The organism is Litoreibacter albidus (assembly GCF_900107015.1).
Lineage (GTDB): Bacteria > Pseudomonadota > Alphaproteobacteria > Rhodobacterales > Rhodobacteraceae > Litoreibacter > Litoreibacter albidus.
In genome coordinates, this window is record NZ_FNOI01000003.1 from 1 (window position 1) to 55,559 (window position 55,559).

57 protein-coding genes and 4 tRNA genes (1 of these 61 running past the window's edge) are annotated in these 55,559 nt (G+C 59.9%); 29 read left to right on the forward strand and 32 right to left on the reverse strand.

Annotation, left to right across the window (positions count from 1 at the left end; translation table 11 throughout):
- From BLW66_RS18195 to ypfJ, 6 genes are all read right to left on the reverse strand, one after another.
- On the reverse strand, positions 1 to 2,392 hold a 2,392-nt coding region (locus BLW66_RS18195), incomplete at its 3' end, for a cadherin-like domain-containing protein (protein WP_139254550.1).
- Positions 2,392 to 2,550 carry a hypothetical protein gene (locus BLW66_RS17905; RefSeq protein WP_170833437.1) on the reverse strand — a complete coding sequence of 53 codons (159 nt, stop codon included), beginning with the start codon at positions 2,548 to 2,550 and terminating at the stop codon, positions 2,392 to 2,394. The genes BLW66_RS17905 and BLW66_RS18195, both read right to left, overlap by 1 nt.
- Before the next feature lie 876 nt (positions 2,551 to 3,426).
- Positions 3,427 to 3,510: transfer RNA gene (locus BLW66_RS08480), tRNA-Leu, on the reverse strand.
- A gap of 136 nt (positions 3,511 to 3,646) precedes the next feature.
- Positions 3,647 to 4,999, reverse strand: a complete 1,353-nt coding sequence (locus BLW66_RS08485) for a TRAP transporter large permease (RefSeq protein WP_089946723.1) — start codon at positions 4,997 to 4,999, stop codon at positions 3,647 to 3,649.
- Entirely contained in the window at positions 4,996 to 5,580 is a 585-nt protein-coding gene (locus BLW66_RS08490; protein ID WP_089946724.1) for a TRAP transporter small permease, read from the reverse strand. Before BLW66_RS08490 ends, BLW66_RS08485 begins: the two co-directional genes overlap by 4 nt.
- 63 nt (positions 5,581 to 5,643) lie before the next feature.
- The gene (gene ypfJ / locus BLW66_RS08495) at positions 5,644 to 6,510 is read right to left on the reverse strand and encodes a KPN_02809 family neutral zinc metallopeptidase (RefSeq protein WP_089946725.1); all 867 of its coding nucleotides are present in this window, start codon (positions 6,508 to 6,510) and stop codon (positions 5,644 to 5,646) included.
- 117 nt (positions 6,511 to 6,627) lie between these two features.
- Between ypfJ and BLW66_RS08500 the strand changes: the two genes are divergently transcribed.
- The 5 genes from BLW66_RS08500 to gluQRS all read left to right on the forward strand — a co-directional run bounded on the left by BLW66_RS08500 (position 6,628) and on the right by gluQRS (position 12,923).
- Positions 6,628 to 7,203, forward strand: coding sequence for a YqaA family protein (locus BLW66_RS08500; protein WP_089946726.1), 576 nt, complete (start codon positions 6,628 to 6,630; stop codon positions 7,201 to 7,203).
- A 2-nt stretch (positions 7,204 to 7,205) separates the two neighbouring features.
- Positions 7,206 to 7,664 carry a disulfide bond formation protein B gene (locus tag BLW66_RS08505; RefSeq protein ID WP_089946727.1) on the forward strand — a complete coding sequence of 153 codons (459 nt, stop codon included), beginning with the start codon at positions 7,206 to 7,208 and terminating at the stop codon, positions 7,662 to 7,664.
- Positions 7,665 to 7,796: 132 nt separating this feature from the next.
- Positions 7,797 to 10,553 (forward strand): DNA gyrase subunit A, encoded by a 2,757-nt coding sequence (gene gyrA / locus BLW66_RS08510; protein ID WP_170833438.1) that lies wholly within the window; start codon positions 7,797 to 7,799, stop codon positions 10,551 to 10,553.
- An 87-nt stretch (positions 10,554 to 10,640) separates the two neighbouring features.
- A complete protein-coding gene (gene trmFO / locus BLW66_RS08515; protein WP_089947073.1) occupies positions 10,641 to 11,999 on the forward strand; it encodes a methylenetetrahydrofolate--tRNA-(uracil(54)-C(5))-methyltransferase (FADH(2)-oxidizing) TrmFO in 1,359 nt (452 codons plus the stop codon).
- Between the two features lie 45 nt (positions 12,000 to 12,044).
- Positions 12,045 to 12,923, forward strand: coding sequence for a tRNA glutamyl-Q(34) synthetase GluQRS (gene gluQRS, locus BLW66_RS08520; RefSeq protein WP_089946728.1), 879 nt, complete (start codon positions 12,045 to 12,047; stop codon positions 12,921 to 12,923).
- On the opposite strand, the gene hisI is transcribed toward gluQRS, so the two are convergent.
- Positions 12,920 to 13,282, reverse strand: coding sequence for a phosphoribosyl-AMP cyclohydrolase (hisI, locus tag BLW66_RS08525; protein WP_170833439.1), 363 nt, complete (start codon positions 13,280 to 13,282; stop codon positions 12,920 to 12,922). The genes gluQRS and hisI overlap by 4 nt on opposite strands.
- 81 nt (positions 13,283 to 13,363) lie before the next feature.
- Between hisI and BLW66_RS08530 the strand changes: the two genes are divergently transcribed.
- A complete protein-coding gene (locus BLW66_RS08530; protein ID WP_089946730.1) occupies positions 13,364 to 13,816 on the forward strand; it encodes an iron-sulfur cluster assembly scaffold protein in 453 nt (150 codons plus the stop codon).
- Between the two features lie 166 nt (positions 13,817 to 13,982).
- On the opposite strand, the gene BLW66_RS18200 is transcribed toward BLW66_RS08530, so the two are convergent.
- From BLW66_RS18200 to sciP, 5 genes are all read right to left on the reverse strand, one after another.
- Positions 13,983 to 14,105 carry a hypothetical protein gene (locus BLW66_RS18200; RefSeq protein ID WP_280140674.1) on the reverse strand — a complete coding sequence of 41 codons (123 nt, stop codon included), beginning with the start codon at positions 14,103 to 14,105 and terminating at the stop codon, positions 13,983 to 13,985.
- Between the two features lie 121 nt (positions 14,106 to 14,226).
- On the reverse strand, positions 14,227 to 16,317 hold the full coding sequence (recG, locus tag BLW66_RS08535) for an ATP-dependent DNA helicase RecG (RefSeq protein WP_089946731.1): 2,091 nt from the start codon (positions 16,315 to 16,317) through the stop codon (positions 14,227 to 14,229).
- A 6-nt stretch (positions 16,318 to 16,323) separates the two neighbouring features.
- The gene (gene ligA, locus BLW66_RS08540; RefSeq protein ID WP_244508600.1) at positions 16,324 to 18,465 is read right to left on the reverse strand and encodes an NAD-dependent DNA ligase LigA; all 2,142 of its coding nucleotides are present in this window, start codon (positions 18,463 to 18,465) and stop codon (positions 16,324 to 16,326) included.
- Between the two features lie 172 nt (positions 18,466 to 18,637).
- Positions 18,638 to 19,360 carry a response regulator transcription factor CtrA gene (gene ctrA / locus BLW66_RS08545; protein WP_089946732.1) on the reverse strand — a complete coding sequence of 241 codons (723 nt, stop codon included), beginning with the start codon at positions 19,358 to 19,360 and terminating at the stop codon, positions 18,638 to 18,640.
- A gap of 72 nt (positions 19,361 to 19,432) precedes the next feature.
- Complete coding sequence (sciP, locus tag BLW66_RS08550) at positions 19,433 to 19,735, reverse strand: CtrA inhibitor SciP (protein WP_089946733.1); 303 nt, start codon at positions 19,733 to 19,735, stop codon at positions 19,433 to 19,435.
- 129 nt (positions 19,736 to 19,864) lie between these two features.
- Here sciP and mnmA point away from each other — a divergent pair, with 129 nt between their 5' ends.
- On the forward strand, positions 19,865 to 21,013 hold the full coding sequence (mnmA, locus tag BLW66_RS08555) for a tRNA 2-thiouridine(34) synthase MnmA (RefSeq protein WP_089946734.1): 1,149 nt from the start codon (positions 19,865 to 19,867) through the stop codon (positions 21,011 to 21,013).
- Here mnmA and BLW66_RS08560 read toward each other — a convergent pair.
- On the reverse strand, positions 21,010 to 21,849 hold the full coding sequence (locus BLW66_RS08560) for a glycosyltransferase (RefSeq protein ID WP_089946735.1): 840 nt from the start codon (positions 21,847 to 21,849) through the stop codon (positions 21,010 to 21,012). The genes mnmA and BLW66_RS08560 overlap by 4 nt on opposite strands.
- Before the next feature lie 114 nt (positions 21,850 to 21,963).
- On the reverse strand, positions 21,964 to 22,419 hold the full coding sequence (locus BLW66_RS08565) for a type II toxin-antitoxin system RatA family toxin (protein WP_089946736.1): 456 nt from the start codon (positions 22,417 to 22,419) through the stop codon (positions 21,964 to 21,966).
- A gap of 77 nt (positions 22,420 to 22,496) precedes the next feature.
- On the opposite strand from BLW66_RS08565, the gene hpt reads away from it, so the two are divergent.
- The 4 genes from hpt to BLW66_RS08580 all read left to right on the forward strand — a co-directional run bounded on the left by hpt (position 22,497) and on the right by BLW66_RS08580 (position 24,693).
- Positions 22,497 to 23,033 carry a hypoxanthine phosphoribosyltransferase gene (gene hpt, locus BLW66_RS08570; protein ID WP_089946737.1) on the forward strand — a complete coding sequence of 179 codons (537 nt, stop codon included), beginning with the start codon at positions 22,497 to 22,499 and terminating at the stop codon, positions 23,031 to 23,033.
- On the forward strand, positions 23,030 to 23,209 hold the full coding sequence (locus tag BLW66_RS17755; protein WP_139254551.1) for a hypothetical protein: 180 nt from the start codon (positions 23,030 to 23,032) through the stop codon (positions 23,207 to 23,209). Before hpt ends, BLW66_RS17755 begins: the two co-directional genes overlap by 4 nt.
- A 107-nt stretch (positions 23,210 to 23,316) precedes the next feature.
- Positions 23,317 to 23,781 (forward strand): cytochrome c, encoded by a 465-nt coding sequence (locus BLW66_RS08575; RefSeq protein WP_089946738.1) that lies wholly within the window; start codon positions 23,317 to 23,319, stop codon positions 23,779 to 23,781.
- Between the two features lie 3 nt (positions 23,782 to 23,784).
- Positions 23,785 to 24,693, forward strand: coding sequence for a cytochrome c (locus BLW66_RS08580; RefSeq protein WP_089946739.1), 909 nt, complete (start codon positions 23,785 to 23,787; stop codon positions 24,691 to 24,693).
- On the opposite strand, the gene lipA is transcribed toward BLW66_RS08580, so the two are convergent.
- Complete coding sequence (lipA, locus tag BLW66_RS08585; protein WP_089946740.1) at positions 24,690 to 25,649, reverse strand: lipoyl synthase; 960 nt, start codon at positions 25,647 to 25,649, stop codon at positions 24,690 to 24,692. The two genes, BLW66_RS08580 and lipA, sit on opposite strands and share 4 nt — an antisense overlap.
- Positions 25,650 to 25,750: 101 nt before the next feature.
- Positions 25,751 to 26,650, reverse strand: a complete 900-nt coding sequence (locus tag BLW66_RS08590) for a DUF6456 domain-containing protein (protein ID WP_342027820.1) — start codon at positions 26,648 to 26,650, stop codon at positions 25,751 to 25,753.
- Positions 26,651 to 27,144: 494 nt separating this feature from the next.
- Here BLW66_RS08590 and BLW66_RS08595 point away from each other — a divergent pair, with 494 nt between their 5' ends.
- Positions 27,145 to 27,477, forward strand: coding sequence for a DUF6477 family protein (locus BLW66_RS08595; protein WP_089946742.1), 333 nt, complete (start codon positions 27,145 to 27,147; stop codon positions 27,475 to 27,477).
- On the opposite strand, the gene BLW66_RS08600 is transcribed toward BLW66_RS08595, so the two are convergent.
- On the reverse strand, positions 27,474 to 29,015 hold the full coding sequence (locus BLW66_RS08600) for a trimethylamine methyltransferase family protein (protein WP_089946743.1): 1,542 nt from the start codon (positions 29,013 to 29,015) through the stop codon (positions 27,474 to 27,476). The two genes, BLW66_RS08595 and BLW66_RS08600, sit on opposite strands and share 4 nt — an antisense overlap.
- Before the next feature lie 175 nt (positions 29,016 to 29,190).
- Here BLW66_RS08600 and guaA point away from each other — a divergent pair, with 175 nt between their 5' ends.
- The 10 genes from guaA (at position 29,191) to BLW66_RS08650 (ending at position 39,130) form a co-directional block, all read left to right on the forward strand.
- Positions 29,191 to 30,768, forward strand: a complete 1,578-nt coding sequence (gene guaA, locus BLW66_RS08605; protein WP_089946744.1) for a glutamine-hydrolyzing GMP synthase — start codon at positions 29,191 to 29,193, stop codon at positions 30,766 to 30,768.
- A 130-nt stretch (positions 30,769 to 30,898) separates the two neighbouring features.
- Complete coding sequence (locus tag BLW66_RS08610; protein ID WP_170833440.1) at positions 30,899 to 31,789, forward strand: DMT family transporter; 891 nt, start codon at positions 30,899 to 30,901, stop codon at positions 31,787 to 31,789.
- Between the two features lie 148 nt (positions 31,790 to 31,937).
- Entirely contained in the window at positions 31,938 to 33,035 is a 1,098-nt protein-coding gene (locus BLW66_RS08615) for an OmpP1/FadL family transporter (protein ID WP_089946745.1), read from the forward strand.
- A gap of 113 nt (positions 33,036 to 33,148) precedes the next feature.
- On the forward strand, positions 33,149 to 34,060 hold the full coding sequence (locus BLW66_RS08620) for a DMT family transporter (protein WP_089946746.1): 912 nt from the start codon (positions 33,149 to 33,151) through the stop codon (positions 34,058 to 34,060).
- A 53-nt stretch (positions 34,061 to 34,113) separates the two neighbouring features.
- Entirely contained in the window at positions 34,114 to 34,977 is an 864-nt protein-coding gene (locus BLW66_RS08625; RefSeq protein WP_089946747.1) for an ATPase, read from the forward strand.
- Between the two features lie 41 nt (positions 34,978 to 35,018).
- Positions 35,019 to 35,939, forward strand: coding sequence for a homoserine O-acetyltransferase MetA (gene metA / locus BLW66_RS08630; protein WP_089946748.1), 921 nt, complete (start codon positions 35,019 to 35,021; stop codon positions 35,937 to 35,939).
- Positions 35,932 to 36,894: an alpha/beta fold hydrolase gene (locus tag BLW66_RS08635; protein ID WP_089946749.1), complete on the forward strand. Its 963-nt coding sequence runs from the start codon at positions 35,932 to 35,934 to the stop codon at positions 36,892 to 36,894. The genes metA and BLW66_RS08635 overlap by 8 nt, the downstream gene beginning before the upstream one ends.
- Positions 36,895 to 36,943: 49 nt before the next feature.
- Positions 36,944 to 37,819, forward strand: a complete 876-nt coding sequence (gene ppk2 / locus BLW66_RS08640; RefSeq protein WP_089946750.1) for a polyphosphate kinase 2 — start codon at positions 36,944 to 36,946, stop codon at positions 37,817 to 37,819.
- Positions 37,812 to 38,429, forward strand: coding sequence for a TetR/AcrR family transcriptional regulator (locus BLW66_RS08645; RefSeq protein ID WP_089946751.1), 618 nt, complete (start codon positions 37,812 to 37,814; stop codon positions 38,427 to 38,429). The genes ppk2 and BLW66_RS08645 overlap by 8 nt, the downstream gene beginning before the upstream one ends.
- A 101-nt stretch (positions 38,430 to 38,530) precedes the next feature.
- Entirely contained in the window at positions 38,531 to 39,130 is a 600-nt protein-coding gene (locus tag BLW66_RS08650) for a hypothetical protein (protein ID WP_089946752.1), read from the forward strand.
- Positions 39,131 to 39,242: 112 nt separating this feature from the next.
- Here BLW66_RS08650 and rpsI read toward each other — a convergent pair whose 3' ends face one another.
- The 3 genes from rpsI to BLW66_RS08665 form a co-directional block, all read right to left on the reverse strand.
- Complete coding sequence (gene rpsI, locus BLW66_RS08655) at positions 39,243 to 39,737, reverse strand: 30S ribosomal protein S9 (protein WP_089946753.1); 495 nt, start codon at positions 39,735 to 39,737, stop codon at positions 39,243 to 39,245.
- 2 nt (positions 39,738 to 39,739) lie between these two features.
- A complete protein-coding gene (gene rplM / locus BLW66_RS08660; protein WP_089946754.1) occupies positions 39,740 to 40,201 on the reverse strand; it encodes a 50S ribosomal protein L13 in 462 nt (153 codons plus the stop codon).
- A gap of 151 nt (positions 40,202 to 40,352) precedes the next feature.
- Complete coding sequence (locus BLW66_RS08665; protein ID WP_089946755.1) at positions 40,353 to 41,792, reverse strand: aminotransferase-like domain-containing protein; 1,440 nt, start codon at positions 41,790 to 41,792, stop codon at positions 40,353 to 40,355.
- 97 nt (positions 41,793 to 41,889) lie between these two features.
- Between BLW66_RS08665 and BLW66_RS17760 the strand changes: the two genes are divergently transcribed.
- Positions 41,890 to 42,123: a DUF1127 domain-containing protein gene (locus BLW66_RS17760; RefSeq protein ID WP_139254552.1), complete on the forward strand. Its 234-nt coding sequence runs from the start codon at positions 41,890 to 41,892 to the stop codon at positions 42,121 to 42,123.
- 99 nt (positions 42,124 to 42,222) lie between these two features.
- Here BLW66_RS17760 and BLW66_RS08675 read toward each other — a convergent pair whose 3' ends face one another.
- A complete protein-coding gene (locus BLW66_RS08675; RefSeq protein ID WP_089946756.1) occupies positions 42,223 to 42,645 on the reverse strand; it encodes a PaaI family thioesterase in 423 nt (140 codons plus the stop codon).
- Positions 42,646 to 42,714: 69 nt separating this feature from the next.
- On the opposite strand from BLW66_RS08675, the gene BLW66_RS08680 reads away from it, so the two are divergent.
- Positions 42,715 to 43,506, forward strand: a complete 792-nt coding sequence (locus BLW66_RS08680) for an enoyl-CoA hydratase (RefSeq protein WP_089946757.1) — start codon at positions 42,715 to 42,717, stop codon at positions 43,504 to 43,506.
- Positions 43,507 to 43,613: 107 nt separating this feature from the next.
- On the opposite strand, the gene BLW66_RS08685 is transcribed toward BLW66_RS08680, so the two are convergent.
- The 5 genes from BLW66_RS08685 to BLW66_RS08705 form a co-directional block, all read right to left on the reverse strand.
- Positions 43,614 to 44,189, reverse strand: coding sequence for a peptidylprolyl isomerase (locus BLW66_RS08685; RefSeq protein ID WP_425283330.1), 576 nt, complete (start codon positions 44,187 to 44,189; stop codon positions 43,614 to 43,616).
- Entirely contained in the window at positions 44,155 to 44,715 is a 561-nt protein-coding gene (locus tag BLW66_RS08690; RefSeq protein ID WP_089946758.1) for a peptidylprolyl isomerase, read from the reverse strand. The genes BLW66_RS08685 and BLW66_RS08690 overlap by 35 nt, the downstream gene beginning before the upstream one ends.
- 97 nt (positions 44,716 to 44,812) lie before the next feature.
- On the reverse strand, positions 44,813 to 45,304 hold the full coding sequence (coaD, locus tag BLW66_RS08695) for a pantetheine-phosphate adenylyltransferase (RefSeq protein WP_089946759.1): 492 nt from the start codon (positions 45,302 to 45,304) through the stop codon (positions 44,813 to 44,815).
- Positions 45,305 to 45,521: 217 nt separating this feature from the next.
- Positions 45,522 to 45,956, reverse strand: coding sequence for a CBS domain-containing protein (locus BLW66_RS08700; protein WP_089946760.1), 435 nt, complete (start codon positions 45,954 to 45,956; stop codon positions 45,522 to 45,524).
- 71 nt (positions 45,957 to 46,027) lie between these two features.
- Complete coding sequence (locus BLW66_RS08705; protein WP_089946761.1) at positions 46,028 to 46,927, reverse strand: LysR family transcriptional regulator; 900 nt, start codon at positions 46,925 to 46,927, stop codon at positions 46,028 to 46,030.
- 98 nt (positions 46,928 to 47,025) lie between these two features.
- Here BLW66_RS08705 and BLW66_RS08710 point away from each other — a divergent pair, with 98 nt between their 5' ends.
- From BLW66_RS08710 to mmsB, 4 genes are all read left to right on the forward strand, one after another.
- Positions 47,026 to 48,525, forward strand: coding sequence for a CoA-acylating methylmalonate-semialdehyde dehydrogenase (locus BLW66_RS08710; protein WP_089946762.1), 1,500 nt, complete (start codon positions 47,026 to 47,028; stop codon positions 48,523 to 48,525).
- A gap of 78 nt (positions 48,526 to 48,603) precedes the next feature.
- Complete coding sequence (locus tag BLW66_RS08715) at positions 48,604 to 49,743, forward strand: acyl-CoA dehydrogenase family protein (protein ID WP_089946763.1); 1,140 nt, start codon at positions 48,604 to 48,606, stop codon at positions 49,741 to 49,743.
- On the forward strand, positions 49,740 to 50,771 hold the full coding sequence (locus BLW66_RS08720) for an enoyl-CoA hydratase/isomerase family protein (RefSeq protein WP_089946764.1): 1,032 nt from the start codon (positions 49,740 to 49,742) through the stop codon (positions 50,769 to 50,771). Before BLW66_RS08715 ends, BLW66_RS08720 begins: the two co-directional genes overlap by 4 nt.
- Positions 50,768 to 51,640 carry a 3-hydroxyisobutyrate dehydrogenase gene (gene mmsB, locus BLW66_RS08725; RefSeq protein ID WP_089946765.1) on the forward strand — a complete coding sequence of 291 codons (873 nt, stop codon included), beginning with the start codon at positions 50,768 to 50,770 and terminating at the stop codon, positions 51,638 to 51,640. The genes BLW66_RS08720 and mmsB overlap by 4 nt, the downstream gene beginning before the upstream one ends.
- Positions 51,641 to 51,788: 148 nt before the next feature.
- Here mmsB and BLW66_RS08730 read toward each other — a convergent pair.
- From BLW66_RS08730 to BLW66_RS08760, 6 genes are all read right to left on the reverse strand, one after another.
- Positions 51,789 to 51,865, reverse strand: a tRNA-Asp gene (locus BLW66_RS08730).
- 330 nt (positions 51,866 to 52,195) lie between these two features.
- Positions 52,196 to 52,271 (reverse strand) — tRNA-Val (locus BLW66_RS08740).
- 76 nt (positions 52,272 to 52,347) lie between these two features.
- On the reverse strand, positions 52,348 to 52,929 hold the full coding sequence (locus BLW66_RS08745) for a histidine phosphatase family protein (protein ID WP_089946767.1): 582 nt from the start codon (positions 52,927 to 52,929) through the stop codon (positions 52,348 to 52,350).
- 60 nt (positions 52,930 to 52,989) lie between these two features.
- A tRNA-Val gene (locus tag BLW66_RS08750) sits at positions 52,990 to 53,064 on the reverse strand.
- Between the two features lie 19 nt (positions 53,065 to 53,083).
- Complete coding sequence (locus tag BLW66_RS08755; protein WP_089946768.1) at positions 53,084 to 53,545, reverse strand: HU family DNA-binding protein; 462 nt, start codon at positions 53,543 to 53,545, stop codon at positions 53,084 to 53,086.
- 97 nt (positions 53,546 to 53,642) lie between these two features.
- Positions 53,643 to 54,833 carry a class I SAM-dependent methyltransferase gene (locus BLW66_RS08760; protein WP_089946769.1) on the reverse strand — a complete coding sequence of 397 codons (1,191 nt, stop codon included), beginning with the start codon at positions 54,831 to 54,833 and terminating at the stop codon, positions 53,643 to 53,645.
- Between the two features lie 296 nt (positions 54,834 to 55,129).
- On the opposite strand from BLW66_RS08760, the gene BLW66_RS08765 reads away from it, so the two are divergent.
- On the forward strand, positions 55,130 to 55,559 hold the 5' portion of the coding sequence (locus tag BLW66_RS08765) for a bifunctional alpha/beta hydrolase/OsmC family protein (protein WP_089946770.1). The gene runs 779 nt beyond the window's last position; 430 of the gene's 1,209 nt are visible here — the first part of the coding sequence; its start codon is at positions 55,130 to 55,132; its stop codon lies off the right edge, out of view.

Genomic DNA, 55,559 nt, shown 5'->3' on the forward strand with positions numbered 1-55,559 from the left:
CCGGATCGGTGTCATTGCCCAGCACAGCGATCTCGACGGGGGTGTCCTCGTCGGTGGTGGCCGTGTCATCAATCGCGTCGGGGCCGTCGTTGACCGCGCCAACCGCAACCGTCACGGTCGCCGTGTCGGTGCCGCCGTTGCCGTCGGAGACGGTGTAGGTGATGGTCGCGTCGCCGTTGAAGTCAGGCGCAGGCGTGAAGGTGATCGTGCCGTCGGCGTTGATCACAACATCGCCGTTCGGGCTGGTCGCGTCGGTGACCGTCAGGTCATCGCCGTCCACATCAGTGTCGTTGCCGAGCACGTCGATGGTGACCGCCTCGTCCTCATTCGTGGACGCCGCATCATCGTTCGCCACCGGATCGTCGTTCACAGCCTCAACAGTCACCACAACTGTTGCGGTATCCGTGTTTCCGGCCTCATCTTCGATTGTGTAGGTGATTGTTGTCTCACCGTTGAAATCGGCGTCTGGCGTGAAGGTCACTGTGCCGTCAGCGTTGATCACGACTTCACCGTTTGGCGAAGTTGCGTCAATCACGGTCAGATCATCATTTTCAGGATCGGTATCATTGCCCAAGACATTGATGGTGACGCTGTCGTCCTCATCGACGTTGGCCGTGTCATCATTGGCGTCGGGGCCTTGATTTACGCGGTCGCCCAGAATTTGCTCGATCTCGGTGAACTCTAGCGAGCCGGTGACATTGCCGTCAGTGTCAAGGAATTCGACCGTGCCGGAGGTGCTGTCGCCGTCGGCGTCAAGCGTTTCGTTTACCACGCGGAAGAGGCCTTCGCCCGTCAGGTCCAAGACGTCATAATCGTCGCCTGTGGTGCCGCCGTCGACGGTATCGCCGTCGTTGCCACCGATGATGGTGTCGCGCCCCGCGCCACCAAGAATGGTGTCGATGCCGTCACCGCCCGTGAGGGTATCGTTCCCCGCGCCGCCTTCCAGACGGTCATTGCCGCCCTCGCCGTAGATGGTGTCGTTGCCAGCACCGCCGCGCAGCGTGTCGTTGCCGTCTGGGCCGTTGTCTTCGACAACAGTGTCCACGTCAAAGAACACATCCGTGACATTGATGCCGGAGTTTTCGTTACCGATCTGGTCGTGCAGGATCTCAATCCGGCTCACAGGGCCTGGAATGGTTACCAGAACCGAGTAATGCGGCGAGGTGTCGGAGGAATAGCCCCCGTCGGAGCGCACAGCATCCGCACCTGGAACGCCGTCGGTGTTGTAAAGTGTCAGGCAGCGGCCCGCGTCGAGCTCGATAGTGATAGGGTTGTTGTTCGCGTCGAAGGCCTGCACGCGCACAGCGCCGTCGCCGTCGATGTCATTGATGCGGAACTGAACGTTCTCGACCGGATCGGAGAAGGCCAACTCGTAATTCGCACGACCGCTGTCGCCATTGGTGACGGAGTAAAGCGAGCTGTTGTTCTCGATGGTTTCCGAGCCGCTGTCGATGCCGCTGACCAGCTGGTCGTTTGTTTCAAACTTCGTGTCGGCGTTGCCGTTCTCGTAAAGGATTGAGAAGGTGACATCGACGTTGCCGGTGTCTTGCGTGAAGCCGTTGGTGTTGTGGTGCTGGCCGAAGTTCGGGGCTTCGTCCCAGTTCAAGCTTTCGCGTACTGTTGTGCCGCCGGTTTGGCCACCGTAGTTGCTGTCGCCGTAGATGATGTCATCGCCTGCGCCACCGTCAACGGTGTCATCGCCGGAGCCGGCGTAGACGTCGTCATTGCCTTCGCCCGCAGAAATTGTGTCGTCACCGCCGAAAGCGTCCACGATGTCATCGTTCGGGCCTTCGCCTGCGATGATCTCGTCGTTCGCGTCAATGAAGTCGCCGTCAGGGTCGCCGTCGTAGCCAGCGTCGATGATGTCATTGCCCGCGCTGCCTTCAACGATGCCGTCGCGGTCATCGGCGGCTTCTGGTGTGACATAGCAAATGTTGTCGATCGCGCCGGAGCCACATAGCTCCACTTCCATGCGCGCAACGCCCTCTGCGTTGATGTTGACCGTGGTCTGGCCGTTGTTGCCCGTGTTGGAGATTTGCACGGTTTTGATCAACTGACCGGCTTCGTTGTAAAGACGGACGGTGCCGCCCTCCTCCACGTCAAGCGCACGGAAGTTTACCACTTCGGACGGCTCGTCGAAGGTGAAGATGAGCTTGCCGCCACCTGCGTTATCGTCTGGATCGTTGCTGTCACGGTCTTCCGACAAGATCAGCACGTTGCCGAGGTTACTGGTACCAAGGTCCCAATCGCCGCCAGTCGGATTGTCGGTATCGAATACCATAGGAGGGTTAGACGAGCTGCCGGAGCTGATGGTCACCCCGTCGGATGCATATTGACCGTTAACGATATCACCAGCTTGCAGGTCTTCGAATGTGAGTAAAACGTTAGGCATTACACTTTGTCTCCTACGACGTCGCGGGCATCGGTCGATACACAGCCGACCCCCGCTACAAAATTAAACTCTTTAGCGTACACGCGTGAAACCAACCCAACGGCATAGAGGGCGCTGAACGCCATCATCAAAACCATCAGTAAAATCGCTTCTGCCATGAATAATCCCCAGGCCAATGCAGTTAGTTCCACCAGTGTTGAGTGAAGACGCCAAAAACAGCGGCCACACCAGAACGCGGTGCCAAACAAGGGGATGGTCGGGCTATGCAGCCCGAAAGTCGGTGACGAAATTTACGCACCCAGTCGTCTCAACGGACGATGCACGCAAGCAGTCACACGACGTCCCTCGCATCCGGCAGGAATGCGTTATCGTGTGGCCGCCCCCGTGGCCTATGTCTTCACCCCCCAGATGGGTGTGGTTTTTGATACCGCCTCGCACGGCGACCCAAAAGCTTAATCTGCGTGCGGTGCCCCAAATTCGTCATATTCCGGTCTCGGTACGAAGGGCCTTCGGGATTGTTTCCCAACATGAAAACTGAACGCAAAACCCCACCGATGGCCGCCTTTTTGCGACAAAAAAATTCAACAATTTTATTTATATTCAATTGGTTAAATAAAATTCGAGTTAAGAATTTCTGCCAAGTGTGCACGTCCTCAGCCAGCCCCAACAAGGGTATGGAATCCCTTACCTCCCGTTGCGTAAGGGTGTTTCGCCGCCATTCTTTCCCCGCCCGAAACGACCGAACAATGCGGCTCGTGCCCGAATATTGTCCCGAATTGGTACTCAATAGTCCCGTTTTCGATTCGGGCAGCTGCGACATTCCGTAACGGCACGCGCAGATTAACCGGCGCATTAACCTTAAAAACCGAAACAATAACGCCAACATTGGGAGCATTGTTTCTAAGTGCAAATTTGCGCCAACATTCAGACATAAACGGGTCCATATCCGGCAAACCGAACCCAGCAGACGGCGATCTTCTCGACTAATATTGAAGGTTGATCAGGTCTCTCTGCCGGTAAAGGTCAGAGAGACGTGGTACCCGAGGTCGGACTCGAACCGACACGCCTCGCGGCAACAGATTTTGAATCTGTCGTGTCTACCATTCCACCACTCGGGCCCCTGTCTCGTTCGGTGGCGCGGTAGTCGCCACCAGAGGTGCGTGCGGTGTAGCCAAAGCAATCGGGCGCGTCAATTCGTGGAACGCATTATCGCGCGGTTTTCACCGGGAATTTTTCAAAAGGCGGCAATCGCCCCTAAAACATGACCCCAACTAGCCAGAGCGAGATGCTTGGGAACATCAATAACACCACCACCCGCACCAAATCTGACGCCACAAACGGCAATACACCGCGGTAGGTTTGCGTGATCGGGATGTCGCCGCCGACTTGGTTGATGATGAAGAGGTTCATTCCGACGGGCGGCGTGATCAAGCCGACCTCCACAACGATCAACGCCAATATGCCGAACCAGATCGCCGTTTGCTCTGACGTGAGGCCGAAATCCAGCGTCTCGATGATCGGGAAGAATATCGGGATGGTCAGCAGGATCATCGACAGGCTGTCCATCACGCATCCAAACACCAGATAGCACAGCAACATCGCCAGCAGCACCGTCATGGGGGCGTAGCCCTGCAGCGACACCCAATCGGCAAGTGCCTGCGGAGCTTGGGTGAAGGCCAAGAACGCGTTAAACACCTGTGCGCCAAAGATAATAAAGAAGATCATGGCGGAGGCTTGCGCCGTCTCCAGGATCGACGCCTTGAACGCCCCCCACCCCAAACTGCGTGTGGCCACGCCGTATAGGCCCGTGGCAATCGCCCCCACAGCGGCGCCTTCCGTCGGAGTGAACAAAGCCTGCGCACCGGGTTTGAGCCAGTTCCAATCCGCCGCAATGCCGCCCATAACCAAGGTGAAGATAGCCACAACCGGCCACACCTTCGCTAACGTCTTCATGCGCGCCCTAAGGGGCTTGCGTGCCGCCACCGGTCCAGCGTCAGGGCGGATGCGAACATAGATCGCCACGGTCACCATGTAGCCAAATGCCGCGAGCAATCCCGGGACCAGCGCCGCAATGAACATTTTCACTAGGTTCTGTTCGGTCAGGATCGCGTAAATCACCAAGATAATAGATGGCGGAATCAAAATGCCCAACGTACCCCCCGCCGCCAGCACCCCCGTGCTGAGTGCGTCAGAGTAGCCGCGCTTGCGCATTTCCGGCAGGGCCACCTGTCCCATCGTGCTCGCCGTCGCGAGAGAGGAGCCACAGACCGCCCCGAACCCCGCGCAAGCGCCCACGGCCGCCATCGCCACACCGCCCTTGCGGTGGCCCAACCAGTCCGACGCCGCGTTAAACAACGCCCCGCTCATGCCGGACTTTGTGGCGAACTGCCCCATCAGCAAGAATAGCGGCACAATCGTCAGGGAGTAGCTGGAGAACGTGTCATACGTCAGGGTTTTCATCTGGCTCAGCGTCGCCGTAGGCCGCCCCAGAACGATCCACGTCCCGATAAAGCCCGACGCGAACATCGCGGCCCCGATTGGAATGCGCAGGAATATTCCCAGCAACATCAGCCCGAAGCCGGACAGCGCCAACTCCAGCCCGCTCACAGCTCACCCTCTTCGCCGACAATGACCCAGTTGACCGCCCGCCACACCGTAAAGACGCTCACCACGAAGAAGAGCACCGCCCCCAAGGTGGAGAGGCCGTAGGGTATCCACACGGGCATCTCAAGCTCATAGGTTGTTTCGGGGTAATAGGGCTTTGACCCCATCGCGAAGGCGCTGCGAAAACTGTCAGAGCCGTAGGGGAATTTCTCCGCGAACCCCAGATAGAGCCGCCACAGGATTAATCCAGACACAACGGCAATGGCCAGATCACCCAATGCGCCCAGCACGGCCTGCGCGCGCGGCGGCAATCGGTTGGACAGCACATCAACGGTCACATGGCCGCGATTCAACTGACACCACGGCATGAACGCGAAGATCGCGATGGCGCAGCTCATCTCCACAAGTTCGAAATCCCCGCGCACAGGGCCAAGTCCCGCAAACAAAAACGCGCGCCCAGTCACGGAGGCCACGGTGATTAACGCCGCGCTCACCAGCACCAGCCCCCCCGCATAGGCGCATAGGCGGCACAGAGCATTTAACGTCTGCTCGGTGCGGGCCTCAAAGTGTCTTGCCAGAGCCATCGGCCCTCCTGCGCGCGCCTTTGGTCATGCCGAAGGCGGGAACTGATAAATCGTTAACCGAAACTAAAGACGGTCTGTGGAGAACGTGTCGCAGCTTTGAATGGTCGCGTTCTCATAACCGGTTGCGAACCACCGTTGGCGCTGCGCGGATGTGCCATGGGTGAAGCTGTGCGGATTGGGGCGCTTGCCCGCGTTGCGCTGCAACGTGTCGTCGCCGATCTGCTTGGCCGCGTTGATCGCTTCCTCTAAGTCGCCGCTTTCCAGGGAATTGAACCGCGCCTGCGCGTACCGCGCCCACACGCCGGACAGACAATCGGCTTGCAACTCGGTCCGCACAGAGATGGCGTTGCTTTCCGTTTGGCTTACCTGCTGGCGTATACGGTGGGCCTGCCCCAGAATGCCCAGCTCGTTCTGGACATGGTGCGCGATCTCATGAGCAACGACATAGGCCGCCGCGAAATCACCCGACGCGCCAAGGCGGCGCGACAGCGTTGTGAAAAACTCGGTATCCAGATAGGCCTTGCGGTCCGCGGGGCAGTAAAACGGCCCCGATGCACCGGATGCGCCGCCGCAGGGGCTTTGCGTGGCGCCTTTGAACAACACCAGCGTCGCGGGGGTATACTGCCGCCCGACCTGTTCTTGGAAAATTTCGTCCCAGACTTCTTCTGTGTCGGCCAGCACCACGGAGACGAACGCGCCCGCCTCTTGGTCGGCTTGGGTGATCTGGCCACCTGTGGACACCACCTGCCCTCCGCCGCCGCCCGCAGATTGCAGCAACGGGGTCACGTCGATACCCAAGAAATAGCCAATCACCAAGACCGCGATCAACCCGACGCCGCCAATGCCGCCCGCCTTGCCACCACGGCGTCGGCCGGTCTGCATACGCCTATCTTCTATGTTGCGGCTGCTGCGCCGACCTTTCCAACGCATTTCGCGCTCCTCATACTGGACTTGCAGCGTTAGTAAGGCCATGATGCACCGAAGGCAAACGACCCAATGGCAGCTGGCAGATATAAGCGGGCGCGATACGGGTGAAGCAGGATTAACATGAAGCGGCTATATAACTGGACCCTGTCCCTCGCGGACCATCCCTACGCTATGTGGGCATTGGTCATTGTCGCATTCACCGAAAGCTCCTTTTTTCCGATACCGCCGGACCTGTTGATGATCCCGATGATCATCGCCCGCCCAAGCAAGGCGTTTTTGATTGCTGGCGTGGCTATGGCGGCCTCTGTCATTGGCGGCTTGATGGGCTACGCCATCGGCGCCCTCGCGTTCGAGCAGATCGGACGGCCCATCCTAGAGGCGCTTGGCAAAGGCGACGCCGCACTTGAGTTCAACTCCCGCTTTAACGATATGGGCTTCTGGCCGGTGCTGATCGCGGGTATGACGCCCTTTCCCTACAAGGTTATCACCATCATGTCGGGCTGGACGGGCATGCCGCTTGGCACCTTTATCGTAACGTCCATCATCGCGCGTGGCGCGCGCTTCTTTATCGTTGCAGGCCTTTTGTGGAAATTCGGCGACCCGATCCGCAACTTCATCGAAAAGCGCTTGGGTCTGGTGTTCACCGCATTTATCGTCGTCCTATTGGCAGGTTTCGCCTTGGTGAGGTTCCTATAAGTATGTCACGCACCCAGATCGTCATCACCGCCGCTGGCGGCTCCGCCCTTCTGCTGGCGGGAGCGTTTATCTTTCAACTGCTTGGCTATGCTCCCTGCGAGATGTGCCTTTGGCAGCGCTGGCCCCATGCCGCCGCCTTCTTGATTGGTGCGCTCTTTCTTATGCTTCCCAGTCGTGCACTGGCGCTGCTGGGCGCATTGGCCGCCGCCACGACAGGGCTGATCGGTGTATTTCACGCAGGCGTTGAGCAAAAATGGTGGGAAGGCCCGACAAGCTGCACATCCGGCGACATCAGCAACCTGACGCCGGAACAGCTGCTGGAGCAAATCATGACCGCCCCGATGGTGCGTTGCGACGAAATCCCGTGGGCGCTGGCAGGCATCTCTATGGCGGGTTGGAACGCGATTATCTCGCTGTTTCTTGCAGGGCTGTGGATCGCCGCCGCACGGCGCAGCGCGTAGAATACGCGACCATTGGCGGCTAAATCGGTCAATCTCGCCGCCCCCATTGCACCCTAAACCTAGGTTGGTCTATAGTGCCGCCAACTAGATATAGACGCCCTGAGGCGCACCCAAATCGAGATCGGACCCACCGTGAGCGACACGCCGGAAACCCCTGAAAACGAAGACGAAAACACACCGTTCCGCATGCATCATGACGGGCCGCAGATCAACATTGCCGACGAGATGAAGACCTCCTTCCTCGAATACGCGATGAGTGTGATTATCTCGCGGGCGATTCCCGACCTGCGCGACGGCCTGAAGCCGGTGCACCGCCGCATCCTTTATGCGATGTATGAGACCGGCAACACGCACGACAAGTCGTACAAAAAATCTGCCCGTCCCGTCGGCGACGTCATGGGTAAATACCACCCGCACGGCGACAGCGCGATCTATGACGCGTTGGTGCGTATGGCGCAGGATTTCTCCATGTCGCTGCCTTTGCTTGATGGTCAGGGCAACTTCGGCTCCATGGACGGCGATAACCCCGCCGCGATGCGCTATACAGAAGTGCGCATGGACAAGCCCGCAGGTTCCCTGCTGGCGGATATCGAAAAAGACACAGTCGACTTCCAAGACAACTACGATGGCAAGGACCGTGAACCCTCCGTTCTGCCCGCCCGCTTCCCCAACATGCTGGTCAACGGCGCTGGCGGTATCGCGGTGGGTATGGCCACGAACATCCCGCCCCACAACTTGGGCGAGGTCATCGACGCGACGCTGGCGCTGATCGAAAGCCCAGACCTGGACGAGCACCAGTTGATGGAATACGTCCCCGCCCCCGATTTCCCGACAGGCGGCATCATCCTTGGCCGTTCCGGCGCGATCAAGGCTTATACAGAGGGGCGCGGCTCGGTCATCGTGCGCTCCAAAACCCACGTGGAAGAAATCCGCAAAGACCGCTTTGCCATCATCATCACCGAAATCCCGTATCAGGTGAACAAGGCCACGATGATCGAGCGGATAGCGGAAACCGCACGCGACAAAAAGATCGAAGGCATCAGCCACGTCCAAGACGAATCCGACCGCGTCGGCGTCCGCGTCGTGGTGGAGTTGAAACGCGACGCCACCGCAGAGGTGGTGCTGAACCAATTGTTCCGCTTCACGCCCATGCAAACCAGCTTTGCCTGTAACATGCTGGCGCTGAACGGCGGCAAGCCGGAGCAGCTGACCCTGCGCACGTTCCTGACCAACTTCATCGCCTTCCGCGAAGAAGTGGTGGCCCGCCGCACCGCATTCGAGCTGCGCAAAGCCCGCGAACGCAGCCACATCTTGTGTGGCTTGGCCGTGGCCGTCACCAACATCGACGAAATCGTTGCGACCATCCGATCCTCCACCGACGCTGCCGAAGCGCGCAGCCGCTTGATGACCCGCGCGTGGCCAGCCGCCGACATCGCGCAATATATCAAGCTGATCGACGACCCGACCCACACGGTCAACGACGATGGCACCTACCACCTGTCCGAAACCCAAGCCCGTGCCATTCTGGAACTGCGCCTGCAACGCCTGACACAAATCGGCGTGAAAGAGGTTACGGACGAACTGGAAGAACTTGCCAAGAAGATCACCGAATACCTCGCCATCCTGCGCTCTCGTGAGCGGATTATGGGCATCATCGCGGATGAGCTGACCGAGGTAAAAGAACAGTTTGCCGTCCCACGTCGCACGGAGATCGTCGACTGGTCCGGCGACATGGAAGACGAAGACCTGATCGAGAAAGAGGACATGGTCGTCACGATCACCCAGTCCGGCTGGATCAAACGCACGCCGCTTGCCGAATTCCGCGCGCAACGTCGCGGCGGCAAGGGCCTGTCTGGCATGTCCACCAAGGACGACGATGTCGTCACCCAGCTGTTCGTCGCCAATACGCACACACAGCTGTTGTTCTTCACCACCGACGGCATGGCCTACAAGCTGAAGACATGGCGCCTGCCCCAAGGCGGCCGCACCGCCAAAGGCAAGGCAATCGTCAACATCCTGCCAATCCCGACTGGCGTGTCCATCGCGGCGATCATGCCTGTGGACCGCGACGAGAAGGAATGGGGCGATCTGCAAATCATGTTCGCCACAACCGCTGGCGACGTGCGCCGCAACGCGCTGTCGGACTTCACCAACGTTATGCGCAACGGCAAGATCGCTATGAAACTGCCGGAGGGTGTGGAACTGGTAAATGCCCGCATCTGCGATGAGAACGATGACGTCATGCTCATCACCAACGCAGGTCGCGGCATTCGCTTCCCGACCACCGACGTGCGCGTCTTCTCCTCTCGCAGCTCCACCGGTGTGCGCGGTATCCGTTTGCAGGACAACCAGCGCGTCGTCTCCATGTCGATCATCCGCCACTTCGAGGCTGATCCAGCAGAGCGCGCCGCATATCTTAAAATGCGTCGCGCTGTCATGGGCTTAGCGGACGATGCTGACGCAGAGGATGAAGAGGCTATCGCAGGCGATATCAGCCAGGACCGCTATGACGAGATGTTCGCGTTCGAGGATCTGATCCTCACCATCACCAAAGGCGGCGCAGGCAAGCTCAGCTCCTCGCATGATTATCCGGTGCGCGGGCGCGGCGGCATGGGCGTTACGGCAATGGATAAAACCATGCGCGGCGGCGAAATCATCGCCTCCTTCCCAGTGGAGACCAGTGACCAGATCATGCTGGCCACATCCAAAGGCCAGTCCATCCGCTGCCCTGTCGAAGGCATCTCCTTCCGGTCGCGCTCTGCGGGTGGGGTTAAGGTCTTCAACACCGGCAAGGGTGAAGAGGTCGTATCAGTGGCCTACATCGCCGACCAAGGGGAAGAAGACAGTGACGCGGAGGCGACAACCGACGTCGTTACCGACGAAAGCTAAGCCCCTTCCGATACGTTTAGAATGGCCGTCCCAACAGGGCGGCCATTTTGCTTTGTACTTGCCCCCGCGCTGCGCTACATCCGCCCCATGACAGATAGCATCCTCAATATCATCGGTGGCGGCATGGCAGGCTCTGAAGCCGCTTGGCAGGCCGCAAACATGGGCGTCAAAGTGGTCATCCACGAAATGCGCCCGAAGGTCGAAACCTTCGCCCACCGCACGGGCGATCTGGCGGAAATGGTGTGCTCCAACTCCTTCCGCTCCGACGACAGTGAGCAGAACGCCGTGGGCCTCCTCCATTGGGAGATGCGACAAGCGGGCGGCATCATCATGGAAATGGCCGACAAACACGCCCTGCCCGCAGGCAGCGCCTTGGCCGTGGACCGCGACCCCTTCGCGCAATCCGTCACTGCCAAGATCATGGCTCATCCGAATATCTCGGTGTCTTACGAACCGATCGAGGAGCTGCCCACCAGCGGCAACTGGATCATAGCCACGGGGCCGTTGACCTCGCCCGGCTTGGCAAGCGCTATCGCCGCCGAGACCGGACAGGACGCGCTGGCCTTCTTCGACGCCATCGCGCCGATCATCTATTTCGACACCATCAACATGGACAAAGCGTGGTTCCAATCGCGCTACGACAAGGGCGAGACGGAGGAGGACCGCACTGCCTACCTCAACTGTCCGATGGACAAAGACACCTACGAGGCCTTCATCGACGCGCTTTTGGCAGCCGAGAAGACCGAATTCAAAGAAGGTGAAACCGCAGGCTATTTCGACGGCTGCCTCCCGATTGAGGTGATGGCGGATCGCGGCCGCGAAACCTTGCGCTATGGCCCGATGAAGCCCGTTGGCCTGACCAACCCGCACCAGCCGGACATTAAGGCCCACGCCATCGTGCAACTGCGCCGCGACAACGCCTTGGGCACTTTGTTCAACATCGTCGGCTTCCAGACCAAAATGAAATACGGCGCGCAAAAGGAAGTTTTACGCATGATCCCTGGACTGGAGGAGGCCGAGTTCGCCAGACTTGGTGGCATCCACCGCAACACATTTATCAACTCCCCCACATTGCTGGACGGGCAGATGCGTCTGAAATCGAAGCCACATTTGCGCTTCGCAGGGCAAATCACCGGCGTTGAGGGATACGTGGAATCCGCCGCCATGGGCCTTTTGGCGGGGCGCTACGCGGCGGCCGAAATGCTGGGCCACACGCTGGATGTTCCGTCACCAGATACCGCAATGGGCGCTTTGGTGACGCATATCACCGGCGGCGCGGAGGCAAAAACCTTCCAACCGATGAACATCAACTTCGGGTTATTCCCGCCAGTAGTGGACGCCAAAACGGGCCGCCGCAACCGCGCCACCCGCTACAAGATGTACACCGACCGCGCGAAACAGGCTTGGACCGACTGGCTTGATGATGCACGGCTGCACGACGCCTAGGGAATTTGCCACCGTGGGCGGCATACTCGAACTGGTCGCAAACACATGACGTACCGCACCCGATTTGCTCCGTCCCCGACGGGCCCGCTGCACCTTGGGCACGCCTATTCCGCGCTTCTGGCGCGGGACATGGCCGAGGCACATCGCGGCAAATTCCTGCTGCGGATTGAGGACATCGACCAAAGCCGCGCACGCCCGCACTGGGAGGCACAGATTTACGACGACTTGGCATGGCTTGGCCTCACGTGGCCCCAGCCCGTCATGCGCCAATCGGACCGTTTGCAATTCTACAACGCGGCATTACGCAAACTTTGGGCGCTCGGGCTGCTGTTTCACTGCACCTGCAATCGACGCGATATCCAAGAGGCCGCCTCTGCCCCGCAAGAAGGCGGTGCCCCTATTATGGGGCCGGACGGGATCGTCTATCCCGGCACCTGCCGCCACAGACATTCGCAAGACGGGGCCGTGCCCTTCCCCGGAAACGCCGCGCTTCGGCTAGACATGGCGCGCGCTGCGACCATGCTCAGCCAACCGGAGGCTCTCGCTTTTCTTGAGACTGGGCAAGGCCCCGACGGCCAGACGGGCCATATCCGCTTCACCGAAGAAGATCTGTTAACCACAATAGGCGACGTCGTGCTGTGCAGGCGCGATATGGGCACATCGTATCATCTGTCGGTCGTGCTAGACGACGCAGCGCAGGGCATCACCCATGTGGTGCGCGGCCGCGATTTGTTCGAGGCGAGCAAGATTCACGTGGTTCTACAACGTGTTCTAGGCCTTCCGGTCCCCACCTATCATCATCATGATTTGATCCGCGACGCGGAGGGCAAGCGTCTGGCCAAACGCGACGACGCGCGCGCCATCGCCAAATACCGCGATGACGGCCTGCGCCCTGAAGACATTCGCGCGATGGTCGGGCTTTAGCTTTCGGGCTTCATCAACTCGCGTTCTGTGCCGTCCTCAACGGACGTATAAAGGCAGCTGCGCCGATTGGTGTGACACGCCGGACCGACCTGTTCCACCACCGCCAGCAGGCAGTCGCGGTCACAATCCACGCGCAGATCAATCAACGTCTGCGTGTGGCCGGACGACTCGCCCTTGATCCAAAACGCCTGACGTGACCGCGACCAATAGGTCACTTTCCGCGTCTCAAGCGTTTGTGCTACTGCATCGGCGTTCATCCATGCCAACATCAGCACCTCCCCGCTGGCGTGGTCTTGGGCGATCACTGGCAGCAGCCCTTGGTCGTTATAGGTCAGTGTTTCAGGATCGAAGCGGGTCATGGGATTTACCTTTTGCAAACGTCGCACTAGGGCTTATCTATGGTTCTGACCTTGTTGAAAAGGCCCGATAGGAGCGCGTCAATGTCTGAGAATACCGATCTGATCAAGCTCTACTCGGGGCAGATACTGGCACTGGCAGCGGATATTCCGCTGACCGACCGCCTTGATGCGCCACAAGCTTCGGTCAAACGCCGCTCCCCGTTGTGCGGCTCGACTGTCACCGTGGATCTGGACATGGACGGCGACCGCATCGCGGCCTTCGGGCAAGACGTGAAGGCCTGCGCCTTGGGTCAAGCGGCGGCCTCCGTTGTGGGCGGCGCAATTTTGGGGCGCACGGAAACCGAAGTCCGCGCCGCGCAAAGCCAGCTGAAGGCCATGCTGAAATCCGACGGCCCTGCCCCTGACGCGCCATTCGATGACCTGAAGGTGCTGTTGCCCGCAAAAGAATTCAAGAACCGCCACGCGTCAATCATGCTCGCCCTTGATGCAACCGTCGAGGCGATGGAACAGGCACGCAACGCCAACTGCGCATAAAAAAAGCCGCTACGTCCGGGCGGGACGCAGCGGCCAGTCAGCTAGTCTCATCAGTCGTGATACGCACCGAGGCAGTCGGCATAGTTGGGGACATTGCGTATCCCCCGACGGGTAACGGGACAGAAAACCGGTCGAGGCTGGACGAAAGACAGCAGGCAGTTAACTCCTAGAATAGCGTTGGAAGGTAGAGGGCGACCGTCATCATCACGCCGATGGATGCGATTCCGGCCGCATCGTGCATCAAGGCTTTAGGGGACCGGGTAAGGACCTCGCGAAAATCTTTGATCATGTGAACTCTCCCTGCTCTTAAACGCTTCTGTTGCGCCTTTGTTCTCATTTTAACCATGTTCTGTAAAGAACTTTTTAAGAACATTTGCGAACAAAATGTAAGGGGCCTGCGGGAAAAGCTGCTAACCAATTGATATTAAACGGATCGATTTGTCTTGTTCCATCAACCACAAAAGAACACGCGCCGCCTCTCCACGCGGCGATGTCAGCGACGGATCATCCACCAGAAGTTTGCGGGCGTCGCTTTGGGCGACTTCCATCAGTGCGGTTTGGGTTTCCATATCCGCGATGCGAAAACGCGGCATACCACTTTGCGCGGTGCCAATCAGATCCCCTGCCCCGCGAATGGCCAAGTCTTCCTCCGATATCCGGAACCCGTCCTCCGTCTCGCGCATGATGCGCAGACGACGTTTGGCGGTCTCGGTTAACGGGTCTTGAAACAGCAGCAAGCAGGTGGAGGCCGCGTCCCCGCGCCCGACCCTCCCGCGCAATTGGTGTAACTGTGCAAGGCCAAAGGTTTCCGCCCGCTCGATCACCATCACCGTCGCGTTGGGCACGTTCACCCCCACCTCGATCACCGTGGTGGCGACCAGCACCGAGGTCTCCCCCGCCACGAACTTGGCCATCGCCGCGTCTTTCTCAGCGGGTGGCATTTGCCCGTGGACAAGGCCGACCACATCTTCCCCCAACGCGGCGCGCAACCTTTTGAACCGGTCTTCTGCCGCGGTTTTGTCGCTCAGCTCGCTCTCCTCGACCAACGGGCAAACCCAGTAAGCCTGCCGGCCCTCAGCAATCACGCCGCGCAGCTTGGAGACGACTTCGTCAAGGCGCGCGGTGGACACCGACGCCGTGGTGATCGGTTTGCGCCCTGGTGGTTTTTCGTCCAACACCGACACATCCATGTCGCCATATTGCGCCAACGCCAAGGAGCGCGGGATCGGTGTAGCCGTCATCACCAGCACGTCAACGGCGCGGCCCTTCGCCCCCAACTCGGAGCGTTGGTTCACCCCGAAGCGGTGCTGCTCATCCACCACCGCAAGCCTAAGATCATGGAACTCCACATCTTTTTGGAACACTGCATGCGTGCCCACTAAAACATGGATGCGCCCATCCGCCAGCGCCGCCAGCTTCGCCGCACGCTCCGTCCCTTTATCGCGTCCGGTCAGAAGCTCCAATACGACGCCAGCGTCGGCCGCCAATGGGACCAGACTCTCATGATGCTGACGCGCCAAAATCTCGGTCGGGGCCATCATGACGCCCTGCCCGCCGGCCTCCACCGCCGCGAGCAATGCCATGAAGGCGACCAGCGTTTTGCCCGCCCCCACGTCGCCTTGCAGCAACCGGTTCATCCGGATCGGCGCCGCCATATCCGCCGCGATTTCCGCCACTGCTCGGGTCTGCGCGCCCGTCGGGCTGTAGGGCAAGGCCGCCAAAACCTTCGATTGATACGCCCCAGTGGCCGTGCTGGACACGCCGGGTTTGGCGCGAACGGTTGCGCGCGCCAGCCCAAGTGTCAGTTGATGCGCAAAAAACTCGTCGTAAGCCAAGCGCTGCCGCACGGGATGGGTCGCGGTGATATCGGCCAACGCCGTTGGCCTATGCGCGGCGCGAATGGCGTCCGCCCAATCCGGCCAGCCGGTTTTCGCCTTCTGCCCCGGATCAATCCACTCCGCCAACTCCGGTATGCGCGGCAACGCAGACTGCGCCGCCTTGTGGAAAACCCGCTGCGTGACCCCGTGGGTCAGTGGATAGACAGGTTCAAACGCGGGGATTTCATCTGCGCGGTCCACAGGCAGCATATGATCGGGATGCACCATTTGCGCCACCCCGTCGAACATTTCGACCTTGCCTGACACCAAGCGTCGCTGCCCCGTCGGCAACTGCTTTTGCAGATAATCGCCATGCGCATGAAAGAACACCAAGCGGAATTCCAGCTTCTCGTCGCGCACATGCACATGGTACGGACGCCCCCGCGAGCGCGGCGGAACATGCATGCCAATCTCGACCTCAACCGTCACCACACCGGGCAAAACGGCGTCTTGTACCGATGATTTGACCGCACGGTCCACGCCGGACAATGGCAAGGTGAAGATCAAATCACGCGGTTTCTCAATTGCCAAGTGCTCAAAATTCTTGGCAATCTTCGGGCCGACGCCGTCCAACTCCGTAAGGGCGCTGAACAGCGGAAACAATATTTCAGGACGCCCCGCCACGGCGATCTACGCGTCCCCGATAAGGGCGAGCCAATCGTCCTCATCAATCACTTTGATCCCAAGGGACGCCGCTTTCGTGGCCTTGGACCCCGCCCCCGGCCCCGCGACCAGAAGGTCGGTTTTGGCCGAAACGCTGCCGGACACTTTCGCCCCTAGCCCTTCGGCGCGCGCCTTTGCCTCCGCACGGCTCATCTTCTCCAACGTGCCGGTGAACACGACGGTTTGCCCAGCCACGGGGCTGTCCGCTGTGGCGGGCCGCGCCACCGGTTGCACCTCCAATTCGTCGACCAACCGCTTGATTGAGGCGTATTCTGCCTCTTGTGCAAAGGCCTGCGTCAGCGACGCCGCCATCACCGCGCCAACCCCGTCGATCGACAGCAGATCATCCCACGCGGGGCCGGACTGCGGCGCGGCATCGCGCACGGCTTGCTCGAAGTCGTCCCAATTCGTGAAATGACGGGCAAAAAGGTTCGCCGCACTCTCCCCGACGTGACGGATGCCAAGTGCGAAGATCACCCGGTTGAGCGGTATCTTACGCCGCTCATCAATCGCATCAAACAGGTTCCCGACCGAGGTATCACCCCATCCGTCGCGGTTTTTCAGCTTGGTCATCGCCTTGGCATCGCGTTGGCGCAGCGTGAAAATATCAGCCGGTTCGCGCACGCTCAACTGATCGTCGTGGTAGAATGCCTCCACCTGCTTTGCGCCAAGACCGTCAATATCAAACGCCCCACGGCTGACGAAATGCTTCAATTTCTCAACGGCTTGCGCGGGGCAAATCACCCCGCCCGTGCAGCGCCGCACCGCGTCGCCTTCTTCGCGGATCGCGGCGGATCCACATTCGGGGCACAGATCGGGAAACACATACGGCACCGCGTCCGCTGCCCGTTGCGACAGGTCAACATCCGCCACTTTCGGGATCACATCGCCCGCGCGGTAGACCTGCACCAAATCGCCTTCGCGGATATCTTTGCCGCCGCGAATTTCCCCGCCCTTGCTGTCGATACCCTTGATGTAATCCTCGTTATGCAGCGTCGCGTTGGAGACAACCACGCCCCCAACCGTCACCGGAAGCAGTCGCGCGACGGGCGACAAAGCCCCCGTGCGCCCCACCTGTATCTCAATCGCCTCCAGACGGGTCCACGCCAATTCTGCCGCGAATTTATGGGCGATTGCCCATCTCGGTGTCGTCGACCTGAAGCCAAGACGGCGCTGCAAATCCAGATCGTTTACCTTGTAGACCACCCCGTCGATGTCATAGCCCAAGTCGGGCCGCGCGACTTCAATATCCGCATAATGCGCCACCAATTCAGCGGGGCCTTTGCACAGGCGCGTCAGCGGGTTGGTCTGAAACCCCATCTCCGACAACCGCGTGATGGCCTTCATTTGTGTGTCGGCCAACGGTTCCGACACCGCCCCCCACGCGTAGGCGAAAAAGGCCAAAGGCCGCGCCTTGGTGACGTTTGCATCCAACTGGCGCAGCGATCCGGCGGCCGCGTTTCGCGGGTTGGCGAAGACTTTCGCGCCGGCGGCCTCTTGCGCTTTGTTCAGCGCCGCGAAATCCGCGTGGCTCATGTATACCTCACCGCGCACCTCCAACACGTCGGGCGCGCCGGATATCTGCTGCGGGATGTTGGCGATCATTTTCGCGTTGGCGGTCACATTCTCACCAACTCCGCCGTCGCCACGCGTCGCCGCAGAGACAAGCCGCCCCGCCTCATAACGCAACGATAGCGACAGCCCGTCGATCTTCGGCTCAGCTGTGTAGCTCAGCGCGTCGGTGTCACTAAGGCCGAGGTATTTGCGAATACGCGCGTCAAATTCGGTCACATCGCTGTCGTCGAAGGCATTGCCCAAGGACAGCATCCGCACCTCATGCCGGATCTTCGAGAACCCTTCCGCAAGCGGCCCGCCGATTTGTTCGGTGGGGCTATCGTCGCGTTTTAACGCCGGAAACCTTTGCTCAATCGCGAGGTTGCGCCGCTTGAGCGCGTCATAATCCGCGTCGCTGATCTTGGGCTGGTCCCTGCCGTGGTAATCCGCATTCGCGCGGGCCAATGCGTCCGCCAAACGCGCGAGCTCGCTGCTGGCTTGATCCTCTGTCAGATCGTTCGGCTCTATCTGTTCCACATTGGGTGCTTGTTCCACGGATCGCCCTCACTTCTCGCGCTGTTCTTGATATGGCGAGAAGGCGAAGCCGTCCAGTCGTCCAGCCCCAAGTCGTGGCCTTTCCGGCGTTTTCCTGTGGTGCGGGCCAAATGAAAAGGCGCGCCCGTTTCTCGGGGCACGCCTTTTCCATCGTCACACTTATCGCCGTGCTTTAGCCGCTCACAGCCAGCTGCTTCAGGTCTTCCGTCTGCGTCATCGGTTGTGGATCGCGCAGAACATAGCCCCGCCCCCACACCGTCTCAATGTTGCTTCCGCCGCCAGTGGCAGTCGCCAGTTTCTTGCGCAGCTTGCAGATGAATACGTCGATGATCTTCAATTCCGGCTCGTCCATCCCGCCGTAAAGGTGGTTCAAGAACATCTCTTTCGTCAGGGTCGTGCCTTTACGCAGGCTCAACAGTTCCAGCATCTGGTACTCTTTGCCCGTCAAATGCACGGGGGCGCCGTTCACATCCACGGTTTTCGCGTCAAGGTTCACGGCAATCTGCCCCGTTTGGATAATCGACTGCGAATGCCCTTTGGAGCGGCGGATAATAGCGTGAATACGCGCAACCAATTCTTCGCGGTGGAATGGCTTGGTTAAGTAATCGTCCGCGCCGAACCCGAATCCTTTCAGCTTGCTGTCCGTGTCGTCGGCGCCAGACAGAATCAAAATCGGCGTCTCAATACGGGCTTGCCGCAACTGGCGCAGCACCTCATGGCCCGTCATATCGGGTAAATTTAGGTCTAGCAGGATTAAGTCGTAGTCATACAACTTAGCCAAATCGATGCCTTCCTCCCCCAGATCGGTGGAATAGACATTCAGGTTTGCGTGGGTCAGCATCATAGAGATGGACTTGGCGGTAGTCGGATCGTCTTCGACGAGAAGCACTCGCATTATTTGTTCTCCGGTATACGTCCCCTCAAGTATGTTAACATTAAAATGCAAAAGGTTAATTTGAAGTTACCGTTAACCCTGCGTCTCGTCCAAATCGTTATTATTCCGGTAGCTTTGCAACGATGTCGCCCGTAATGCGGACGCCCCATGATGCGCGAGGGCGGATCGCCATGCGGTCAATTCCTCCTCCGAGAGGCCGTACATCTCGCAAGCCTCCCGCGCGGAAATCAGCCCTGACTCAACGCCGTGCACCACCAAGGCTTTCCGCCTCGCCACCCACCGGCGGGTTGTTTTATCCGGCAGATCAGCGCGACTCATCGTGGTGCCATCCGGCAAAGTGACCGTGCGCGGTCCGGTTTCTCGTTTCAGATACATCACAAATTCGTCCCGTGGCCTAATCTCCCTCCCAAGTTACGCACGCATGCCTTAAGGGGACGTGAAGCATGGTCTTGTGACTGGCTAAGATTTTCCTATATTTCTGCGTATTCCCCGATGGAGGCCGCTATGGCATTGGACTGGACACCTGGACGTCTGAATTCGCTTGGCTTTGCCAAGCCCCCCGCTGAGACTCGCGTCGTTGTCGCGATGTCCGGAGGCGTGGACAGCTCTGTGGTTGCGGCGCAGTTGGCCGAGGAAGGCTACGACGTCGTCGGCGTCACCTTGCAGCTTTATGACCATGGGGCAGCGCTGGCCAAAAAAGGAGCGTGCTGCGCCGGCCGCGACATCCACGACGCGCGGCGTGTGGCCGAAGACATGGGCTTTCCGCATTACGTGCTCGATTATGAAAACGTGTTCAAAGACGCGGTCATTGACGAATTCGCCGACAGCTACCTTGGCGGCGCAACGCCCGTGCCCTGCATCCGTTGCAATGAGCGCGTGAAATTCAAAGACCTGTTGGAAACCGCCAAAGATCTGGACGCGGATTGCATGGCCACGGGGCACTATATCCAGCGCAAAACGGGCGACAATGGCGCGGAGCTGCATTCCGCCGCCGACGCCAACCGTGACCAAAGCTATTTCCTGTTCTCGACCACACCGCAGCAGCTTGAATACCTGCGCTTTCCCTTGGGCCACCTCGCCTCCAAGGCGGAAACCCGTGCGCTGGCGGCGAAATACGGGCTGTCTGTGGCGGACAAGCCCGACAGTCAGGACATCTGTTTCGTCCCCAATGGCGACTACGCCTCAGTCATCGAAAAGCTGCGCCCCGGCGCGGGGGAGCCGGGCGATGTGGTCGATATGGACGGCACCGTGCTGGGACGCCACAATGGCGTGATCCACTACACCATCGGCCAACGCCGCGGCTTGGGCATCGGCGGGCTGGAAACCCCGCTTTATGTCGTCAGTCTCGACGTGGACAAAAAGCACGTCGTCGTCGGCCCGAAAGAGGCGCTGGCCACGCGCAAAATTCCGGTGCGTGAAATTAACTGGCTTGGGGACGCGCCCTTCGACAGTCAGGCCGAATGGCATGTGGGCGTGAAAGTGCGCTCCACCCGTCCACCTGCGTCCGCGATCATCCGGCCGATCTCCGCCACGGAGGCCGAGGTCGAATTGCTCACGCCGGAGGAAGGGGTCTCCCCCGGTCAGGCTTGCGTGTTCTACGACGAAGGCTCCAGCCGCATCTTCGGCGGCGGCTGGATCTGGCGCGGCTACTAGGCGCTGCGACGCAGTCGCCCGACGTGGCTGACATCGACTGGCGCCTTGAGGCGCTGGTCTTCGGTCGTGGGGATGGCGTGCACCGCACGCAGGACGCTGAATTCCTGCTGTGCCTCCGCAAGTATGCGCGCCTCCACGGGCGGCAGGTCTGCCACGTCATCCGCACCCACTGCCCTCATGCAATGCAAGGACCGCGTCCGGATCGACACATGCGGCAGCTTCACGCCCAAGCCGTCCGGATTTATCAACGCGGGATTGTAGCGCCCCGACGGGCGCGCGACCAAGCTCAGCCCGAACGGCGTCACAGGCGCTGTGATCACCTCCAGCCCCACGGGTTTTCTACGCTCCAGCCGCAGGTTCAAGCCGCGCTTGAACGACATGAAGGTGCCGCCGCTCTCTGGCGTCGCGGCCCAGCTTTCAATCGCGTGTTCGCGCAGCTTTTGCACGAAGCGCCGCCCGAAGGCGTCACCCTCCAACACTTGAGTTTGCACCACGGGTGCCTCCCCGTGGCCAATCCCCTGCATATAGCGGCGAAACACGCGGCCCGGGATCATCGGGCGGGCATATTCGACGTGGGAGCGTCCGGGCAGGTAATGGTTTAATAACCACATTAAGTGGTCCTTGCCCGCCTGCGGCATACGCGCGCTGGTCAGCAAAATCAGCCGGAACGACGGATCATCCTGATCGCGCAAGGACGGCAACGTCAAACGCTCCAACACCTCAAATTGTCTTAAAACTTCCGCCTCGGTCAGCCCGCGCGCGGCTGTACCGCGTCGACGCACCAATCCGCCAGGCTTTCCACAATAGGAAAACCGCATCTGGAAAAACACTTCCATTATGTCACCACTCGTTAACTACACGGGGGCTTTTCGCCCCACTTTTAATGAGCGGAAGGATGTCGGGTGCCTGTTTTCAGATCAACAGGTTGACCAAAGGTCAGGCCAGTTGTGTTACCGACTTGCACCATAAAGTGTGTCGGCGCGGCCCTCGAACGCACGCACAATACGCTGCATCGCCTCGTTGAAGAACAGCCCAGCAGCGCCTTGCAAGATACGGTTTTTAAACTCGAAATCGACGAAGAACTCGACCTCGCAGCCACCCTCCTCAACGTCGCGGAAGTCCCATGTGCTTTTGAGGAACTTGAACGGGCCGTCCAGATATTCGGTGTCGATCTTCATATCGTCAGCCCACAACGTCACCTTGCTGCCAAATCGTTCGCGGAACACTTTGAAGCTGATCACCAGATCGGCCAGCACCACCTCTGCCGCGCCCTCTTGGGTGCGCGACCGGATGCGCGCGGCGGAACACCACGGCAAAAACTCTGGGTATTCAGCCACATCCGCGACCAGAGAATACATCTGGTCAGCGCTATAGGGCAGCTTGCGTTTTTCGCGGTGGCTTGGCATAGGCGTCAGGGGCTTTGCTTGCTCGATCAGTTGCTGGGGGGTGTCCCCCAGCCGGACAAAAATTTCAAGGGGATAACATGTCTCATCCGCCCTATGTCATCGACGAGTTGATCTCGGCGAAGTCTATCGCCGCCCGCATTGAAACCCTTGCCCGCGAAATACAGGGCCGCTTCGGCGATACCGACAAGCTGGTCGTCGTGGGTCTGTTGCGCGGCTCCTTCGTGTTCATCGCCGATCTGGTGCGCGAGTTGGACCTGCCTGTAGAGGTCGACTTCCTCGAAGCCTCCAGCTACGGCGACGGCATGGAAAGCTCTCGTGAGGTCCGCATTCTGAAGGATTTGCGCGGCGAAATTGGCGGCCGTGATGTGCTCGTGGTGGAAGACATCGTCGACACGGGCTTCACCCTGTCGCACGTCATGCACCTGCTCAAAAGCCGCTCCCCTGCGCGGATCGAGACGATTGCCCTGCTGGATAAGCCCACCCGCCGCGAGGTCGACATCAAGGCGACTTGGACAGGCTTCGAGATCCCCGACGAATTTGTCGTCGGTTACGGCATCGACTACGCGCAACGCAACCGCAACCTGCCCTATATCGGCAAGGTCCGCTTTACGTGAACTACCGCTGGCTCCTCAGGGCGTCGATGTGGGTGCGCCGCCCCCCGTCGGAGCGCCGCGTGAAGCTGTTTGTCGGGCTCATAGCCCTGTGCATAGCCATCGCCCTTATCGAGCACTATGTGGGCTGGCCGGAATGGGCAAAAATGGAGCGCGCCCCCCGCGTCCCGCGTTTCTAAGCGAGTTTTCGCTACGTTCACAATTTCGGCATTGGACGTGTGGCGTTCTGTACGGCAAGCTGGACTGACGTAAGGTTAAGTCAGCCAACTCGTTTACAGGAGCCATTATGTTAAAACCCGCCATTGCCGCCGCCCTCACCTTTGCCACCGCAGGATTTGCCGTCGCAGACACCGACCACAGCAAGCTGCCGCCAGAAATTCAGGCCCGTCACGGGTTGATGGCAAACTACGCGATCAACTTGGGTGTCCTAGGTGATATGGCGAAAGGCAAAACAGACTACAACGCGGAGCTGGCTGCATTGGCCTCTGCCAACCTCGCCGCCTTTGCCAGCACCGATCAGTCGCTGCTCTGGCCCGAAGGCTCCGACGCGATGACGGCTGATGGCTCCCGCGCCTTGCCGAAAATCTGGGAAGACCGCGCCGATTTCGACGCGAAATCCGATGATCTGGCCACAGCCGCCACGGCACTCGCTGCGGTGGCAGGCACTGACCTCGCCGGATTACAGTCCGCCATGGGCGGTGTCGGCGGCGCTTGCGGTGCCTGCCATAAAGTCTACCGCGAACCCAAATAAGCCATGCTTAAGCGATCCCTCGCCGCCGTCGCCCTTCTGGGCGCCGGTGCCGCGTGGTGGCTAACGGCCCCCACTCCGCTGTCGCACGCAACTGAAACCGCATTGGTGACGGCCCCCGCCGACCACATCCAAGGGGAGCAGGTGTTCTGGGCCGCCGGATGTGCGTCTTGCCATGTGGCCCCCGACGCGGAGGAAGGCGACGCCCCCTTGCTCGCGGGCGGGCAGGCCTTCGCAAGCGACTTTGGTACGTTCTACGCCCCCAATATCAGCCCGTCAGAGCAAGGCATCGGCGGCTGGACGCTGCTGGAGTTCGCGAACGCCGTGCAAGCGGGCGTCAGCCCCGACGGCGCACATTACTACCCCGCCTTCCCCTACACCGCCTACGCAAAAGCAACGCCCGCCGATATCGCAGCGCTCTACGCCTTCATGCAAACTCTGCCCTTGGATGCGACCCCGTCGAAGGCGCACGACGTGGGGTTCCCCTTCAACCTCCGCCGCAGTCTGGGGGGCTGGAAACTGCTCTTCGGCGCGCCTACCGGCCCTGCGGTGACCGCAGATGATCCGGTTCTACAGCGCGGGGCCTATCTGACGGAGGCATTGGCCCATTGCACCGAATGCCACACCGAACGAAACGCTTTGGGCGGCCTGAACAGCGACCGCTGGCTGGCGGGCGCGCCAAACCCGAACGGCAAAGGGCGCATCCCCAACATCACCCCTGCGGGGCTGGACTGGTCCGACATTGATCTGATGGCGTATTTCACCACCGGCCTCACGCCCGACTATGACAGTGCGGGCGGGCATATGGCGTCCGTCGTGCAGAATCTGGCACGCCTCAGCGAGGAAGACCGCATGGCCATCGTAGACTACCTAAAGGCCATCCCCGCCGTGGCGGACCAGCCGTCTGATCCCTAAGCCCGACCGAGCTTCGCCAACCGCGCGTCACGCAGCTTCGCGAAATCGTCGCCCGCATGGTAGCTGGACCGCGTGAGCGGCGTGGAGGAGACCATCAAGAACCCCTTGCCATACGCCGCCTTCTCATAGGCCGCGAATTCTTCCGGCGTCACGAAGCGGTCTACGCGGTGGTGCTTCGGCGTCGGCTGCAAATATTGCCCGATCGTTAAGAAATCGATGTCCGCCGCGCGCATGTCTTCCATCACCTGCATCACGGACTGGCGATCCTCGCCAAGCCCCACCATGATTCCGGATTTGGTGAACATCGTCGGGTCCAACTCTTTCACCCGCTGCAACAAACGCAGCGAATGGAAATACCGCGCACCCGGCCGCACCTCGGGATACAGACCCGGAACAGTTTCCAGATTGTGGTTGAAGACGTCGGGTTTCGCCTTAACAACGACTTCCAACACACTGGGATCGCAGCGAATAAAGTCTGGCGTCAGAATTTCAATCGTGGTCCCTGGTGACTGGCGGCGCACTGCACGGATGGTCTGGGCGAAATGCTCCGCCCCGCCGTCCTCGATGTCGTCGCGGTCGACGGATGTGATCACAACGTGATTCAGCCCCAGTTTCTTGACCGCATCCGCAACACGGCCCGGCTCGAACACGTCCAGAGCCTCTGGCGGCTTGCCGGTGGCGATGTTGCAGAACGTACACGCCCGCGTGCAGACCTCGCCCATGATCATCATCGTGGCGTGGCCTTGGTTCCAACACTCCCCGACGTTGGGGCATCCGGCCTCTTCACAAACCGTCGTAAGCTTATGTTCACGCATGATTTTATGCGTTTCTTTGTAACCTTCCCCAACGGGCGCTTTCACCCTGATCCATGCCGGCTTGCGCGGCTGGGCGTTGTCCGGTCGCTTCGCCTTTTCGGGGTGGCGCTGGCTCGGTATCTTCAGGTCGCGGGTGGCCATGATTTAGGCTCCTGTTGGGATGGCTTAGCGTGTCCGCCAAAACTTGGTTTAACACTAAACGATCCCATGTCGCAGGTGCAACCACGACCACCGCAAACCAGCTACCCGATCATCGCATTCATGTGCCCGTTCTCGTCTACATAGTGACGTTGAAGCCGTTGCAACGCGATACGCAACACCACCTTGCCCGACCGCGCGGACCAGCCCATGCGCTTCTCGGCGGTCTCTAGCCCCTCCAGCAAGCAGCAGCAGCGCATGATGATATCACTCAAACCCGGTCCCAGATCGTCCAGCGCGGCCAATATACGCTCCCGAGCTGCCTTCGACGCTGTCGGCAGGCTGTCATCCCCCGCCATCTCGGAGCGGTCACCAGACGCCATAAAGCGCTCCCAATGCCCGGCAGCACCCTGCCCCATCTGCGCCAGTTCAAAATCCTCGCGCAACCGTTCCCCCGCCTGCACCAGATCCTGCGTCAGAAAGCTGCGCCCGTCTTTGTCACGCCGCCGCGCCAGCATCGCCAACGGGCTTTCCGACGTGGTTGTGCGCGTCATCCCGTTGGCCCAATCCGCCGCGCCGCCGCTGGGGCCGCCAATGAACGGATCGCACCCGTCCTGCGCGCCGCGCACCCGCCGCTTGCGGGCCATGTCCTGCGCCAGATATTGCTTCAACGCGCTCCGCCCGACGGAGGTAATCGTATAGCTGGCCACACGGCCCATGCGCGTGCAGCTAATCCAGTCTTTCAACGCAAACGCCTGCGCCACGTCGCGGGTGACAACGGCGGTGCGCGTCGGCGGGCCGTCCTTGAACGACCGCAGCACCACCGCCTTATCCATGTCTCCCGCCAGCGCCAGAACCGCGCCCGTCTCGCACAAGCGACGCAAAACGCGGCGCGCCTCACGGCCCAGCTTCTCCTCGTCGTCCAAGAGCGACGGGCTGCCCCCCACGGCGGCAGATTTGGCCTTAACATAGGTTTCGGAATGGTTACGGGCATGTGCGGTCATAGTTTGCGATCCTTGCGTGCTATCGGTCATTTTCTGGGTTTTCAGGCGGTTGCTCAGACGTCGAAGCGCCTCGTCCACAAGAGGGTCATCGCGACGGTTCTCGAACCGGCGCACCTGCCGCAGCACTGTCGAGGGATGGCACCCCTCCTGACGCGCTAACCCCCTGAAAGAAAGTCCGTTTTCGGTATGTATAAGATAGCGAACGGCGGCTTTCGGTATCCAACTCGGCAACAAACTGTCTGGTTGTGGCGTGGCAGCAGAAATCATGTTTTATCCCCTAGATCGGTAGGGCAAAGGCGGCACGTTGGCCCCTAAGCAACGCACACAACTAGAAGTTGCATTACTTACGAGATGGTTAACACGCCGCCCAAATCCGCCAATTTGTTTCCAAAGGGTAAACAGTCGTGCGAGCACCGTCCGCACGGCAAAAATCAGCGCAACGGCTGCGCGCGCTAACCTAGATTGGTGGGGAAATTACAACTTCGGAGCCCGCCATGACAGACCTGACCCGCCAACTCACCGACCTGCGCCGCCCCCGCCTTCTGGTCCGCGCCGCGCGGCACGGCCTCAGCAGTTACCGGCGCACCCGCGACTTGCAGCGCATCGCCGGACAGGCGCAATCAGCCACGCCGCAAACGGTTGTGGAATCGCTCATTCACCAAGAGGATCAGATAGAACAGGCCCGCCTAGCGGGCGACGGCACCTATAGCGCCAACAAACACATCGAAGTGCTCATCGCACTGATGGCCGAGAGCCGCACCCTGCCAGCCCCGACACGCCCCGCCGGACGCCCGGGATGGCGCCCAACGGTGGTCAATACGCCCTAAGAGAACGCATCCGGCATGCTGTCTTTCTTCTCCCGCACGTAGGCGCGCAACGCCTCGTCAATGCTCGGATCAAGGTGCGGTTGGCGGTAGTCGCCCAGCATCTTGGTCACCCGCGCGGTGGCAAGGGACACGGTGTCCCGCTCCCCTTCGTCGGCCCATGTCTCGAATGGTTTGTAATCAAACACATCGGAGCGCCAGAACGCCGTTTTGAAGTTGTTCTGCGTGTGCTCGCAGCCCAGATAGTGCCCGCCCGGCCCGACCTCGCGCATCGCCCCCATGGCTTGCGCGTTGTCGTCCATGCTCACCCCTTTTGCAAAGTGGTGCAGCACGCCCAACTGGTCCGCATCCATCACGAATTTCTCGAATGATGATACCAAGCCGCCCTCCAGCCAGCCACAGCTGTGGAGCATGAAGTTCACGCCCGACATTAACCCCATATTCAAACTGTTTGCCGACTCGTAAGCGGCCTGCGCATCGGGCAGTTTGGAGCCGCAGAACGCCCCCGCAGAGCGGTATGGCAGGCCAAGGCGGCGCACCAATTGACCAACGCCATACGTGACATGAGACGCCTCAGGCGTGCCGAATGTCGGTGCGCCGGAGTTCATGTCGATCGAGGTCACAAACGCGCCGCAGATCACCGGTGCGCCTTTGCGCACCAACTGGCTGTAGGCCACGCCCGCCAACACTTCCGCCAGCACCTGCGTCAGCGTACCCGCGATAGACACCGGCGCCATAGCGCCACCAACAATGAACGGGGAAATAATGCACGCCTGATTAGCGCGCGCATAAACCTCCAACGCGCCCATCATCACAGAATCAAATGTCATGGGGGAGTTGATGTTGATCAGCGACGTCATCACCGTGCGCCCGTCCAGACCACCGAACAGGATCTCGCACATATCAACGGAATCCTGCGCCCGCGATGGCTCCGTCACCGACCCCATGAACGGCTTGTCGCTCAGCGACATATGCGCGTAGAGCATGTCCAAATGGCGTTTATTCACGGGGACATCCGTCGGCTCGCACACCGTGCCGCCCGAATGGTGCAGCCACTTCGACATGTAGCCAAGTTTTACGAATTTGTTGAAGTCTTCCATCGTCGCGTAACGCCGCCCGCCCTCTGCGTCGCGCACGAATGGCGGGCCGTAAACGGGGGCCAGCACAAGGTTGTTACCGCCGATTTCTACCGTGCGCTCCGGATTGCGGGCGTGTTGGGTGATCATCGACGGGGCGGTTTTGCACAGCTCACGCGCCAGACCGCGGGGGATGCGCACCCGCTCCCCGTCGATCTCCGCGCCCGCTTCGCGCCACAGGTCCAGCGCATAGGGGTTATCGACAAAGTTGACGCCGATTTCTGCCAGCACGGTCTCCGCATTGGTCTCAATGATTTGCAGCGCCTCTTCGGTCAGCACTTCAAAATTGGGGATGTTGCGCTCGATGAACTTCGCCGTCTCGACCGAGACCGCCGTGCGCTCCGCGCGGCGCGCTGCTCCACCGCCGCCGCGTGTCCGTCTACGTGGTGTGGCTGTGTCGGTCATGGCAAGCTCCCTCAATGTGTTAGGTCAGTGATTAGCGCAAGCCGCGCGACACCAAGGCCAGAAACCGCCCCTTACGGCGAAAAAGCGACATGCGGGTACAATTATGCGCGCCAAGGCCGCATCTAGGGGCGCTGAGCCTCTTGCAACATGGGCCGCAGACTCATAATCAGCGTGCATGACAGATCATCTCATTGACCCCGCCGCATCACACGAAAAACTGCTGATCATCGACTTCGGGTCGCAGGTCACCCAACTCATCGCGCGCCGCCTGCGCGAGTTGAACGTGTACTGCGAAATTCACCCCTACCAAAACGTGGATGACGCGTTTCTGGCAGAGTTCGCCCCGAAGGCCGTGATCTTTTCGGGCGGTCCATGCTCGGTGATCGACGAAGGCTCTCCGCGCCCGCCTGAGGGTGTTTATGATCTCGGCGTTCCAATTCTGGGCATCTGCTACGGCCAGCAGGTTATGATGCAAGGCCTTGGTGGCTTGGTGGAGCGGGGCCACGGCACCGCCGAGTTTGGCCGCGCCTATGTGGTTCCCCACGGGGAACTTGAGCTGTTGCAAGGCTGGTTTGAGGGCGACAAAGAGCAGGTCTGGATGTCGCACGGCGACCACGTGTCGAAAATTGCACCGGGCTTCGAGGTTTACGGCACCTCCCCCAACGCGCCTTACGCGATCACAGCGGACGTCAGCCGTAACTTTTATGCGGTGCAGTTCCACCCCGAAGTGCACCACACGCCGAACGGCGCAAAGCTCTATGAGAACTTCGTGCGCATGGCGGGTTTCAGCGGCGACTGGACCATGGGCGCCTACCGCGAACAAGCCATCGCCGCGATCCGCGAACAGGTGGGCGACGCCCACGTGATCTGCGGCCTGTCCGGCGGCGTCGACAGCTCTGTCGCGGCGGTTTTGCTACATGAAGCCATCGGCGACCAGCTGACGTGCGTGTTCGTGGACCACGGCCTGCTGCGCAAGAACGAGGCGGAAGAAGTCGTGAAGATGTTCCGCGACAACTACCACATGAAGCTGATCCACGCGGACGAGCGGGACTTGTTCTTGGGCGAGTTGGACGGCCAGTCCGACCCAGAAACCAAGCGCAAGATCATCGGCAAGCTGTTCATCGACGTGTTCCAGAAATACGCCAACGAGATCGAGGACGCGAAGTTCTTGGCCCAAGGCACCCTATACCCCGACGTCATTGAAAGCGTCAGCTTTTCCGGCGGGCCTTCGGTGACCATCAAGTCGCACCACAACGTGGGCGGCCTGCCCGAAAAGATGGGCCTGAAGCTGGTGGAGCCGCTGCGCGAGCTGTTTAAGGACGAGGTGCGCGCGCTTGGGGCCGAGCTGGGCCTGCCGCAATCTTTCATCGGTCGCCACCCCTTCCCCGGGCCTGGCCTTGCCATTCGCTGCCCCGGCGAGATCACCCGCGCCAAGCTGGAAATCCTGCGCGAAGCGGACGCGGTGTTCATCGACCAGATCCGCAAGCATGGCTTGTACGATGACATCTGGCAGGCTTTCGTGGCGATCCTTCCGGTCAAGACGGTTGGCGTGATGGGCGACGGGCGCACCTATGACTATGCTTGTGCGCTGCGTGCGGTGACCTCGGTGGATGGCATGACGGCGGACTACTACCCGTTCGAGCATGATTTTCTGGGCGAGACCGCCACGCGGATCATCAACGAGGTTCCGGGCATCAACCGCGTGACCTATGACATCACATCGAAACCTCCGGGCACGATTGAGTGGGAATAACCCCGCGACACAAAAGTTAACAAGATCGGGACCACCGCGCGGGAGCACCGTTCGGTGGTCCTTTACGTTTTGACAAAGCTGCGTGCGCATGACACCCCTTGGCCATTCCCTAAGGTAAAGCATTTCTCCCATGACCACTCTCACCCCCTCGTCAAACATGCCGCTCGCGGCCTTGTGGATGGTTGGCGCCATCTTGTCGTTCTCTGCGATGGCGGTCGCGGGGCGCATGGTGTCGGTGGAGTTGGACACGTTCGAGCTGATGACCTACCGCTCTATCATCTCTATCGCGTTGGTTTTGGTCATCGGCGGGGCGGCTGGCACGTTGGGCCAGATCAGCACGCGCAACTTCGGGCTGCATGTCGTGCGCAACCTGTCGCATTTCACCGGACAAAACCTGTGGTTCGCCGCGATCACCATGATCCCCTTGGCGCAGGTGGTGGCGCTGGAATTCTCCTCTCCGATTTGGGTCGCCTTGCTGGCCCCGTTCTTTTTGTCGGAGCGCCTGACGCCGCTGCGCATCTTTGTGGCAATTGTGGGCTTTGTGGGCATCTTGATCGTGGCCCGCCCCGATTTTGCAAACTTCGAGATCGGATCGGCCTTCGCGGCGGGTTCGGCACTTGGATTCGCGGGGTCCGCCATCGCCACCAAGCGGCTGACGCGACATCATTCCATCACCTGCATCCTGTTCTGGCTGGCCCTTATGCAGGCTGTTTTCGGGATCGTGACGGCGGGTTGGGACGGCGATGTCGCTTGGCCGTCGCTACAGGTGCTGCCGTGGGTTGTGATGGTGTCCATCACCGGCCTTGGCGCGCATTTCTGCCTGACCACCGCGCTGAGCCACGGCCCCGCCGTGATCGTAATGCCTATGGATTTCATGCGCTTGCCGCTGGTGGCGATTCTGGGTGTGGCGATTTTCAGCGAGGCGGTTGACCTGTGGGTCTTCATAGGGGCTGCGGTCATTTTCGGGGCCAACTACCTGAACATCGCCGCCGAATCCCGCCGCAACCGCGCCATGGCCTAGCCCTATGTGCGCTTTTCGCCACGACTTGCGGGCTAAGTCGAAAAATTCAACACCAATTCAGCTGTGACGCTGGGTCACAAATTGACGCAGGCGGAAACTCGCCCCTAGGGTGGGTTAAGCAGCATTCAAGTGTTTCGGGGAGGAAACCATGAACAAACTTCTTAGCGCCACAGCTACACTCGCAGCCAGCACGTCACTTGCCTCCGCAGGCGGGATCGACCGTTCGGGTCAAAGCATCGCGCCAATTTTTGAGACCGGTAACTACGCTGAGTTATCCTTCGGAAGCGTGTCGCCTACCGTTTCTGGGACTGCGACAGTGCCATTCGGCAGCGGCTCGTCCGGCAATATGTCCGGTGACTACAGCTTGGTCGGTTTGGCATATAAATATCAATTCAACGATAAGCTGTCGTTTACACTTATCTATGATGAGCCGTTCGGCGCGGATGTGAACTATCCGGCAGCGACGACATATTTCGCGCGCGGTGCGACAGCCACACTGGAATCGCAGGCGATTACAGGCCTTTTGCGCTACAAGATCGATGAGAACTGGTCTGTTCACGGTGGTCTGCGTTACCAGTCCTTGGAGGCCATCGCGTCCATTCCATTTGCTGCAAACTATACAGCGCAAGCGACTAAAGATTACGGTGTCGGCTATGTTGTAGGTGCGGCGTACGAACGCCCCGATATCGCCTTGCGTGTCGCTCTCACCTACTCGTCCGAAATCGCGCACTCCTTAAGCACCGTTGAAACCGGCCCCGCTGCGGTTACATCCCCCACCAATGTGGAGACACCGCAGTCTGTTAACTTGGACTTCCAGACAGGTATCGCGCCTGACACCCTGCTGTTTGGCTCGGTGCGTTGGGTTGACTGGAGCGATTTTGACATCTCCCCAACCGCTTACGGCTTCTTGCCCGGCAACCCGTCCCTCGTTTCTTACCGTGATGACACGATCACCTATAACATCGGTATCGGTCGTCGCTTTAACGAGAACTGGTCCGGTGCGGTATCCCTCGGGTATGAAAAATCCAATGGTGGCTTCTCCTCCAACCTCGGCCCGACAGATGGCAATATCAGCATTGGCCTAGGCGGCAGCTACACCAACGGCGGCGTGAAGGTCTCCGGCGGCGTGCGTTACATCAAGATTGGCAACGCACAGACGACTCTTGGGACATCCGGCGCAACGGCGTCGAACTTCACCGACAACAAAGCCATCGCTGTCGGCCTGAAAATTGGCTACAGCTACTAAACTCTCGCAATTCTAACGCGAAGGGGCGTCCGGTCAGATTGATCGGGCGCTTTTTTCATGGATAGCGCAGTTTACGGGTCGCCTTGGGGCGGGTAGCTCTGCTTGATGGTGCCATGAACGCTCAGAAAACCATGACCACCCGCGCGTGGGCCGAGATGGCGCTGTTGTCCTTGATCTGGGGCGGCTCTTTCCTGTCGATCCGCCTTGCCTTGGACGAAGTGCCCGTGATCACCGCCGTGGCGCACCGTGTGTTTTGGGCCACCTTGGTGCTGTGGGGCTACATCGCGCTCAGCAGATTGCCCGTGCCGCGCGACCCGAAAATCTGGGGCGCGTTCTTGCTGATGGGGGTGTTGAACAACGTCATCCCCTTCTCGCTGATGGCGTGGGGGCAGCTATATATCGAGACGGGGCTGACCTCCATCTTGAACGCGGCGACGGCGGTGTTTGGCGTGGTGGTGGCGTCCTTGCTGTTCGCGGATGAACGGTTGACGCTGAACCGCGCGGTCGGCGTTTTGCTGGGCTTCTTCGGGGTCGCAACGGCGATCGGGCTGGAAAACCTGCTGCAATTCGACATTCGCTCCACCGCGCAACTGGCTGTTTTGGCGGGAACTTTATCCTATGCCTTCGCCGGTGCGTGGGCGCGAAAACGGCTACACGGGCTGTCGCCGCAAGTGGCGTCAGCGGGGATGTTGACCGCGTCCACGCTGGTCATGGTGCCTATGGCCTTCATGGTGGACGGGGCGCCTGATCTGCACCTCAGTGTGACGGCTTGGGGGGCAATCGGCTATTACGCGGTCATCGCCACGGCGTTCGCTTATCTGCTTTACTACCGCATTCTGGGCATGGCGGGCAGCGGCAATCTGATGCTGTGCACCTTGCTGGTCGCGCCTGTCGCCATCGTGCTGGGCGCCTTGGTTTTGGGGGAGGCACTGGCACCACGGGCCTACCTTGGCTTTGCGCTGTTGGCCGCGGGGTTGCTGGTGTTGGATGGCCGCATCCTTGGTTTTTTGCGCAAACGCCCCTAGCAAGCGCGCCCTTGCCCCGCTACCTATTTGCGCGGGGATAAGGAGCGATTTGGATGATCTATAATTCGGGGCAAGACTGGCTGCAGGCCGAGGGCAAAAAGGTGCTGTTCTTCGGCATGTCCGGCTTGGGAAAAACGCATATTTCCAACATGTTGCGCGCCACTGGTGACTGGTTTCACTACAGCGCCGATTACCGTATCGGCACGCGCTACATGGGCGAATACATCACCGACAACTTCAAGCGCCGCGCCATGCAAGACCCGTTTCTGGCGGAGCTTTTGCGATCCGACAGCATTTATATCGCGTCGAACCTAACGTTCGAGGACCTGTCGCCCCTGTCGACCTATCTGGGCAAACCGGGCGATCCGACGCTGGGCGGCCTTAGCTTTGCCGAATATCAAACGCGCCAAGCCCAGCATCACCGCGCCGAAGTGGCGGCACTTTATGACACGGCGCATTTCATCAAACGCGCCGAGGATTTGTATGGCTATAGCAACTTTGTGTGCGACAGCGGCGGCTCCACCTGTGAGGTTGTGGACCCGTTCAATCCGGACGACCCGCTGCTGAACGAGTTGGCCAAGAACCATTTGATGGTGTGGATCGAGGGTTCCGCCGATCATGAGGCCGAGTTGGTGCGCCGCTTTAAGTCCGCGCCGAAACCGATGTGCTACCGACCGGAGTTTCTAAAGGAGCTGTGGGCGGAGTATCTGGACACCCACAATTGTACCGAGGGCGACGTGGACCCGAACGCCTTCATGACCTTCACCTATGCGCGCGCCATTTCGCAGCGCGAGCCGCGTTACCGTGCGATGGCGGATAACTTCGGCATCAAGGTGTCGCATGTGGACTTGGGCAAGGTGACGACGCCCGAAGGTCTCGACGAGTTGATCGCCGCCACCCTTGGCAACAAGGGGTGAGCGCCCTAGGTATCAAAGCCTCAAGCTAACGGACATTTTCTATGCCTATCAAACTGCCCTCCTCTGCCCTGCCCGCCTACGACGTGCTGTCGCGCGAGGGCGTAAGCGTGATGAGCGAGGATCAGGCGGCGGTTCAGGACATCCGGCCGCTACGCATCGCGTTGCTGAACCTGATGCCAAAGAAAATCCAGACAGAGAACCAGTTTGCCCGTTTGATCGGGGCCACGCCCTTGCAGATCGAACTGTCGCTGATCCGCATGTCGGAGCACCAGACCAAGACCACCGCAGCCGAGCATATGGAAGAGTTCTACCGCCCCTTCCAAGAGGTCAAACACGAGAAGTTTGACGGGCTGATCATCACCGGCGCCCCGATTGAGCATCTGCCGTTTGACGAGGTGACCTATTGGGACGAGCTGCGCGAGGTCATGGACTGGACGCAAACCAATGTGCATTCCACCTTTGGCGTGTGCTGGGGCGGCATGGCGATGATTAACTACTTCCACGGCGTGAAAAAGCACATCCTGGACACCAAACTGTTCGGCTGCTTCAGGCACAGCAATCTGGACGCGGCGTCGCCTTATTTGCGTGGGTTTTCGGACGATTGCGTGATCCCCGTGTCGCGCTGGACCGAGATGCGCCAAGACGAGATTGATGCCGCAGATGGCCTGAAAACCCTTTTGGGCAGCCAAGTTAGCGGGCCGTGCCTTGTGGAAGACCCCGATCACCGCGCGCTCTATATTTTCAACCACTTCGAGTATGACAGTGGCACGTTGAAGGACGAATACGACCGCGACGTCGAGGCCGGCGTGGCGATTGATGTGCCCGCAAATTACTACCCGAACGACGACCCGACCCAAAAGCCGATGAACCGCTGGCGCAGCCACGCACATCTGCTTTACGGCAACTGGATCAACCAAATTTATCAGACGACGCCCTTCGATCTGGACAGAATAGGTGCTTAAGCTCGCGCTCTTTGGGGGGGCCATTCTGGCCTTGGCGGGCTGCGCCGCAGTGCTGGACAAACGCATCCAGTCGCGTACGGAAGCCGCCATCGAAGACTTCCCGCCGGAAGGGCGCATTCTGGACGTCAACGGCACGCCTGTGCACGTTTACGTGGAGGGGCGCGGGCCGGATGTGATCTTGATCCACGGGGCTGGCGCAAACTGGAAAGACTTCACCTTCTCCATGATCCCGCAACTGAAGGGGGAATTTCGCCTCATTGCAATCGACCGCCCCGCCCATGGCTACACAGGCCGGATCAAGACCCGCGCGGGTGACGTGGAGACCGTGGCGGAGCAAGCCGACCTGATCCACGCCGCCGCCAAGATGGTGGGCGCCAAACGCCCGCTGGTCGTGGGGCAAAGCTACGGTGGCGCGGTTGCGCTGTCCTACGGGTTGCGGCACGGGGCGGATACGGCGGGTCTTTTGATCATCTCGGGTGTCTCGAACCCTTGGGACGGCAAGCTTGCGCGGTTCTACCGCGTCATGGGCAGCGCCTTCGGGCGCAATGTGCTGACGCCAATTGCCTCCGCCTATACAGGCGAGCGCCGCGCCAATCAGGCGCTGGACGACATCTTTGCCCCCGACCCTGTTCCCGAGGGCTATCTGGAGCACGTCGGCATCGGGCTGGCTGTGCGCCCGTCGCAGGTCAATGTGAACATCGCGATGGTCAACGCGCTGCTGCCGCAGATCACCGAACAGTCGAAACGCTACGGCGAGTTAAAAATGCCGGTGGAAATCGTCCACGGGACGGCGGATCAGACGGTGGGCTATGAGATCCACGCGGTGCCACTGTCCAAGCAGGTGAAATCCGCGCGGCTGACCACCTTGAACGGTATCGGCCACATGCCGCACCACAGCGCGCAGGCCCGCACGTTTGATGCCCTGCGCCGATTGGCAAAACGCGCTGGCCTGTGAGGGGCTTAGGCCCCATAGTGACCCCATAAAACAGACGAACGAGGCCATCATGACCCTGCCCTTCGACGGTGCTATCTCCAAGTTCTATAAAGAAGAAATTCCTGACAACGTGCGCGATGCCATCCGCAACGCGGGCAAGAACGACATTCTGGCGCAAAGCTATCCCTATGACACGCGCATGGATCGCGACGATTACGAAGACACAATGGAGCGCCTGCAGATCGAGCTGATGAAGCTGCAAGCTTGGGTCAAGAAAGAAGGCAAGCGCGTTGCGATTGTGTTCGAGGGGCGCGATGCCTCCGGCAAGGGTGGCACGATCAAGCGCTTCCGCGAGAACATGAACCCGAGGGTCTGCAAAACGGTGGCGCTGTCCAAACCGACCGAGGAAGAGCGCGGCCAGTGGTATTTCCAGCGCTACATCAAACACCTGCCAACGGCGGGCCAGATCACGCTGTTTGACCGCAGCTGGTACAATCGCGGCGTGGTGGAGGACGTGTTCGGCTTTTGCTCTGTCGGCGAGCGTCAGCACTTTTTCACCCAAGCCCCCGACTTCGAGAAGATGTTGGTGGATGACGGGGTTATCCTGATCAAGCTGTGGCTGAATGTAGGCCGGGCGGAGCAGTTGCGCCGGATGCTGGCGCGTGAAAGCGACAAGCTGAAACAGTGGAAATTGTCCTCCATCGACGTGGAGGGGCTGAGCAAATGGGACGCCTATTCGCGGGCCATCGAAGAGACGTTTGCCGCAACCGACACGCCGCAGGCCCGCTGGACGGTGATCCGCTCCGACGACAAGCGCCGCGCGCGGATTTCTGCGCTGCGCAAGGTGCTGAACAGCATCCATTACGACAACAAGGACGATAGCGTGGCGATCCGGCCCGATGCCAAAATCTGCGGCGGCGTGGATATGTGGTCGCCGAATGCCTAAACGCGGCTACCACCACGGCAACCTCAAGCAGGCGCTGATTGAAGCGACGTTAAAGCTGATTGAGGACAAGGGCCCAACGGGTTTCACCGTGGCGGAGGCTGCGAAACTAGCGGGCGTGACCCCTGCCGCCGTCTACCGGCACTTTGAGGGGCGCGAGGCGCTGATCGCGGAATGCGCCTTGCAGGGACACCGCATCTTTGGCGACCTGATGGAGCATGCCTATGCGGACGGACACCCCACCGCGCTCAAGGCGTTCGAGGCCACGGGCCGCGCCTACCTTGCCTTTGCCCGCAAGTTTCCGGGGCACTATATGGCGATGTTCGAGAGCGGCGTGAACCTGCAGGCGAACCCCGTTCTGGCCACCGCCGCTGACCGCTCCCGCGGGGTGCTGGAGCAAGCGGCGCTAAAGCTGTCGGAGCACATCCCAGAGGACAAGCGCCCCCCCGCCACGATGTTCTCCAGCCACATCTGGGCCATGTCACACGGCGTTGTAGAGCTCTTCGCCCGCGGTACCCCCGGCTCCAAAGCGCCCTACCCGCCGGAGGATTTGCTGGAGGCCGGTATAGGGATTTACCTGCGGGGATTAGGATTGATCGAGCCTGATAGCTAACTCAATTAGCCGAAGCTTGATCCACATGAAGAAAAAGGTCACCATAATTATAGCTGCTTCCTATTTGAGGTGTGCTGACAATAATTTCATGGAGACTTTTGATGAACGAAGAACAATTGATAACCGCGGATTTGACCGAGGAAGAAACCAAACAACTGAATGCTAAGCTTGAAAAGGTCAAAGAGATTTCGAAAGAGATCGGCGCCAAGGTAACCGCCATGTCCTTTAAGGGGAAAATAAAGACTCTTCTTAAGAGCTTAACTGAAGTCTCTGGTATGCGTTATGCCTACGGCATCAACATCGACGCCATTCTCGCTGGAACCGCCGCCATGGAGACGCTTGCAAAAAAAGTTCATAAAATGACCATGAGCCAACTCGCGATGGTTTTCAAAATTGCATCGGATGCAATTGCAGCAGGAACTCAAGCTTTAATTATTCTGGATCGAGCTGAAAAGGAGATCTCGTTAACCGGAAATGACAGGCGCGCTAAGCTCATCCAAATTATGACTGCAAAATTTGCGATCAGAGACTTCATCCAAGCAGCAAGGAAGCTTCAAACTGCCGTGAAGAATGAGCTTTCCGCCAACCGAAACGGCAAAACCATAAAAGACCTCCCCCAGCTTCCAAAGGACTTAGAGGACATCATTTCATCGGGAACTGCGGGTCCAATTCGCGACATTCTTGACGAAAAAGAAATCTAGAATTCACGACGTCGACCTGCATGCGTATTCGTTAATCGCGCGCAAATGAAGTAGCAACAAAAAAGGCCACCCGCGTCGGGTGGCCTTTTCCAATTTCGCAAGGTCTCGAAGCTTAACGCTTGGAGAACTGGAAGCTCTTACGGGCTTTCGCTTTACCGTATTTCTTACGCTCAACAACGCGGCTGTCGCGGGTCAGGAAGCCGGCGGCTTTCAGGGCGCCACGCAGGGACGGATCGTAGAGTTGCAGCGCCTTGGAGATGCCGTGCTTAACCGCACCAGCTTGACCAGACAGACCGCCACCTTTGACAGTTGCGTAGACGTCGAACTGATCTTCGGTGCCGGACACTGTGAAAGGCTGGCGCAGGATCATTTGCAGCACAGGGCGTGCGAAATATGTGTTCTGCTCTTTGCCGTTCACAACAACCTTGCCGGAACCCGGCTTGATCCAAACGCGCGCAATCGCGTCTTTACGTTTACCAGTTGCGTAGGAGCGGCCCAGATCGTCACGAACTGGCTCACGGGAGATAGCTTCTGCCACAGCTTCTGCTGGGGTGACGCCTTCTGCGACGGTGTTCAACTCGTCGAGGGATTTGATTTCGTCAGCCATTCTTATGCGCTCCGCGTGTTTTTCTTGTTCATGGCTTTGACGTCCAGAACTTCAGGGGATTGAGCTTCGTGCGGGTGATCAGCCGATGCGTATACACGCAGGTTGGTCATTTGCTGACGCGACAGTGGACCGCCTGGAAGCATGCGCTTAACAGCTTGGGTCAGAACGCGCTCTGGGTACTTGCCCTCGAGGATCTCAGCGTTCGTACGGGACTTGATGCCGCCCGGGTGGCCAGTGTGCCAGTAGTTTGGCTTCTCACGCTTGTTACCAGTCAACTGGATTTTGTCAGCGTTGATGATGATCACGTTGTCGCCCATGTCCATGTGTGGAGTGAAGGACGGCTTGTGCTTGCCACGCAGGCGCATGGCAACGATGGACGCGAGACGGCCCAGAACAACGCCTTCGGCGTCGATCAGGATCCATTTCTTGTCGATATCGCTAGGGGTAGCGGTAAAGGTTTTCATGGGTTTTCCTCAAGAATTACGGCCATGGGGCAAACGCCCCTTGGGATGGGCTGTTTCTAGTGGAATTGGGGGCACAGTCAACGGCAGTTTTCTCTAATTAAATTAGCAAAAACAGCATCTTATAAATAAGGTATCAGTTTACCCCATTAATTCAGGACATTATCTGCTCCGGCGGGTTGTCCAAAAGAACCTTCAAGCGGCCTATCGCCGCCTCGAAGCTGCTTAGGCTGACGCCCGCGTTGATCGCAATGCGAACCGCATGCAACGTGGGGCCTGTGCGCCCCTGATAATCCTCTGCGGAGCGGATTTGCACCCCTTCCGCCTCCGCCGCCTGACAAAATGCGTTGGCGCGCCAGCCCTCCGGCAGGGTGAGCCACAGAAACAGGACATCCTCGCGCCAGTTCACATCATAAGTCCCTAAGATGTTCACCGCAGCGCGCACATATTTGCCCGTCTCCACCCGAACCGCGTCGATCACCTTGGGGGTGTCAGGGTGGGAGAGTAACTTGCTGCAAAGATCCGCCAACGGCGTGGCCAGACCGAAAAACGAATGCTCCGCCGCGCGGCGCAGCACCGCGCTTTTGTTGGGGGGCGTCACCGCGAAACCGATCCGCAAGGCGGGTGTCAGCGTTTTCGAGAGCGACGCCACGAACCAGCTGCGTTCCGGCGCCAACATCCGGTAGGACGGCGTTTGCGCGACGGACATCTGGTAGCAATCATCCTCCAGAATGTCGAAATTGAAGCGTCTGGCGATCTCCACAATCTCGCGCCGTCGTGCCTCAGGCGTATAGCCGCAGGTGGGATTATGAACCTCCGGAGAGGTGCAGAGGATTTGCGCATCATGGGCACGGGCGGCCTCCTCCAACGCTTCGGGGATGAGGCCGTTTTTATCCGTGGCGACAGACACAACATCGGCGCGAAGCAGCTCCGCCGCGCGGCGGAAACCGGGATAGGCAAGATCCTCCACAAGCACGGTGGGCTTACGCCCGCGCAACAGCGCCTGAAGGATCAGCAGGATGGCGTTCTGCCCGCCATTGGTCAGGATGACCTCCTCCGCGGTCACCGGACCGATGGGGGCGGCCGAAAGCCAGCGGGCGACGGCTTGACGGGCTGGCTTGGACGCGTCGCGGCTGGGATAGTGCATAACGCCTGACGGCGGGTCTTGGGCAATTTCGGCCAACAGCTTCTTGATCAAGGCGGATTGGCCAACGTTGCGCAGATGCGGGGAGATCATATTCACGCGGTAGCTGCTGCCGCCCGAATTATGCGGGGTGGAATCCACCTCGATCGCGTCCTCGAAGATCGGGCTCATGGAGTCGCGCGGGTTGTCTGAATAATCTGGGGCCGTGAGGGTCACGAACGTCCCCCGCCCCACCACGGCCTCCAGACAACCGGCATCCACCAGCCGCGAATAGGCCCGCGCCACGGTGCCCGGTGTGATGCCCAACTGATACGCCACCTCACGCACGGGCGGCAGCTTCTCGCCCCGCGCCAGATCGCCGGACTGGATCGCGTCGCGAAGCGCGTCGGCCAAGGTTAGGTACTTCGGCCCCTGCGCGTTGGAGAGATCGGGAAACCATATTGTATTCATAACAATCTTTCTGTGGACGCATACAATTCTGAATTGTACCTTCATATTGTAGCCACAGCGCTGCATTGTATCAATACAAATATTGGAGGCCATTTCCATGGCAACGTTCACACAACCGCTCTCGCTTGACCTGTCTGCCCTGACTGCCCGCACCACTGTTGCGCCAGCGGCGCGCGCTGCTGTCAAACTGGCGTTTGTGCTGATGTCTTGGGACGAGGCGTCTCGCAGCCGACGTGCGCTGAAGCAGCTGACAGATGAACAGCTGCACGACGTCGGGCTGACCCGCGCAGAAACCGACGCTGAAGCACGGCGCGGATTCTGGCTGTCATAGCAGATTTACCCAGTTCCTGATGCTCGGCACGACTCCCCTGTCCGTGTCGAGATCAAACTTGGCCGGGCGCCTGCGCCCGGTCTTTTTATATGCGCGTGACTAGCGTTGCGGCGGGATTGAGTAGGTCAAAGACGCCCGCGCCACGAGCTTGTCAGGCGCGTTCTCAGAATACAGCCGCCCTTCGGTCACCGCCAGCACGCGCCCCAGCTTGAGCAGTTCCATCCGGCACAAAAGCCGCCCAGGCGCGGGTTTACGCATGAAGTCGATCGAGCAATTGGTGGTCACCGCCAAGGCCACAGGCCCCAGCACCGACAGGATACAAAAGTAGGCGCAGACATCTGCCAGCGCGAACATCGACGGGCCGGAAACCGTCCCCCCCGGTCTGAGGTGCTTATCAGAGGCGGACAGGGCCATCGTGACAAATGGCGGCGCAATTTCCACGAACTCGAAATCATCGGTAACTTGCGGAAAATCACGCTCCAAGAAGGCCTGCAATGCGGCCTTGTCCATTTTCACTTCCATACTTCCCCCCTGCCCTGTGACGTCCTAGGCTTTGGGCGTAGCGGACCAGATCAGGGATGGAATGGCAAGATGAACGACGCGTTAGTTTTGAGAAGCGACGACGGGCCGGTGGCGCGCCTGACACTGAACAATCCGGCCAAGTTGAACGCGCTATCGGACGCGATGCTGGCGGCATTGCATACGGCATTGGACGCTGTGGCGGAGGACGACGCAATCCGCGTGGTGATCCTGAACGGCGCGGGCAAGGTGTTTTGCGCGGGGCATGATCTAAAGGAAATGCAAGCAGCCCGTCAGGCGGACGACGGCGGCAAAAGCGCGTGGGTGGACTTGTTTACCCGCTGCTCCGCCGTGATGGCGCGGATACAGAGCCTGCCGCAGCCGGTTATCGCGCAAGCCCACGGCATCGCCACCGCGGCAGGGTGTCAGTTGGTTGCAACCTGCGATCTGGCGATTGCGGCGGAGGGCACGAAGTTCGGGGTGAACGGGGTCAACATCGGCTTGTTTTGCTCTACCCCGATGGTTGCCGTAAGCCGGAATATTCCACGTAAACAGGCGTTCGAGATGCTAACAACCGGTGAATTCATAGAGGCGCAGCGCGCGCAGGAGTTGGGGCTGATCAACCGCGTGACCTCTGGCGATCTGGATGCCGACGCTATGGCCTTTGCCCAAACCATCGCCGCGAAACTTGGCACGGCGGTGCGCATCGGCAAGCAGGCGTTCTATGAGCAAGCACAGATGGGCGTGGCCGACGCATATGCCTTCACGGCGGAGGTTATGGCGGTGAACATGTCGGACGGGGACACAGACGAGGGCATCACCGCGTTCTTAGAAAAGCGCGCGCCCAGCTGGAGCAATACTTAAGGCATGGAATGAAAAACGGACCATGCTTACTCCTCCCAAAGAAGCATGGTCCGTTCCTCGCAGCCAGAACACCCCCGCACGACAAAGCGCGGAGGGGTATCGGCGCGTTACTCGGTGACGCGAACGGCCTTCATCTGATCAGGCGTGCCCACGACGGCGCCGTTGCCGCCTGTGCCAAGCTTGATCTCATCGACCACGTCCATACCGGACGTCACTTTGCCCACCACGGTGTATTGACCGTTCAGGAAAGAGCCCTCGTCAAACATGATAAAGAACTGACTGTTGGCAGAGTTCGGGCTTTGGCTACGGGCCATGCCGACGATGCCGCGCTCGAAATTCAGCTCCGAGAATTCCGCAGGCAGGTCGGGACGGTCGGAGCCGCCACGGCCAGCGCCAGCCGTGTCCCCACCGGCTTTGCCAAATTCCACGTCGCCGGTTTGCGCCATGAAGCCTTCGATCACGCGGTGAAACACCACGCCGTTATAAGCGCCTTCAGCCGCAAGCGCGGTTATTTGCTCCACGTGCTTCGGGGCGACATCTTCGAACAGGTCGATCACGACCGTGCCGTTTGCCTTGCCAGAGATGTCGATTTCCAAGCCGGTTGCAAGCGCGGGGCTTGCAGCCAAGGCCGCGATGATTGCCAGATACTTACTCACCGTCGCCACCATCTGCATCAGCAGCATCGGCTGGGCCAGCAGCGCCGTCGGCGTCAGCGGCAACCACAACAGAGATCATACGGTCAGGGTTCATTGGTGGCTCGCCGCGCTGGATCGCGTCAACATGCTCCATGCCCTCAATGACGCGACCGTAAACAGTGTATTGGCCGTTCAGGAAGCTGTTGTCAGAGAAGTTGATGAAGAACTGGCTGTTCGCGGAGTTCGGGTTTGCCGAACGCGCCGCGCCGATAGTGCCACGGTCGTGGGGCAGCTTGGAGAACTCAGCAGGCAGGTCAGGCATGTCGGAACCGCCTGTGCCAGCCAAACGGATGTTGAAATCTTTTTCCATGTTGCCGTTCGCAACGTCGCCGGTTTGCGCCATGAAACCGTCAATCACGCGGTGGAAGGCCACGTTGTTATAGGCGCCGGAGCGAACCAGCTCCTTCATACGTGCGGTGTGCAGCGGCGCGACATCGGCCAGCAATTCGATAGTGACGGTGCCACCGGAGAGTTCCATCAGGATGGTGTTTTCGGGATCTTTGATATCGGCCATTGGTAAGGCGCTCCTAAGCGTTTTGATTTGGCGACAAACTAGACCAGTTGCGAGCGGTGTAAACCCCTGCCCGCACGGTCCGGTGTTGGTGGCAAAGCTAGCGCAATCTGTCTTGCAATGCGGCGTTGACCGCGGGGGTTACGAATTTGGACACATCACCGTCCAGACGCGCGATTTCCTTGACCAGCTTGGACGCAATCGCTTGGTGCTGCGCCTCTGCCATCAGGAACACGGTCTCCACGCTGTTATCCATGGCGCGGTTCATGCCGACCATTTGGTACTCGTATTCAAAGTCCGCGACCGCGCGCAGCCCGCGAATAATGACGCTGGCACCCACGTCGCGCGCGCAGTGGATCAACAGGTTCTCGAAAGGGTGAACGACAATCTCGCAGCCGGTTTGCGCCGATATGTCTGCGCACTCTGCCTCTATCATGGCGCTGCGCTCCTCTAGGGAAAACAACGGGCCCTTGTCGCGGTTGATGGCGACGCCAATTACCAGACGGTCCACCAGCGAGCAGGCCCGCCGGATAATGTCGGAATGCCCCAGAGTGATCGGGTCGAATGTTCCGGGGTATAGTCCAATACGCATATGTTGGGCCTTTGCTCGTATTACCGTCGGGCAACGCAACAATATTGCGCGCAGGATTGCAAGTCGATTGCGATATTGCGCCCCAACTCGGCGTCCCCACATGCCAACGCTTCGCTATTAACAACGTATCGTAGTGCTGGAACTACGACGCGTAAATCGTTGCAATTTAAGCGTAATTATCCTTGAAAACACGACCAGAGATTAACGGCATTCGCCGTCAGTGCCCCATGATCATCCCTTCAAGGGCGTCCTTCTCCATCGACAGCTCGCTCAGGCGGGCTTTGACGACGTCGCCCAAGGTAATCAGGCCGATCATTTCACCGCCCTCAACAACAGGCATGTGGCGAAAACGGCCTTCGGTCATCTGGCTTAGGATGCTGTCGGCGCGGTCGCTGGACGTGCAGGTGACCAGCTTCTTGGTCATCATGCTGTCGACTGTCTCGCTAAGGCAGCCTGCCCCGCGCTTGCCGATTTCGCGCACGATGTCGCGCTCTGACAGGATGCCCAGAGCGGTTTTATTGTCGGAGGACACAACCACCGAGCCGATCTTGCGGGTCGATAACATATTGGCCGCATCAGCAACGGAGGCCGCCGGTCCGATCGTCACAACGCCGTCATCCGCCTTCAGCTTCAAAATCTGGCTCACCAACATATGCGCATCTCCTTTTAGGGTATCAACAAAATGATCAATACACCCACTGTCGTCGCAAGGTTGGGTTTGCGTCAAGTCCGGCCTTCCAGCCTCACCACTTCTTGGCGCACGCGCTTGCCCAGCTCTTTGGCGAATAGCCCCAACCGCGAGATGTTCCGGTCATCCGCGTGGCGCACCAGATAGAAACTGCGTTTGAGGGAGAATTGATCGGAGAGCACGCGCGTCAACTCCGGCGCGAAGGGCAGCGCAAAGTCGTGACCGATGACCAGCCCCGACCCGACGCGTGCCCAGTTGAGTTGAACCGAGACGGAGTTCGACGCGAATTTGGTGCGCGGGCCGCCGATCTCAGAAAGGTAATCCAGCTCCGTGTCGAAAATCAGGTCGGAGATATAACCGATAATGGTGTGGTCTTTCAGGTCCTCTAGCTTCGATAAGGCGGGCGCTGCCGCCAGATAGTCTCGGCTGGCCATGAGATGCAGATGGTAATCCGCAAGTTTTTGGCTGGTCAGCCTGCCCGCCGTTGGCGGCGACACGGTGATCGCCATATCCGCCTCCCGCTTGGAGAGGTTGAAGACGCGCGGCAAGGCGACGATCTGCACCTCCAACCCCGGATTATCGGCGCAGATCGACGCGCAGACCTGCGGCAGCAGATAGTTCGCGCAACCGTCAGGCGCGCCAACGCGAATTTGGCCGGTCATTGTTTCCGCCCCGCCCAGTACATCCTCTTGGGCGTTGAACATGGCCGTCTCTATCGCCTCCGCCCGCGCGACAAGGCGTGCACCGGCCTGGGTCAATGCGTAGCCCTGCGGCGACTTCATGAATAGCACGGCCTCTAACGCGGACTCCAACCGCGCCACGCGCCTGCCCACGGTTGCGGGGTCCAAGCGCAGGGTTTTGCCAGCGCGGGACAGGCTTTCGGTGCGGGCCACAGCCAGAAAAACACGCAGATCGTCCCACTTAGGTTCAGCCATTTCAGCCCTTACATTTTTGCAAAATGATTTTGGGAAATTGGCCCTTCTTATTGCATAAATGCAAGCATAAACTGGCGCGGAAACTCAAGGAGGATTCCATGCAAGAGCTTACCCACTACATCAACGGCGCCCACGTCAAAGGCACATCCGGCCGCTTTGCCGATGTGTTCAACCCTGCAACCGGCGAAGTTCAGGCGAAAGTGCCTTTGGCCTCCGCAGATGAGATGGACCAAGCGGTGCAGATCGCTGCCGCCGCACAGCCCGCTTGGGCCGCCGTCAACCCGCAACGCCGTGCGCGCGTGATGATGAAATTCGTGGCCTTGCTGAACCGCGACATGGACAAGCTCGCCGAAGCGCTGTCGCGCGAACACGGCAAAACGCTGCCCGACGCGGCTGGCGACGTGCAACGCGGCCTTGAGGTCGTGGAATACTGCATCGGCGCTCCCGAGCTGTTGAAAGGTGACTACACCGACAGCGCCGGTCCCGGCATCGACATGTATTCGATGAAGCAAGCCTTGGGCGTGACGGCGGGTATCACCCCGTTCAACTTCCCCGCCATGATCCCGATGTGGATGTTTGCCCCTGCGATTGCCTGCGGCAACGCGTTTATCCTGAAACCGTCGGAGCGTGATCCCTCCGTCCCGCTGATGCTGGCCGAGTTGATGGAAGAAGCTGGCCTGCCCAAAGGTATCTTACAGGTTGTAAACGGCGACAAGGAAGCAGTGGACGCGATCCTGCACCATGACGTGATCCAGTCCGTGGGCTTCGTGGGCTCCACCCCGATTGCCGAATATATCTACAGCACCGGCTGCGCGAACGGGAAGCGCGTTCAGTGCTTTGGCGGTGCTAAGAACCACATGATCATCATGCCAGACGCCGACATGAACCAAGCCGCCGACGCGCTTGTGGGTGCGGGATACGGTGCTGCTGGTGAACGCTGCATGGCGATCTCCGTGGCTGTGGCCGTGGGTGACGATACCGCCGACCGCCTGCTGGAGAAGCTGGTCCCGAAAGTGGAGGCCTTGAAAGTCGGGCCATACACCTCTGGCAATGACGTGGATTACGGCCCCGTTGTGACTGCCGCCGCGAAGGCCAACATTGAGCGTCTGGTTCAAACCGGCATCGACCAAGGCGCCAAGCTGGTGGTCGACGGGCGTGATTTCAAACTGCAAGGCTACGAGGACGGATTCTTTGTAGGCCCCCACCTGTTTGACGGCGTGACCACCGACATGGACATCTACAAGCACGAGATTTTCGGGCCGGTTCTGTCCACTGTGCGCGCCGACAGCTACGAAGACGCGCTGAAGATGGCGATGGACCACGAATACGGCAACGGCACCGCGATCTATACGCGCGATGGTGACACCGCCCGTGACTTCGCCAACCGCATCAACATCGGCATGGTTGGTATCAACGTGCCGATCCCTGTGCCGCTGGCCTACCACACCTTTGGTGGCTGGAAGAAATCCATGTTCGGCGATCTGAACCAGCACGGCCCCGACGCGTTCAAGTTCTACACACGCACCAAAACCGTCACCTCCCGCTGGCCATCCGGCATGAAAGAAGGCGGCGAGTTCTCCATCCCCGTCATGGAATAAGCAGACAATTTGCGCCCTTGCTTTTTCAAAGCGGGGGCGCAAAACTAAACACGCGTTCAATTCCAAGGGAGGGAAGACATGGACTTCGCGCTATCCGATGAGCAAACCGCCATTTTTGACATGGCAAAAGCCTTTGGCGACGAGTTCATCGCCCCTAACGCCCTCCAATGGGAAAAAGACGAAAACATCCCCAAAGACCTATGGCCCCGTTTGGCGGAGCTTGGCTTTGGCGGTCTTTATGTCTCAGAGGAAAGCGGCGGCTCCGGCCTGTCGCGCCTAGACGCCACGCTGGTCTTCGAGGCCCTGTCGATGGCCTGCCCGTCCGTCGCGGCCTTTCTGTCCATTCACAACATGTGCGCCGCGATGATCGACAAAAACGGCTCCGACGCGCTCAAGGAAAAATACCTTGAGAAAGCCATGAGCATGGAGACGTTCTTTGCCTACTGCCTGACCGAGCCGGGCTCCGGCTCCGACGCTGCCGCATTGAAAACGCGTGCCGAGCGCACGAACGAAGGATTTGCCCTGACGGGCACCAAGGCGTTCATCTCTGGTGGGGGATACTCCGACGCCTACATCGTCATGTCGCGGACCGGCGACGCGGGCCCCAAGGGCGTGTCCGCGGTGATTGTCGACGACGGCGCAGAGGGGCTTTCCTTTGGCGGGTTAGAGGACAAAATGGGCTGGCGCGCACAACCAACACGCCAAGTGCAATTGGACAATTGCAACGTTCCATCCGAAAACCTGCTAGGCCTTGAGGGCAAAGGTTTCACATATGCGATGCAGGGCCTGAACGGGGGCCGACTAAACATCGCCGCGTGTTCCCTTGGCGCGGCGAAATCCGCGCTGGACAAAACGCTGGCCTATATGGCCGAGCGCAACGCCTTCGGCAAACCCATCAACCAGTTCCAAGCGCTGCAATTCCGCCTCGCGGACATGGAGATTGAGCTGCAAGCCGCCCGCGCTTTCTTGCGCCAAGCCGCATGGAAGCTCGACACCGGCGCGCCCGACGCGGTGCAACATTGCGCGATGGCCAAGAAATTCGTCACCGAGGCCGGATCACGTGTCGTGGACGGCTGCCTGCAACTGCACGGCGGCTACGGCTACCTCGCGGATTACGGCATCGAAAAGCTGGCTCGCGACCTGCGAGTCCACCAGATTCTGGAAGGCACGAACGAGATCATGCGCATGATCGTCTCGCGTGAAATGATCGCCCGATGAGCGACATCTCCACCCGCATTGAGGGCCGCGCAGGCCGCATCACCTTGCAGCGCCCAAAGGCGCTTAACGCCTTGACCTACGACATGGTGCTCGCCATCGAGGCGGCACTCGACAATTGGCGCGACGCCGATATCGACCTGATCCTGCTCGACGCGGAAGGTGACCGCGCGTTCTGCTCCGGCGGTGACATCGCGGATATGTATGCCTCCGGCCAGAAAGGCGACTTTGAGTACGGTCGGCAGTTCTGGCGCGATGAATACCGCTTGAACGCCAAGATTTTCGAGTACCCCAAACCCGTCGTTAGCTTCCTGCAAGGCTTCACCATGGGCGGCGGCGTTGGCGTCGGCTGTCACGGCTCGCTGCGCATCGTCGGTGACAGCAGCCAGATCGCGATGCCCGAATGCGGCATCGGGCTGGTGCCCGACGTGGGCGGCTCTTTGATGCTGGCCTTGGCACCCGGTCGCACAGGCGAATATCTGGGCATGACCGCGACCCGCATGGGCGCGGCGGACGCCATTTTCGCAGGCTTCGCCGACGCCTACGCACCAGAGGACGACTGGCCCGCCCTAAAGGCGCAGATGATCGAGACGGGCATAGTGCCGGTGCTGGACACCCCTGCTCCAAGTGGCACGCTTGAGCCGCTTCTGCCGCAGATCGACCGCCATTTTGCTGGCGAGACCCTTGGCGACATCCTGCGCTCGCTCAGCACCGACGACAGCGAATTTGCACGCGGTGCCCTGCGCGCGCTTAACCGGAATGCGCCGCTGGCAATGGCCTGTGCGATGACCATCACCCGCAGGCTGCGCTCCGCCAACTCTGTGCGCCAAGCCTTGGATCAGGAATTTCGCTACACCTACCGTGCCGTGGCGCAAGGCGACTTTATCGAGGGCATCCGCGCCGCGATCATCGACCGCGACCGCACCCCTAAATGGGCGCACGACACGCCGGACGCCGTCACGGATATGGATGTCGCCCACATGCTCATGCCCCTCGGGGATGCCGCGCTGAACTGGAAGGAAATGCCATGAAAATCGGATTTATCGGACTGGGTAACATGGGGGCACCAATGGCCGCCAATCTGGCCAAGGCGGGCCACGAGGTCACCGGCTTCGACATCGCCAACACCCCGCCTGAGGGCGTTCACGCGGCGGATGCTGTCACTGGCGCGGCCGCAGATATGGACGTGGTGATTACCATGCTGCCAAACGGCGCGATCTTGCAAAGCGTCGCCGCCGACGTCATCCCCGCAATGACGCAGGGGGCGACGTTCCTCGACTGCTCCACAGTCGACGTGGAAAGCGCGCGCACTGTGGCGAACATGGCGGCAGCGGCGGGCCTCATGGCTGTCGATGCACCCGTCTCTGGCGGCATCGGCGGCGCAGCAGCCGGCACGTTGACCTTTATGGCCGGCGGCTCTGACGCGGGCTTCGCGGCCGTCTCGCCGCTGTTTGACATTATGGGCCAGAAGGCCGTGCATTGCGGCCCTTCGGGCAATGGGCAGGCGGCGAAGATTTGTAACAACATGATCCTTGGTGTGACAATGATCGGCACCTGTGAGGCCTTTGCCTTGGCGGATAAGCTCGGCCTTGATCGCCAAAAAATGTTCGACGTGGTTTCGACGTCCTCCGGCTACTCATGGGTGATGAACGCCTATTGCCCCGCCCCCGGCGTGGGTCCGCAAAGTCCAGCCGACAACGATTACACACCTGGCTTCGCGTCAGAGCTGATGCTGAAGGACTTGCGCCTCAGCCAACAGGCGGCGGAGGCATCTGACGCAGACACCCCCATGGGGGCCCGCGCCACGGAGCTATACGCCGACTTCGTAGAGCAGGAAGACGGCCTAGGGCGCGACTTCTCCGCGATGCTGCCCCGCTTTGTCTCGCGGCGTCGGCGCTAGGCCAGTTCCGGCCCAGCCCATCATTGCTTCATAAATACCTCGGGGAGCGCGAGGGGTTGGCCCCTCGCCTGCTTGCCGCACGCGCAACGCCACCCAAAGGCGCGCGCCATCTCCACATAGCCAAACATGTTTAATAAGGGGAGGAGAGTGGCGCGGTTGACGGGACTCGAACCCGCGACCCCCGGCGTGACAGGCCGGTACTCTAACCAACTGAGCTACAACCGCCCGCTGCACGCCTGAACCCTCAGGCGTGGGCTGGTATTATGTCCCCACCTGCCCCCCGTCAAGCGGCGATACGGTCTCTTTTGCGATTTTCGACATTTCTTTTAATTTGGGCGACGATCGGCGGGCCGCGCGCCCTGCCTTCTGCTCTCTGCCACGGGATTGCCCCACATTTGGCCCCCAGAACTCGCCGTTTCCGCGCCACCCCACGACGAGCAACGAATCCCCGAAAAGCGTGTTTTCCGCCAACCACATAGCGGACCGCGCATCGCGAAGACGCCAACCGCCATATCAGGCCTGTCTGCAAATCATCTATCTATGTGAGGGAAGTCGTGGTGGGTCGTGAGAGGCTCGAACTCCCGACATCTTCGGTGTAAACGAAGCGCTCTACCAACTGAGCTAACGACCCGACTGGCGACCGAATACCGGAAAGATGGGGACGACTGCAACCCCAAATCGAAGCCTGTTTTCAAGTTCTTGCAATTTTATTGCAGAAGCTCCTGAACTCCGTCTTTCAAATGGAACACAACGCCCTGCCCACCTGGCAAATCGACCATTGCGTCAATCGGGTGGCCCAACACCAACACGCGCAACATCCGCGAGGTAATCCCGTGCGTAATAAGGACGGCTGGCCCATCCAAGCTATCCAGGAATGTCTGGCAGCGGGTCTGCAGCGCTTTGAACCCTTCCCCGCCCTCGGCCTGTTCATAGAAGGCCAAGGGGCCGTCCACCGTCGCCTTGGGGTCACCCGTGATTTCCAGCTCTGTGCGGATTCGGCCCTGCCATGTTCCGGCGTGGATCTCGCGCAAAAGCGGGTCGGTGCGAATCTCTGCCCGCGACTGCGAAAAGACTTCCACGGCCGTGTGCAACGCGCGGGTCTGCGGGCTGCAAATCACGTCGAAGCCGCTAAGGTCGACCTGCTCCAGAATGCGCCGCTGGGCGTGCGCCTGCGCGATGCCTTTCTGTGTCAGGGGCGAATGCAGCCGGCCTTGCATGCGGCCGGACGCATTCCACTCCGTCTCGCCGTGGCGCAAAATATAAAGCTCGGGGTACTGGGAAGCCGACATGAACAAACCTCATAAACGCAGAACGCGCCCAACGCGAGAATCGCGGGGCGCGCCGAATTCTGGTGGGTGATAAGAGATTTGAACTCCTGACATCTTCGATGTGAACGAAGCGCTCTACCACTGAGCTAATCACCCGTTGGCGGGCGGTTTAGCGCTACTCCGTAGCCGCCGCAAGCGGGTCTTTGGGCACGGCCTTCGCAGGGTCTTTAAGCTTGGTACGCAAGACGACCATTTTGCCGTTCGGCGTGTCCTTCGTGCGCGCGATCTTGATCTTGCCCAACGGCGGCAAGGACAGGTTGTAGCCCTCACGCAGAGCTTGGGCGACAGCCTCCATCGAGGCTTCCAACGCACGGCGGGCATCGCCTTTTTTCATGCCGCTGGCCGCGACCATCCGCTCGACCATTTCCTTCTTGGTCAGCTCTGGTGCATCCGGCTTGGCGCCTGCGGGTGTTGCTGTTTGCGATGTCTGAGGCTCTGCCGTCTTGGCCGTCACCACCGACACAGCGGCGGCGGGTTTGGCTGCGGTTTTCGCGGCAGCCTTCGGCTTCGTGCTGGCGGCACGGGTCGTGGACCGTTTGGTTTTCTTGGTGCTGGTTGGTTTAGGCTTGCTAGACATATGATCGCTCGATCCCGCAGATTTTCAGTTGCACTACGCTAGCAATGTTGAACGCGCTTCGCCAGATGATTGTTTCCAAAATGGAAATTCTGTGGCCTCAGATCAGAAGCCGCGAATAGAGTAGCAGGCCGAACTGCTCCAAGCTGCGCGACGTCTTCGGCCAGATCGCGGCCCACGCCAACGGATCAATCCCCGCCCCTGCCCGCAAAGCGGACAGATCACGGCGCCCGTCTATCCCTGCCAAGATTGCAGCCGCCTGCTTCGGCAAAGCCAGCTTGTGTGTAAGGCCGTTCAGCGTGACTGGTATCTGCCCGCGCGTGGCCACGGCTTTCGCCAAGGCTGGCCCTGTCATGCCGCGCAAATGCGGCACCGCACGCTGGCTTTGCACTGCGCGCGGTGCCTCGCTGCCTTGCCGTCGTGCATAGACCACATGCGTCTTAATGGTTCCGTCGAGTTTTTCCGCTAATCCCATCGCTTCGATATCTTCCATACCATCAGGGCGTTGCGCAAAGCGGCTGAGGTCATACAGGAATGGGTGCGGCACCCCTGCGAATTCCAAGCCTGCTGACGTCAGGCACGTGGTCAGTTCGCCTATCCTGTAAGGCCGGTCTTGGGAGTGGAGCAACAGATCGTAGAACCCCGCATCGCTTTGCTCGTGGTCAACCAAATGCGGGTTGCGTTTGAATGGGTGGGTTTGCGGCAACGCGCTGTACATCGCCTTCGCACGCGACAACCGCTCCTCAGGTGGCAACCCCGCCGTCAACGCGCCAAAGGCCTGTTGCAACGGGTAAACGCCCGCCCGTCCGTATGGCGCATAGACCATGAGGCCAATACCACCGTCGGGCGCGAGCGCAGCCGACAAGGCATCAAAGCCCGCTTGCGGCTCCGGCAAATGGTGCAGCACGCCGCAGCAATCGATGTAGTCGAACGGGCCATAGCTCGCGGCATCCAGCAGGCTGCCGGTGATGAACGTGATGCCTGTCAGCCCCCGCGCCTCTGCACGGTTTTCTGCGATGGCGCGCGATGCGGTGGACAGGTCAATATAGGTGATGTCATAGGCCTTGCCCGCCGTGGTCAAAACCTGCGCCAGTTGGATCAGCGCGTCGCCCGTTCCGCCACCAGCGACAAGGATACGCGTCGTGCCAGACCAATCGCGCGCGCCACCAAAGAGATGGTGATCCAACTCCAACGGGTGTGAGGGCGATCCGGTGATGAGCCGCTTCGCCTCATCCTCGGGCGTGCGTTCCGGATATGGGTAGGCCTCGTATTGGGCTTTGACCTCGCTCATTTATGGGCCTCCTCATGAACGTAGTGTTGGCCGCCGCACGCGGGGACGCGTCATCAGCATTTATAGGATATGTCGCAACGATTGTTCGTTGCATTCGCGGCGTTGTCAAAGCGGGTTTCAAGATACCCCAACCTAACAGTCCTGAGTTGATCACAAAATATCCATCCGGCGCATCATAAACACGCCAAAGGTGACACAACTGCTCACCTTGCCGTGACAATCACAGCACTAACCTTGCTTGGACGCACCAATCCCTCCACTTCTAAGACCAAGCACACCGAGCAGGAGCCGGAACCATGGGCATTGAGCGTATAAATTTCACCGGACATTCCGGTGCATCACTGGCAGCACGTCTGGATATGCCGGACGGGCCACATCTGGCGACCGCGCTGTTCGCGCATTGCTTCACCTGTTCCAAGGATATCGCGGCAGCGAAACGCATCTCCGCGCGCCTTGCGGGCATGGGCATTGCCGTCATGCGGTTCGACTTCACCGGCCTTGGGCATTCCGACGGCGAGTTCGAGAACACCACCTTCACGTCGAACGTCGACGACTTGCTGCTGGCCGCCGCGCATCTGGACAGCATCGGCATGGCCCCGAGCCTGCTGATCGGCCACTCCCTCGGCGGTGCAGCGATATTGAAGGCTGCCCCACAGATCAGATCCGCCAAAGCGGTGGTAACGATCGGCGCGCCTTTCGATCCGGCGCATGTGACGCACAACTTCG

Excerpts from the sequence above, each read along its gene's own strand:
- BLW66_RS08590 (WP_342027820.1), bottom strand. The coding sequence starts at position 26,650 with ATGACCGCACATGCCCGTAACCATTCCGAAACCTATGTTAAGGCCAAA.
- BLW66_RS08720 (WP_089946764.1), top strand. The coding sequence starts at position 49,740 with ATGAGCGACATCTCCACCCGCATTGAGGGCCGCGCAGGCCGCATCACC.
- ctrA (WP_089946732.1), bottom strand. The coding sequence starts at position 19,360 with ATGCGAGTGCTTCTCGTCGAAGACGATCCGACTACCGCCAAGTCCATC.
- BLW66_RS08610 (WP_170833440.1), top strand. The coding sequence starts at position 30,899 with ATGACCACTCTCACCCCCTCGTCAAACATGCCGCTCGCGGCCTTGTGG.
- BLW66_RS17905 (WP_170833437.1), bottom strand. The coding sequence starts at position 2,550 with ATGGCAGAAGCGATTTTACTGATGGTTTTGATGATGGCGTTCAGCGCC.
- BLW66_RS08505 (WP_089946727.1), top strand. The coding sequence starts at position 7,206 with ATGTCACGCACCCAGATCGTCATCACCGCCGCTGGCGGCTCCGCCCTT.
- mmsB (WP_089946765.1), top strand. The coding sequence starts at position 50,768 with ATGAAAATCGGATTTATCGGACTGGGTAACATGGGGGCACCAATGGCC.
- BLW66_RS08615 (WP_089946745.1), top strand. The coding sequence starts at position 31,938 with ATGAACAAACTTCTTAGCGCCACAGCTACACTCGCAGCCAGCACGTCA.
- BLW66_RS08745 (WP_089946767.1), bottom strand. The coding sequence starts at position 52,929 with ATGTCGGCTTCCCAGTACCCCGAGCTTTATATTTTGCGCCACGGCGAG.
- BLW66_RS08565 (WP_089946736.1), bottom strand. The coding sequence starts at position 22,419 with ATGCCAAGCCACCGCGAAAAACGCAAGCTGCCCTATAGCGCTGACCAG.
- ypfJ (WP_089946725.1), bottom strand. The coding sequence starts at position 6,510 with ATGCGTTGGAAAGGTCGGCGCAGCAGCCGCAACATAGAAGATAGGCGT.
- BLW66_RS08675 (WP_089946756.1), bottom strand. The coding sequence starts at position 42,645 with ATGGAAGTGAAAATGGACAAGGCCGCATTGCAGGCCTTCTTGGAGCGT.
- BLW66_RS08490 (WP_089946724.1), bottom strand. The coding sequence starts at position 5,580 with ATGGCTCTGGCAAGACACTTTGAGGCCCGCACCGAGCAGACGTTAAAT.
- BLW66_RS08665 (WP_089946755.1), bottom strand. The coding sequence starts at position 41,792 with ATGAATACAATATGGTTTCCCGATCTCTCCAACGCGCAGGGGCCGAAG.
- BLW66_RS08530 (WP_089946730.1), top strand. The coding sequence starts at position 13,364 with ATGTCTGAGAATACCGATCTGATCAAGCTCTACTCGGGGCAGATACTG.
- BLW66_RS08715 (WP_089946763.1), top strand. The coding sequence starts at position 48,604 with ATGGACTTCGCGCTATCCGATGAGCAAACCGCCATTTTTGACATGGCA.
- BLW66_RS08645 (WP_089946751.1), top strand. The coding sequence starts at position 37,812 with ATGCCTAAACGCGGCTACCACCACGGCAACCTCAAGCAGGCGCTGATT.
- BLW66_RS08700 (WP_089946760.1), bottom strand. The coding sequence starts at position 45,956 with ATGTTGGTGAGCCAGATTTTGAAGCTGAAGGCGGATGACGGCGTTGTG.
- BLW66_RS08710 (WP_089946762.1), top strand. The coding sequence starts at position 47,026 with ATGCAAGAGCTTACCCACTACATCAACGGCGCCCACGTCAAAGGCACA.
- mnmA (WP_089946734.1), top strand. The coding sequence starts at position 19,865 with ATGGCATTGGACTGGACACCTGGACGTCTGAATTCGCTTGGCTTTGCC.
- gluQRS (WP_089946728.1), top strand. The coding sequence starts at position 12,045 with ATGACGTACCGCACCCGATTTGCTCCGTCCCCGACGGGCCCGCTGCAC.
- BLW66_RS08690 (WP_089946758.1), bottom strand. The coding sequence starts at position 44,715 with ATGGCCGATATCAAAGATCCCGAAAACACCATCCTGATGGAACTCTCC.
- coaD (WP_089946759.1), bottom strand. The coding sequence starts at position 45,304 with ATGCGTATTGGACTATACCCCGGAACATTCGACCCGATCACTCTGGGG.
- BLW66_RS18200 (WP_280140674.1), bottom strand. The coding sequence starts at position 14,105 with ATGATCAAAGATTTTCGCGAGGTCCTTACCCGGTCCCCTAAAGCCTTG.
- BLW66_RS08625 (WP_089946747.1), top strand. The coding sequence starts at position 34,114 with ATGATCTATAATTCGGGGCAAGACTGGCTGCAGGCCGAGGGCAAAAAG.
- sciP (WP_089946733.1), bottom strand. The coding sequence starts at position 19,735 with ATGTATCTGAAACGAGAAACCGGACCGCGCACGGTCACTTTGCCGGAT.
- metA (WP_089946748.1), top strand. The coding sequence starts at position 35,019 with ATGCCTATCAAACTGCCCTCCTCTGCCCTGCCCGCCTACGACGTGCTG.
- BLW66_RS08595 (WP_089946742.1), top strand. The coding sequence starts at position 27,145 with ATGACAGACCTGACCCGCCAACTCACCGACCTGCGCCGCCCCCGCCTT.
- BLW66_RS08620 (WP_089946746.1), top strand. The coding sequence starts at position 33,149 with ATGAACGCTCAGAAAACCATGACCACCCGCGCGTGGGCCGAGATGGCG.
- hisI (WP_170833439.1), bottom strand. The coding sequence starts at position 13,282 with ATGACCCGCTTCGATCCTGAAACACTGACCTATAACGACCAAGGGCTG.
- guaA (WP_089946744.1), top strand. The coding sequence starts at position 29,191 with ATGACAGATCATCTCATTGACCCCGCCGCATCACACGAAAAACTGCTG.
- rplM (WP_089946754.1), bottom strand. The coding sequence starts at position 40,201 with ATGAAAACCTTTACCGCTACCCCTAGCGATATCGACAAGAAATGGATC.
- BLW66_RS08680 (WP_089946757.1), top strand. The coding sequence starts at position 42,715 with ATGAACGACGCGTTAGTTTTGAGAAGCGACGACGGGCCGGTGGCGCGC.
- hpt (WP_089946737.1), top strand. The coding sequence starts at position 22,497 with ATGTCTCATCCGCCCTATGTCATCGACGAGTTGATCTCGGCGAAGTCT.
- BLW66_RS08650 (WP_089946752.1), top strand. The coding sequence starts at position 38,531 with ATGAACGAAGAACAATTGATAACCGCGGATTTGACCGAGGAAGAAACC.
- BLW66_RS08560 (WP_089946735.1), bottom strand. The coding sequence starts at position 21,849 with ATGGAAGTGTTTTTCCAGATGCGGTTTTCCTATTGTGGAAAGCCTGGC.
- BLW66_RS08755 (WP_089946768.1), bottom strand. The coding sequence starts at position 53,545 with ATGTCTAGCAAGCCTAAACCAACCAGCACCAAGAAAACCAAACGGTCC.
- BLW66_RS08685 (WP_425283330.1), bottom strand. The coding sequence starts at position 44,189 with ATGCTGCTGATGCAGATGGTGGCGACGGTGAGTAAGTATCTGGCAATC.
- lipA (WP_089946740.1), bottom strand. The coding sequence starts at position 25,649 with ATGGCCACCCGCGACCTGAAGATACCGAGCCAGCGCCACCCCGAAAAG.
- BLW66_RS08705 (WP_089946761.1), bottom strand. The coding sequence starts at position 46,927 with ATGGCTGAACCTAAGTGGGACGATCTGCGTGTTTTTCTGGCTGTGGCC.
- rpsI (WP_089946753.1), bottom strand. The coding sequence starts at position 39,737 with ATGGCTGACGAAATCAAATCCCTCGACGAGTTGAACACCGTCGCAGAA.
- BLW66_RS08600 (WP_089946743.1), bottom strand. The coding sequence starts at position 29,015 with ATGACCGACACAGCCACACCACGTAGACGGACACGCGGCGGCGGTGGA.
- BLW66_RS17760 (WP_139254552.1), top strand. The coding sequence starts at position 41,890 with ATGGCAACGTTCACACAACCGCTCTCGCTTGACCTGTCTGCCCTGACT.
- BLW66_RS08580 (WP_089946739.1), top strand. The coding sequence starts at position 23,785 with ATGCTTAAGCGATCCCTCGCCGCCGTCGCCCTTCTGGGCGCCGGTGCC.
- BLW66_RS08760 (WP_089946769.1), bottom strand. The coding sequence starts at position 54,833 with ATGAGCGAGGTCAAAGCCCAATACGAGGCCTACCCATATCCGGAACGC.
- BLW66_RS08575 (WP_089946738.1), top strand. The coding sequence starts at position 23,317 with ATGTTAAAACCCGCCATTGCCGCCGCCCTCACCTTTGCCACCGCAGGA.
- BLW66_RS08500 (WP_089946726.1), top strand. The coding sequence starts at position 6,628 with ATGAAGCGGCTATATAACTGGACCCTGTCCCTCGCGGACCATCCCTAC.
- trmFO (WP_089947073.1), top strand. The coding sequence starts at position 10,641 with ATGACAGATAGCATCCTCAATATCATCGGTGGCGGCATGGCAGGCTCT.
- ppk2 (WP_089946750.1), top strand. The coding sequence starts at position 36,944 with ATGACCCTGCCCTTCGACGGTGCTATCTCCAAGTTCTATAAAGAAGAA.